This window comes from Burkholderia sp. LMU1-1-1.1 (assembly GCF_040675865.1).
Classification (GTDB): Bacteria; Pseudomonadota; Gammaproteobacteria; order Burkholderiales; family Burkholderiaceae_D; genus Rugamonas.
On record NZ_JBEGHG010000067.1, the window covers coordinates 401,386 to 446,349 of the forward strand.

The 44,964-nt window shown below is 63.4% G+C and carries 43 protein-coding genes (1 of these 43 only partly in view); 28 read left to right on the forward strand and 15 right to left on the reverse strand.

What is annotated here, in order from left to right; translation table 11 throughout:
• Together pepA and MRBLMU1_RS29345 are read left to right on the forward strand one after the other, a co-directional pair.
• A protein-coding gene (gene pepA / locus MRBLMU1_RS29340) for a flocculation-associated PEP-CTERM protein PepA (protein WP_363509526.1) crosses the window boundary here: on the forward strand, positions 1 to 792 show its 3' portion. 36 nt of this gene lie to the left of the window's left edge; the window shows 792 of its 828 coding nt (coding positions 37-828); its start codon lies off the left edge, out of view; it ends in the stop codon at positions 790 to 792.
• Positions 793 to 943: 151 nt separating this feature from the next.
• Positions 944 to 1,999, forward strand: a complete 1,056-nt coding sequence (locus MRBLMU1_RS29345; RefSeq protein WP_363509528.1) for a molybdopterin biosynthesis protein MoeY — start codon at positions 944 to 946, stop codon at positions 1,997 to 1,999.
• Between the two features lie 39 nt (positions 2,000 to 2,038).
• Here the strand turns inward: MRBLMU1_RS29345 and MRBLMU1_RS29350 are convergent, their stop codons facing one another.
• The 5 genes from MRBLMU1_RS29350 to MRBLMU1_RS29370 all read right to left on the reverse strand — a co-directional run bounded on the left by MRBLMU1_RS29350 (position 2,039) and on the right by MRBLMU1_RS29370 (position 7,493).
• A complete protein-coding gene (locus tag MRBLMU1_RS29350) occupies positions 2,039 to 2,860 on the reverse strand; it encodes an N-acyl amino acid synthase FeeM domain-containing protein (RefSeq protein ID WP_363509529.1) in 822 nt (273 codons plus the stop codon).
• 506 nt (positions 2,861 to 3,366) lie between these two features.
• On the reverse strand, positions 3,367 to 4,323 hold the full coding sequence (locus MRBLMU1_RS29355; protein ID WP_363509531.1) for a glycosyltransferase family 2 protein: 957 nt from the start codon (positions 4,321 to 4,323) through the stop codon (positions 3,367 to 3,369).
• 7 nt (positions 4,324 to 4,330) lie between these two features.
• Entirely contained in the window at positions 4,331 to 5,086 is a 756-nt protein-coding gene (locus MRBLMU1_RS29360; protein WP_363509533.1) for a class I SAM-dependent methyltransferase, read from the reverse strand.
• Positions 5,083 to 6,042 carry a glycosyltransferase family A protein gene (locus MRBLMU1_RS29365; protein ID WP_363509535.1) on the reverse strand — a complete coding sequence of 320 codons (960 nt, stop codon included), beginning with the start codon at positions 6,040 to 6,042 and terminating at the stop codon, positions 5,083 to 5,085. The genes MRBLMU1_RS29360 and MRBLMU1_RS29365 overlap by 4 nt, the downstream gene beginning before the upstream one ends.
• Positions 6,039 to 7,493 carry a lipopolysaccharide biosynthesis protein gene (locus MRBLMU1_RS29370; RefSeq protein ID WP_363509537.1) on the reverse strand — a complete coding sequence of 485 codons (1,455 nt, stop codon included), beginning with the start codon at positions 7,491 to 7,493 and terminating at the stop codon, positions 6,039 to 6,041. Before MRBLMU1_RS29370 ends, MRBLMU1_RS29365 begins: the two co-directional genes overlap by 4 nt.
• A 167-nt stretch (positions 7,494 to 7,660) precedes the next feature.
• Here MRBLMU1_RS29370 and MRBLMU1_RS29375 point away from each other — a divergent pair, with 167 nt between their 5' ends.
• The 8 genes from MRBLMU1_RS29375 to MRBLMU1_RS29410 all read left to right on the forward strand — a co-directional run bounded on the left by MRBLMU1_RS29375 (position 7,661) and on the right by MRBLMU1_RS29410 (position 18,374).
• On the forward strand, positions 7,661 to 8,605 hold the full coding sequence (locus MRBLMU1_RS29375; RefSeq protein WP_363509539.1) for a glycosyltransferase family 2 protein: 945 nt from the start codon (positions 7,661 to 7,663) through the stop codon (positions 8,603 to 8,605).
• Between the two features lie 347 nt (positions 8,606 to 8,952).
• On the forward strand, positions 8,953 to 10,242 hold the full coding sequence (locus tag MRBLMU1_RS29380; RefSeq protein ID WP_363509541.1) for a nucleotide sugar dehydrogenase: 1,290 nt from the start codon (positions 8,953 to 8,955) through the stop codon (positions 10,240 to 10,242).
• 2 nt (positions 10,243 to 10,244) lie between these two features.
• A complete protein-coding gene (locus MRBLMU1_RS29385; protein WP_363509542.1) occupies positions 10,245 to 11,303 on the forward strand; it encodes an NAD-dependent epimerase/dehydratase family protein in 1,059 nt (352 codons plus the stop codon).
• Between the two features lie 93 nt (positions 11,304 to 11,396).
• The gene (locus MRBLMU1_RS29390) at positions 11,397 to 12,797 is read left to right on the forward strand and encodes a TIGR03013 family XrtA/PEP-CTERM system glycosyltransferase (RefSeq protein WP_363509544.1); all 1,401 of its coding nucleotides are present in this window, start codon (positions 11,397 to 11,399) and stop codon (positions 12,795 to 12,797) included.
• Between the two features lie 18 nt (positions 12,798 to 12,815).
• Complete coding sequence (gene prsK, locus MRBLMU1_RS29395) at positions 12,816 to 14,912, forward strand: XrtA/PEP-CTERM system histidine kinase PrsK (RefSeq protein WP_363509546.1); 2,097 nt, start codon at positions 12,816 to 12,818, stop codon at positions 14,910 to 14,912.
• A 48-nt stretch (positions 14,913 to 14,960) separates the two neighbouring features.
• Entirely contained in the window at positions 14,961 to 16,313 is a 1,353-nt protein-coding gene (gene prsR, locus MRBLMU1_RS29400; RefSeq protein WP_363509548.1) for a PEP-CTERM-box response regulator transcription factor, read from the forward strand.
• Between the two features lie 54 nt (positions 16,314 to 16,367).
• A complete protein-coding gene (locus tag MRBLMU1_RS29405) occupies positions 16,368 to 18,107 on the forward strand; it encodes a S8 family serine peptidase (protein WP_363509550.1) in 1,740 nt (579 codons plus the stop codon).
• Between the two features lie 3 nt (positions 18,108 to 18,110).
• A complete protein-coding gene (locus tag MRBLMU1_RS29410) occupies positions 18,111 to 18,374 on the forward strand; it encodes a hypothetical protein (protein ID WP_363509552.1) in 264 nt (87 codons plus the stop codon).
• A 5-nt stretch (positions 18,375 to 18,379) separates the two neighbouring features.
• Here the strand turns inward: MRBLMU1_RS29410 and MRBLMU1_RS29415 are convergent, their stop codons facing one another.
• The gene (locus MRBLMU1_RS29415) at positions 18,380 to 18,766 is read right to left on the reverse strand and encodes a VOC family protein (RefSeq protein ID WP_363509554.1); all 387 of its coding nucleotides are present in this window, start codon (positions 18,764 to 18,766) and stop codon (positions 18,380 to 18,382) included.
• Between the two features lie 172 nt (positions 18,767 to 18,938).
• On the opposite strand from MRBLMU1_RS29415, the gene MRBLMU1_RS29420 reads away from it, so the two are divergent.
• Positions 18,939 to 19,202 carry an RNA-binding protein gene (locus MRBLMU1_RS29420; RefSeq protein ID WP_363509556.1) on the forward strand — a complete coding sequence of 88 codons (264 nt, stop codon included), beginning with the start codon at positions 18,939 to 18,941 and terminating at the stop codon, positions 19,200 to 19,202.
• An 8-nt stretch (positions 19,203 to 19,210) separates the two neighbouring features.
• Positions 19,211 to 20,716, forward strand: a complete 1,506-nt coding sequence (locus MRBLMU1_RS29425) for a DASS family sodium-coupled anion symporter (protein ID WP_363509558.1) — start codon at positions 19,211 to 19,213, stop codon at positions 20,714 to 20,716.
• Between the two features lie 3 nt (positions 20,717 to 20,719).
• Here the strand turns inward: MRBLMU1_RS29425 and MRBLMU1_RS29430 are convergent, their stop codons facing one another.
• From MRBLMU1_RS29430 to MRBLMU1_RS29440, 3 genes are read right to left on the reverse strand one after another with little or no spacing between them, the layout of a single operon-like run.
• A complete protein-coding gene (locus MRBLMU1_RS29430; RefSeq protein ID WP_363509559.1) occupies positions 20,720 to 21,463 on the reverse strand; it encodes an NRDE family protein in 744 nt (247 codons plus the stop codon).
• Entirely contained in the window at positions 21,454 to 21,741 is a 288-nt protein-coding gene (locus MRBLMU1_RS29435; protein WP_363509561.1) for a DUF4936 family protein, read from the reverse strand. The genes MRBLMU1_RS29430 and MRBLMU1_RS29435 overlap by 10 nt, the downstream gene beginning before the upstream one ends.
• A 1-nt stretch (position 21,742) precedes the next feature.
• A complete protein-coding gene (locus MRBLMU1_RS29440; protein WP_363509563.1) occupies positions 21,743 to 22,759 on the reverse strand; it encodes a YgfZ/GcvT domain-containing protein in 1,017 nt (338 codons plus the stop codon).
• Between the two features lie 163 nt (positions 22,760 to 22,922).
• Between MRBLMU1_RS29440 and mltG the strand changes: the two genes are divergently transcribed.
• The 9 genes from mltG to MRBLMU1_RS29485 all read left to right on the forward strand — a co-directional run bounded on the left by mltG (position 22,923) and on the right by MRBLMU1_RS29485 (position 29,378).
• Positions 22,923 to 23,912 (forward strand): endolytic transglycosylase MltG, encoded by a 990-nt coding sequence (mltG, locus tag MRBLMU1_RS29445; protein ID WP_363509564.1) that lies wholly within the window; start codon positions 22,923 to 22,925, stop codon positions 23,910 to 23,912.
• Between the two features lie 6 nt (positions 23,913 to 23,918).
• Positions 23,919 to 24,551, forward strand: coding sequence for a dTMP kinase (gene tmk, locus MRBLMU1_RS29450; RefSeq protein ID WP_363509566.1), 633 nt, complete (start codon positions 23,919 to 23,921; stop codon positions 24,549 to 24,551).
• 33 nt (positions 24,552 to 24,584) lie between these two features.
• Positions 24,585 to 25,622, forward strand: coding sequence for a DNA polymerase III subunit delta' (locus tag MRBLMU1_RS29455; protein WP_363509568.1), 1,038 nt, complete (start codon positions 24,585 to 24,587; stop codon positions 25,620 to 25,622).
• 10 nt (positions 25,623 to 25,632) lie between these two features.
• Positions 25,633 to 26,013 carry a PilZ domain-containing protein gene (locus MRBLMU1_RS29460; protein WP_363509570.1) on the forward strand — a complete coding sequence of 127 codons (381 nt, stop codon included), beginning with the start codon at positions 25,633 to 25,635 and terminating at the stop codon, positions 26,011 to 26,013.
• A 57-nt stretch (positions 26,014 to 26,070) separates the two neighbouring features.
• Positions 26,071 to 26,850 carry a TatD family hydrolase gene (locus MRBLMU1_RS29465; protein ID WP_363509572.1) on the forward strand — a complete coding sequence of 260 codons (780 nt, stop codon included), beginning with the start codon at positions 26,071 to 26,073 and terminating at the stop codon, positions 26,848 to 26,850.
• 7 nt (positions 26,851 to 26,857) lie between these two features.
• On the forward strand, positions 26,858 to 27,535 hold the full coding sequence (locus MRBLMU1_RS29470; RefSeq protein ID WP_363509574.1) for an ankyrin repeat domain-containing protein: 678 nt from the start codon (positions 26,858 to 26,860) through the stop codon (positions 27,533 to 27,535).
• A gap of 255 nt (positions 27,536 to 27,790) precedes the next feature.
• Positions 27,791 to 28,714 (forward strand): methyltransferase domain-containing protein, encoded by a 924-nt coding sequence (locus MRBLMU1_RS29475; RefSeq protein WP_363509576.1) that lies wholly within the window; start codon positions 27,791 to 27,793, stop codon positions 28,712 to 28,714.
• A gap of 58 nt (positions 28,715 to 28,772) precedes the next feature.
• Positions 28,773 to 29,021: a hypothetical protein gene (locus MRBLMU1_RS29480; RefSeq protein ID WP_090318763.1), complete on the forward strand. Its 249-nt coding sequence runs from the start codon at positions 28,773 to 28,775 to the stop codon at positions 29,019 to 29,021.
• Positions 29,022 to 29,177: 156 nt separating this feature from the next.
• Positions 29,178 to 29,378, forward strand: a complete 201-nt coding sequence (locus MRBLMU1_RS29485) for a hypothetical protein (RefSeq protein WP_090318760.1) — start codon at positions 29,178 to 29,180, stop codon at positions 29,376 to 29,378.
• 6 nt (positions 29,379 to 29,384) lie between these two features.
• Here the strand turns inward: MRBLMU1_RS29485 and MRBLMU1_RS29490 are convergent, their stop codons facing one another.
• Positions 29,385 to 30,986 carry a methyl-accepting chemotaxis protein gene (locus tag MRBLMU1_RS29490; RefSeq protein ID WP_363509578.1) on the reverse strand — a complete coding sequence of 534 codons (1,602 nt, stop codon included), beginning with the start codon at positions 30,984 to 30,986 and terminating at the stop codon, positions 29,385 to 29,387.
• A gap of 244 nt (positions 30,987 to 31,230) precedes the next feature.
• On the reverse strand, positions 31,231 to 32,334 hold the full coding sequence (locus MRBLMU1_RS29495) for a phospholipase A (protein WP_414646128.1): 1,104 nt from the start codon (positions 32,332 to 32,334) through the stop codon (positions 31,231 to 31,233).
• Between the two features lie 213 nt (positions 32,335 to 32,547).
• On the opposite strand from MRBLMU1_RS29495, the gene fusA reads away from it, so the two are divergent.
• Positions 32,548 to 34,659, forward strand: a complete 2,112-nt coding sequence (gene fusA / locus MRBLMU1_RS29500; protein ID WP_363509582.1) for an elongation factor G — start codon at positions 32,548 to 32,550, stop codon at positions 34,657 to 34,659.
• Positions 34,660 to 34,710: 51 nt separating this feature from the next.
• On the opposite strand, the gene MRBLMU1_RS29505 is transcribed toward fusA, so the two are convergent.
• Positions 34,711 to 35,217, reverse strand: coding sequence for a hypothetical protein (locus tag MRBLMU1_RS29505; protein WP_363509583.1), 507 nt, complete (start codon positions 35,215 to 35,217; stop codon positions 34,711 to 34,713).
• A 130-nt stretch (positions 35,218 to 35,347) separates the two neighbouring features.
• On the opposite strand from MRBLMU1_RS29505, the gene MRBLMU1_RS29510 reads away from it, so the two are divergent.
• A complete protein-coding gene (locus MRBLMU1_RS29510; RefSeq protein ID WP_363509585.1) occupies positions 35,348 to 35,500 on the forward strand; it encodes a hypothetical protein in 153 nt (50 codons plus the stop codon).
• Here the strand turns inward: MRBLMU1_RS29510 and MRBLMU1_RS29515 are convergent.
• Both MRBLMU1_RS29515 and MRBLMU1_RS29520 read right to left on the reverse strand, forming a co-directional pair.
• Entirely contained in the window at positions 35,490 to 36,560 is a 1,071-nt protein-coding gene (locus MRBLMU1_RS29515) for an acyltransferase family protein (RefSeq protein WP_363509587.1), read from the reverse strand. The two genes, MRBLMU1_RS29510 and MRBLMU1_RS29515, sit on opposite strands and share 11 nt — an antisense overlap.
• A gap of 9 nt (positions 36,561 to 36,569) precedes the next feature.
• Positions 36,570 to 37,736 (reverse strand): DUF5009 domain-containing protein, encoded by a 1,167-nt coding sequence (locus MRBLMU1_RS29520; RefSeq protein WP_363509589.1) that lies wholly within the window; start codon positions 37,734 to 37,736, stop codon positions 36,570 to 36,572.
• A gap of 93 nt (positions 37,737 to 37,829) precedes the next feature.
• Here MRBLMU1_RS29520 and MRBLMU1_RS29525 point away from each other — a divergent pair, with 93 nt between their 5' ends.
• Together MRBLMU1_RS29525 and MRBLMU1_RS29530 are read left to right on the forward strand one after the other, a co-directional pair.
• On the forward strand, positions 37,830 to 39,227 hold the full coding sequence (locus MRBLMU1_RS29525; protein ID WP_363509591.1) for a DUF2799 domain-containing protein: 1,398 nt from the start codon (positions 37,830 to 37,832) through the stop codon (positions 39,225 to 39,227).
• A gap of 418 nt (positions 39,228 to 39,645) precedes the next feature.
• Positions 39,646 to 40,725: a GGDEF domain-containing protein gene (locus MRBLMU1_RS29530; protein WP_363509593.1), complete on the forward strand. Its 1,080-nt coding sequence runs from the start codon at positions 39,646 to 39,648 to the stop codon at positions 40,723 to 40,725.
• 270 nt (positions 40,726 to 40,995) lie between these two features.
• Here the strand turns inward: MRBLMU1_RS29530 and MRBLMU1_RS29535 are convergent, their stop codons facing one another.
• Positions 40,996 to 41,496, reverse strand: a complete 501-nt coding sequence (locus tag MRBLMU1_RS29535) for a hypothetical protein (RefSeq protein WP_363509595.1) — start codon at positions 41,494 to 41,496, stop codon at positions 40,996 to 40,998.
• Between the two features lie 235 nt (positions 41,497 to 41,731).
• Between MRBLMU1_RS29535 and MRBLMU1_RS29540 the strand changes: the two genes are divergently transcribed.
• The 3 genes from MRBLMU1_RS29540 to tnpA all read left to right on the forward strand — a co-directional run bounded on the left by MRBLMU1_RS29540 (position 41,732) and on the right by tnpA (position 44,858).
• A complete protein-coding gene (locus tag MRBLMU1_RS29540; protein WP_363509597.1) occupies positions 41,732 to 42,148 on the forward strand; it encodes a hypothetical protein in 417 nt (138 codons plus the stop codon).
• A gap of 825 nt (positions 42,149 to 42,973) precedes the next feature.
• Entirely contained in the window at positions 42,974 to 44,005 is a 1,032-nt protein-coding gene (locus MRBLMU1_RS29545; protein ID WP_363509598.1) for an IS110 family transposase, read from the forward strand.
• A gap of 487 nt (positions 44,006 to 44,492) precedes the next feature.
• On the forward strand, positions 44,493 to 44,858 hold the full coding sequence (gene tnpA, locus MRBLMU1_RS29550) for an IS66-like element accessory protein TnpA (RefSeq protein WP_363509600.1): 366 nt from the start codon (positions 44,493 to 44,495) through the stop codon (positions 44,856 to 44,858).
• Positions 44,859 to 44,964: the final 106 nt, after the last annotated feature.

The window sequence follows — 44,964 nt, forward strand, 5'->3', positions numbered from 1 at the left end:
CTCGGCGGCGCCGTGCTCGCCGCGGCGATGGCCGCGCCAAACGCGTCCGCGCTGGCGCAATTCACCGTGAATCCCAACTCCAACGGACTCTCGTCCAGCGGCACGATCTTCACGGCCGATACGCTGAGCGGCACCTCGTCGGCGCGGATCAGCAAAACCGCCGGTCCCGGCAACAATTACATCGGCGTCGGCTACATCGTCTTCACCGCGTTCAATTTGAACAGCAACCCGATCGACGGCGGCGACAGCCAGATCAATCTGAAGAACTCCGGCTACGGCCTGTTCGCGCGCTTCACGCAAACCTTCGTCTGCTCGAGCCCGCTGGGCGTCGGGGTGTCGTGCGGCGTGCAATCGATCACCCTCGAGCTGGTGGGCGACCCCGGCAATCTGAACGGCAAGAGCCTGGCGACCTTGGGCGCGGACCCGACCGTCACCGATCTGGGCACGCCCGACGTGGTGCTGGCCAAGGTGACGCAAGTGATCCAGGGCGTGGCCGGACTGGACGCGCTGGGCGGCGCTTTCCAGAACATCAACTCCAATTTCGAGTTGACCCCGGAAGGCAAGGACTTCTTCATTTCGCCGGTGCCGTTCTACCAGTTGGCCTTCAGCGCGTTCAACAACACCTCGCAGGGCCTGGCGTGCGATACCGTCAACTGCGTCGATCCTAACTTCGTGTCGATCAACTCCGAAGCCGGCGTGACCGACTTCCTGGCCGTGCCCGAACCCGGTTCGTTGGTGCTGATGGGCGTCGCCATGCTCGGCCTGGTCGCCGTGAACCGCAAGCGCGCCTGACGCGCGGCGCGGCGGTCCGCGCGCCATTAGAAAGACCGCCGACGGCGGTCTTTTTTTTAGGCCGGGCAAACATATTCTGGTATTCTCATAGCCGTTGCCGGCCAGCCCGGCCGCACGCCGGCATAGATGATTTCGAAAGGGCCCCCAGGCGATGACGTCACGTTCCACCATGATGGAGATTCTCGAGCTGGCGCGCTGGGCCCCCAGTGGCGACAATGTGCAGAGCTGGCAATTCGAAGTGCTCGGACCGCTTCACGTCGCGCTGCATTGCCGCGACACCCGGCGCGACGTCGTCTACGACCTGCACGGCCATCCCAGCCAGATCGCGTTCGGCGCGCTGATCGAGACCATCGCCATCGCCGCCAGTGTCCACGGACTGCGCATCGAGGTCGCGCGCGAGGGGAGCGAGGAGGCGCCGGTGTTCCAGGTGCGCTTCATCCCCGACGCGGACGTCGCCGCCAGCCCGTTGATCGCCGCCATCACGCAACGCTCGGTGCAGCGCAGGCCGCTGAGCAGGCGCGCGCTCGACCCGCTGCACAAGCGCGACATCGAGCGGTCCGTCGGTCCCGGGTACACGGTGCAATGGCTCGAAGGTCCGCTGCGGTGGCAAGCGGCGGTGCTGATGTACCGCAACGCCCGGCTGCGGCTGACGATGCCGGAGGCGTTCGAGGTCCACCGCGGCATCATCGATTGGGACCGGACCCATAGCCCGGACAAGGTGCCGGCGCAAGCCCTCGGCGTGGACGCGATGACGATCAAGGCGATGCGCTGGGCCATGCACAGCTGGGGCCGGATGCGCAAAATGAATATGCTGACCGGTACCTGGGGGCCGCGCCTGCAAATGGATCTGCTGCCGGGCATCGGGTGCGCGGCACATTACGTGATCAAGGCGGAGCGGGCGCCGCGCGGGATCGACGATTACGTCGAGGCCGGTCGCGCGGTGCAGCGTTTCTGGCTGACCTTGACCGGCCAGGGCTTGCTGATGCAGCCCGAAATGACGCCGTTGATTTTCACCTCGTATCTGCGCGAGGGCATCGCGTTCACCAGCGTTCCCGCGATTGTCGACGGGGCCCGCGCGTTGGAGCGGTCGTTGACGGACCTGATCGGGAGCGATCACGAGCGCGCGGTCTACATGGGCCGCCTCGGCTACGGCGCCGCGCCGGCGGCGCGTTCGGTGCGCAAGGAGCTTGTCGACTTGCTGCGCTGAGTTTGACGCGCGGCGCGCCGCCGGGCGCGCCGCGCCTGCTCAAGCCGCTTTGAGCATGGGCCAACGCAAGCCGTAAGGTCCGACCGGCGGGATATCGGCCAGCGAGCCCAGGCTGGCCAGCTTCGACATGATGCCCGGCTCGGCGCTGCTGCAGAAAAAGTAGGGATACAGCGAACGCCGCGCCTCCTGGCCGGTGGCGGCGCCGGTGCCGCCCATCTTGCGGATCTGCGCGCCCATGTATTCCAGGCTGATGCGCAGCAGGTGCGCCGGCGCGTTGACGCGCGCGTTGTTCCTGACGCCGGCGGCGGCCTCGAACCCCAGCATCTGTTCGTAAAAACGCTTGTGGCGCGGATTGACCTCGATGAACACGTCGGTGCACTCGTGGACCTTGCGCGCGTACAGGTAGACGATGTGGAACAGCGACGCCAGCGCCAGCTTCGGATGGGCCAGCGGGTCGATCGCCAGCTTGGTCACCTCGCACACCCTGGCGCCGGCCTGGCGGTAGGTGTCGATCACTTCCTTGAACGTGGCGTCGGCCAGCATGCCGTCGGCCGAGTCGGTGCGCAGCGTCACCGTGCCGAGCATTTGCTCGGGTTCGGCCGCGGCCAAGGTCACGTGGTGCGGGTGCGCCTCCAGCGCATGGTGGTCGCCATAGCCGCGCCAGCTATACATCTTGTTGACGAGCATCTCGGCGGACTGGCGTCCCGCCTCGGTGTTGGCAAGATGGATGCCGAACGAGGTCAGCGGTCCGGAGGTTGTCCAGTTGGGGGGGAGTTTGGCCAGTACGTCGGGCACGATGGCGGGGCCATAGTACTCGGGGCTGGCACAAGGTGGTCGGATTGCTACCGCGGTCTTGTTCATCGATACTTCCCATATTCCGCGCCGAACGTGAAATCGCTGTCCGGCTGATTTAACATATTGCAACGCGCAACATAATAGCCGTGTTCGGTTCAATCAGCTTTCAAGCTGATAGCTATCGTGCGTGCAATTTCCATTGGGAATTTTTAACGCATCGCCCGCAAAAGCGGCGGACGACGTGCCTGAGATTGATCCCGCACAGCTAACAGGCTGCTGTGCGGTGCGCTGACCAGGCGCCAACCAGCGGCGTAGGCGGGGAACCCGTCCAGCACGCAGGTATGTAGATATTGACGAACCGCTTCTGCGGTTTCGGTGTGCAAAAATTTGTTGCTGGTTGACTATAGCCGAATTTCGTTATCGCGCATGCTGCAGTGCGGCGCATATTCCATGTCGCGCGCGCCCTGATGCTGTCGAAAGCGTTGTCCGGATTCCAGCGGTATTGCGTAATTGCATTTCGAAGTATATACGAAATCGCTTTCACGGAACAAGCGGAGGAGAAATCGGCGGACTTAAGCCGCTCGCCACAGACAGCGAGCCAAGTGTTTTGGGTTGAAACCGCTTAACATGCGCGGCGCGCCGTAGAGCGTGCCGACCAGGCGTAGCCCGTCTGCGTAGGGGCGCCAGCCGTCGCGCGCGCAGGTGTAGAGGTAGTCGCGGATGGCGATGCTGGTTTCGTGGCGGAAGGCGTCGCGCTGTGGTGGATCGAAGGCGGCGCTGTTGTGGCCGATGCGGTGCAGCGCGCGCAGCGCGTATTCCATGTTGCGGCGGCTATTCTTGTGGCTGGAGGCGTTGTCGTCGTGCCAGCGGTAGCGCGTGATCGGCGTGGGCGCGTAGACGAAGTCTCCGCTGAGCAGCAATCGGATCAGGAATTCGCGGTCTTCGCTGACCCGCAACCCCTCGTCGAACAGGCCCACGGCCAGTGCCGCCGCGCGCGAGAAGCACAGGCTCGACGGTTTGATGAAGTTGCCGTGGATCAGGCGGGATAGCGCGGCGCCGTCGATCCGCAGGCAGTCCGAGCCGTCGATCGGGCGGCCGTGGCGGCGCGAGGGGTTGTCCCAGAAATCGTCGTACAGGCGCGGCTGCACGACGCCGTCGACCAGCAGCCGCCCGGCGCCGTAGGCGGCCACCGCGTCGGGCGCCGCCGCCAGCGCCGCGCGCAAGGCGCCCAAGTGGTCCGGCTCCCAGACGTCGTCGGCGTCGAGCAGCGCGATCCAGTCGCCGTCGCCGGCGCGGATGCCGGCGTTGCGGGCCACCGGAATGCCGCCGTTGGCTTGCTCGACCAGCCGCGCGTCGCAGGCCGGGTGGGCGGCGATCCAGTCGCGCACCACGCGCGCGGTGTCGTCGCGCGAGCCGTCGTCGACCACCACCACCTGGTCCGGCGGCGCGCTCTGGCCGGCCACGCTGTCGAGCGCCTCGAGCACATAGCCGGCGGCGTTGTACGCGGGGATGACCACGCACACTTTCATCACGGCCTCAGGCGGCGGGCTTGCGCAGCAGGGCGACGTAGATCTGGTTGCGCAGCGGCGCCGGCCGCCGCATCAGCAGGGCGATCGCCTTCGACAGGTACAGCAGGCGCGGCGAACCGCGCACGCGGCCCCACGGGTCGCCGACCGAGCCTTCCCAGACGCGCGTGAAGCCGGCCTCGGTGAAGCATTTGTGCAACTGCCACTGGCTCAGCGGCGTGATGTGGCCGTCGCGCGCGTAGTCGTCCTCGGCGAACCACTGGAACGACAGGTCGCGCATGAACATGGCGATCGAGGCGGCGGTGTCGAGGTTGGGCGTGGACAGCAACAGCGTGCCGCCCGGTTTGAGCAGCTGGAAGCACTGGCGCGCGAAGTGGCGCGGGTTCTCCAGGTGCTCGATGATCTCCAGCGCGCAGATGTGGTCCTCGCTGGCGGCGCGGCCGTCGGAGAAATTCTGGTTCAGGTCGCAGGTGTAGAAGGGAATCGCGCCGTGCAGGCGGAAGTTTTCGCGCACGTAGTCGGTGGCGGTGACCTTGTAGCCGGCGTCGGCCAGGCGCCGGCTCATGGCGCCGCTGCCGGCGGCCAGCTCCAGCACGCCGGCGCCGGGCGGGTTGTGGCGGCTGAACTGTTCGAACGCGTATTCGTGCAGGCCGGGCAGCGCGTGGATCGGTAAGCCCTGATAGGCCACGTGGCTCTTTTCGCTGGCGGCGGTGGCGCGGTAATGATCGACCAGCACGGTCGCCTTCAGTTCGGTGTCGGCATTCATGGCGTCCTCGGTGTGCGCGGCGGCGGGCGCAGGAAATGGAGCAGGAAATGGCGGGTGTAGCTCAGGTATTGCAGGCCGCCTGGCTGGCGCAGGCTGCGCCAGTGCCAGTCCAGCGCCTCGCGCCAGCGCCCGCGCCCGAGCGCGCGCACCGAGTGGTCGTGCTGGGCGCCCGACAGGTGGCGCCGGATGCGCCGCTCGATCGCCGGCGGCGGCCCGGCCGCCAGCATCTGCTGGTACAGCGACAGGTAGAACTCGAAATAGGCGTCCGATTGCGACAGCGAACCGCCGGTGACATGCACGCGGAAGGTCGGCTGTTCGATGGTGGCGACCTTCTTGCCGTCCAGGCTGAGTTTGAACGCCAGCCAGGTCCACTCGGCGTACGGCTGGTAGTCGGCGAAATAGGCGGGGCCGACGCTATCGGTGCGGTACAGGGCGTTGCCGTTGGTGAGCCAGTTGGCCTCGAACAGCATCGCCAGCGGCTCGCGCTGGACCTGGGCCAAGTGGTGGTACAGCAGCGCGTCGACGCCCTCGAAGCGGCGGTAGGCGTTGGTCACCACCAGATCCGCCTCCGGTTGCGCGCGCAGCGCGGCCAGCTTAAGGTCGGTGGCGCCGGGCAGGTACTCGTCGTCGTCGTCGACCATCGAGAAGTAGGGCGTATCGACCATGCGCCGGCCCTCCCAGACGGCGTTGGGCGCCGACGGCAGCTCGACGTAGGCGTAGCGCACGTCGGCCTGGGCGCGCAGCCAGTCGCACACGCCCTCGTCGTAGCGCTGACCGTTGACCACGACGATGATTTGCACCGGCTGCGCCGACGAGGCGCGGATCGACGCCAGGCAGCGCCCGATCTCCATGCGGCGCGACAGCTGGGCCGTGGTCGGAACGATCACCGTCACCTGCGGCTCCGCCCGCGCAACCGCCGGGGGGCGCATCGCGTCGAGGAGGGCGTCGGTCTTCATGCCGGCAGCACTTTCAGGCGGCGCAGGCAGAAGCGCTCGGCGCCTTGCGGACGGGCGCTGACGAACCACAGCGCGAACACGGTGGCCACGTAGACCAGCGCGCCGGCGCCCGAATCCGTCAGCAGCCGCAGCCACGGATTGAGGCCGGCCAGCCGGGCGTCGAGCTGCGCCACCGCCATCGCCATGACCGTCACCCCGGCCACCGGGCGCCAGACGGTGCGCAGCACCTCGCCCCAGCCGAACTTGAGCAGCCGTTTGGTCGCGCTCATCTCCAGCGCCACGTCCACCAGCTGCGCGGTGAGATAGGCGTAGCCGGCGCCGACGATGCCGTAGCGCCGCATGAAGAAGAACAGCGCCGGGAACAGGATCAGCAGGTAGCAGGTCTGCACGATGGCGACCTCGTGCGGGCGTCCCAGCGCCAGCCACACCGAGGCGTTGTTGGTCTGGGTGGCGGTGATGGCGCCGCTGACGGCGAGGATGGCGATCAGCGGCACGGCCTGGTGCCATTTGTCGCCCAGCATGGCCTGCACCAGCGGCTCGGCCACGCAGGCGATGCCGATGCCGACCGGCAAGATCAGCAAGGTGATCATGCCCAGCAGGCGGAAATAGGAGGCCGAGATCTGCGCCGTGTCGGCCATCTTGGAAAAGCCGGGAAAGGTGACGCGGTTGATCGGCGCCACCAGCTCGGTCGACGGCAGGTTGGAGATCTCGTACGAGACCGTGTACACGCCCAGCCCGGCGGCGCCGAAGTAGCGGCCGATGATGAAGGTGCAGCCGTCGTGGCGCAGGAAGCCGAGCGCGTTGTTGAGCAGCATCCATTTGGAGAAGTGGAACAGTTCGCGCATGGCGCCCAGGCCGAAGCGCGGGCGGTAGTCGTTCATCGCGTAGCTCATCGCCACGGTGATGGCGCGCCCCAGGCACATGCCCAGCAGCAGCGCCCAGTACGAGTGCAGGATCAGCGCGGCGCCGATGGTGACGACGAAGGTGCCGACCCGGCGCACCATGATGAAGTTGAACTCCTGGCGGAAGTCGAGCTCCTTGCGGAAGTTGACCACGCCGACGTTGCCGAAGGCGTTGATCAGGTACATCAGCGACAGCACCCACATGACGCCGACCAGGCGCGGCTCGTCGTAGAACAGGGCGGCGGGGTGCGCCAGCGCCAGCAGCGCGGCGGCGCAGAACAGGCCGAAGATCACGTTCAGCGTCCAGACGGTGTCGTAGTGGCGGCGTTCGGCGTTCTTTTTCTGGATCAGCGCGAGGTCGAAGCTGAACGCGCCGAGCACGTCGAGCAGGCCGCCGATGGCGGTGGCCATCGCCACCAGGCCGAAGTCGTCCGGCGCCAGCAGGCGCGCCAGCAGCAGCGTGCTGACCATGCCGATGCCGCGATCGACCAGGCGCGCGGTGATCATCCAGACGATGCCGGTGGCCATGCGTTCGTTAATGTGCGTCATGCGGCGCGGAACCCCGGTTGGAAATGGCTGCGGCAACGTGTTCGTTTTCACAAACCGTTGTCATTTTTGCTTATTAATAAGCTATTATCATGATTCTCTCGTAAGCATTTGAGGGAGTCAAGCTTGATGTTGATTTGATTACATTCATCGATCACCCAGGAGCAGCGATGTCGCAACCCGCCGTATCGGTCGTTATCCCGGTGTTCAACGCCGGCGTCTTTCTGCGCGAAGCGGTGCTGTCCGTGCTGGGGCAGCGGCCCCTGGAGGGGCACTCGCTGCCGGTGTTCGAAGTGGTGGTGGTGGACGACCGCAGCACCGATGCGGCCACCCGCGCCGTGCTCGACGAGGTGGGCGCCTGGCCCATGGTTTCCGTGTTGCGTAATCACCACTCGAAGGGCGCGGCCGGCGCGCGCAACACCGGCATCGAGGCCGCGCGCGGCGAATGGATCGCCTTCCTCGACGCCGACGACGTCTGGTTTCCCCATGCGCTGGCGCAGCGCTGGCAGGTGCAGCGCCAGCACCCCGAGGCGCACTGGATCGCCGGCAAGATCAGTCTGCTGCGCCCGGGCGCGGACGGCTTCGCGCCGCTGGCCGAATTGACCGCCGCCTGCCCGCGGTCGCCGCCGCCGGCGGCCGTGCAACGGCTGCGGCGGCCGGTCGCCGAGCTGGCGCGCGATTGCATCGTGATCCCGACCACCACGCTGATACGTCAGCGCCTGCTGGTGGCCAAGGGCTTGTTCGACGAGCGCCTGCGGCGCGCCGAGGACTACCACCTGTGGTTCCGCTGCGCGCTCGACAACGACCTGTGGATGGTGACGGAGGAGGTGGCCTACTACCGCATCCATCCGGCCAGCCTGACGCATGGCGACGCGCCGCGCTTCCTGCTGGAGGACAATATGCTGCTGATGCTGATGGACACGCCGGCCTGGCGCTCCTACCGCAGGCTGCTGGTCGGCCGCCTCGACATGGTGATGCAGGACCATTGCTACTTCTATCGCGGCCGCCGGCGTTACAGCGCCGCGTTGCGTTGCGCGGCCCGCTGGATACGGCTGCGCCCGTTCCATCCGGCCGCGTGGAAGGAGCTGCTGGCGAGCGGTTTGCGCGCCGGTTGATGGCGGCGGCAAGCGACCGACCGCTTGCCGCCGCCAGTCGATTCCTAGCCGCAATCTTTGCTGCGGAGTGTGTCGCAAACCCGCCACGGCGCCGTTGTATTCGCACAATGTGGCCGAAATGGTACGGTCGAGTCCGTCATAGTAAGCGGGCTCATGTAACTGAAAATAATTGTGAAAAAGCTTTTTTTATCGCTTGCATTTTTTTGTCGGTTCGATAACTATTGGCCCTATCAAGCCGCAATGTAAAAAATATATCTTTCCTGACGTTTTAATAATTATTTGGCAAAGCGATTCGTCAAGCCGTCCGGGAAGCAAAACAGGTAGTGCGTCACTTCTGGGGTTCTGCGATGGAAAACACGAATGTGGTAGCCGTGATCGGGCTGGGCTATGTCGGCCTGCCATTGGCGGTGGAATTTGGCAAGCGTCGCAACACGGTCGGTTTCGACCTGTCGGCGAAGAAGATCCAGCATTACCGAGACGGCGTCGACCCGACCGGCGAAGTGAGCGAAGCGCAATTGCGCGCGGCCGAAGGCCTGCGCTTCACCGACGATCCGGCCGAGCTGGCCGAGGCCGATTACTTCGTGGTGGCGGTGCCGACCCCGGTCGACAACGCCCATAACCCGGACTTCACGGCGCTGGCCGGCGCCAGCGAAACGGTGGGCCGCCACATGAAGAAGGGCGCCATCGTGGTGTTCGAATCGACCGTCTATCCGGGCGCCACCGAGGAGGTCTGCATCCCGCTGCTGGAGAAGCATTCGGGCCTGACATGGCGCGAGGATTTCCACGTCGGCTTTTCGCCCGAGCGCATCAACCCGGGCGACAAGGAACACACGCTGACCACCATCCTCAAGGTCGTCTCCGGCGACGACGCCGACACCCTCGAACGCGTCGCGGCGTTGTATGAATCGATCGTCACGGCCGGCGTCTACCGCGCCTCCAGCATCAAGGTCGCCGAGGCGGCCAAGGTCATCGAAAACACCCAGCGCGACCTCAACATCGCGCTGATGAACGAGCTGGCCATCCTGTTCGACCGCATCGGCATCGACACGCTCGAAGTGCTGCAGGCGGCCGGCACCAAATGGAACTTCCTGCCGTTCCGTCCCGGCCTGGTCGGCGGCCACTGCATCGGCGTCGATCCCTACTACCTGACCCACAAGGCCGCCACCCTGGGCTACCATCCCGAGGTGATCCTGGCCGGGCGCCGCATCAACGACGGCATGGCCAAGTTCGTGGCCGAGAAAACCGTCAAGAGCATGATCGCGGCCGGCTGCTACGTCAAGGGCGCGCGCGTCAACGTGCTGGGCCTGACGTTCAAGGAGAACTGTCCGGACCTGCGCAACTCCAAGGTGGCCGACATCGTCGCCGAACTCAAATCCTACGGCGTCGAGGTGCACGTGCACGACCCGGTGGCCGCCAGCGACGAGGCCTATCACGAATACGGCATCGAGCTCGAAGGCTGGGACCACCTGCCGCGCGCCGACGCCATCGTCGCCGCCGTGCCGCACCGCGAACTGCTGGCCGTGCCGATCGGCGAGCTGCAGGCGAAACTGACCCCGCGCGGCTGCTTCATCGACATCAAGTCGGCGTTCGACACCGGCAAACTGGCCCAAGCGGGACACTGCGTCTGGCGGCTTTGATCATGGACGACCATACCCGAGGCGCGACGGCGTACGCCGCGCTGCTGCATGAGTTGCGGGCCAAGCCTAAGCGCTGGCTGGTGACCGGGGCCGCCGGTTTCATCGGCTCCAACCTGGTCGAGGCGCTGCTGCGGCTGGGCCAGCGCGTCACCGGCATGGACAACTTCGCCACCGGCCACCAGCACAACCTGGACCAGGTGCGTGCGCTGGTCGGCGAGGCGTCGTGGGCCAGCTTCGATTTCTCGCTTGGCGACATCCGCGTGCCCGGCGATTGCGCCCGCGCCTGCGAAGGCGGCGTCGATTTTGTGTTGCACCAGGCGGCGCTCGGTTCGGTGGCGCGCTCCATCGAAGACCCGGCCGCCACCAACGCCACCAACGTCGGCGGCTTCCTGAACATGCTCACCGCCGCGCGCGACGCCAAGGTCCGGCGTTTCGTCTACGCCGCCTCCAGCTCCACCTACGGCGACCATCCGGCCCTGCCCAAGATCGAGGAGCAGATCGGCCGGCCGTTGTCGCCGTACGCCGTCACCAAATACGTCAACGAGTTATACGCGGAAGTGTTCGCCCGCTGCTACGGCATGGATTCGATCGGCTTGCGCTACTTCAACGTGTTCGGCCCGCGCCAGGACCCGAACGGCGCCTACGCCGCCGTGATCCCGCAGTGGGTGGCCGCGCTGATCGCCGACGCCCCGGTGCGCATCAACGGCGACGGCGAGACCAGCCGCGACTTCTGCTACATCGACAACGTGATCCAGGCCAACCTGCTGGCGGCGTGCAGCACCGACCCGCAGGCGGCCAACCAGGTCTACAACGTCGCGCTCAACGAACGCACCTCGCTCAAGCAGCTGCACGCGATGATGTGCGCGCTGCTGGAGCCGCGCTTTCCGCGGCTGGCCGGGCACACGCCGCAGTACACCGACTTCCGGCCGGGCGACGTGCGCCACTCGCAGGCCGACATCGACAAGGCGCGCAAGCGATTGGGGTACGAACCCACCCACCGCATCCATGACGGCCTGGCGGTGGCGATGGATTGGTATGTCGACCGCCTGGGTACACAGTAGGCACGCAGTAGGGGAGACCAGAAGGGCGGCGGCGCCGGTGGCAACGGCGCTGACAGCTCTCATCGTTGCAGTCCATGTTGGTGGGGATACGGTATGCTGAAAATTTCAAATCATTACGTGTCGAAGGTGGCGGCCAGTCTGCTGTTGATCGAGATCATGATGTTAATGGCGGCCTTCCACGCGGGCGCCGCCATCCTGCTGCTGCCGGCCGGCGCCGGCGCGCCGCCGTTGCATAATTTGATGGCCTCGTCGCTGACGTTCGCGCTGGCGATCGTGTTCAGCATGAGCACCTTCGGCCTGTATCACCAGGACCTGGAGCAGGGCTTCCGCCCGCGCCTGTTCCTGCAGCTGTTGCCGGCGTTCGCGATGGCCGTCGGCATCCTCGCGGTGGTGTTCTACCTGGCCCCCAGCCTGTACGTCGGGCGCGGGGTGCTGCTGCTGGTGCTGGGCATCGCGCTGGGCGGCGTGGTGCTGGTGCGGGCCATGTTCGTCAGCGGGTCGCAGTCCAAGATGCTGACCTCGCGCCTGATCTTCCTCGGCCACGGCGCCGTCGCCCAGGAGTGCGGCGAACTGGCCGCCAACACCGGCAGCTACCAGAAATACCAGGTGGCCGGCTACGTCGCCACGCCGAACGAGACCTGCTGCGTCAACACCGGCGCCCTGCTCGACATGGAGCTGGGCGACTCGCTGGTCGACCTCGCGCGGCGCTACAAGGCGCGCGAGATCGTCGTCACGGTGCAGGAGCGGCGCGGCGGCGCCTTGCCGATCAAGGACCTGCTCGAGTGCAAGCTGCACGGCATCGAGGTGATCGACGCCACCACCTTCTTCGAGCGCGAGAGCGGCCAGATCCGGGTCGACTCGCTGCAACCGAGCTGGCTGGTGTTCGGCGGCGGCTTCGACCAGAGCCCGGTGCGCATCGTCATGAAGCGCGTGTTCGACCTGGTGGTCAGCGCCGTCATCCTGGCGCTGGCGCTGCCGGTGATGCTGCTGACGGCGGCCGCCATCCGTCTCGAGGACGGCGGCCCGGTGTTCTACCAGCAGGAACGGGTGGGCAAGGACGGGCGCCGCTTCTTCATCCTCAAGTTCCGCAGCATGGGCATCGACGCCGAGCAGGCCGGCGCGCCGCAGTGGGCGATGGTGCGCGATCCGCGCGTGACGCGCATCGGCAACATCATCCGCAAGTGCCGCATCGACGAGCTGCCACAGCTGCTCAACGTGTTCAAGGGCGAGATGAGCTTTGTCGGGCCGCGTCCCGAGCGGCCGTATTTCGTCGACCAGCTCAATGCCCAACTGCGCTTCTACCAGCTGCGCCACAGCATCAAGCCCGGCATCACCGGCTGGGCCCAGGTGCGCTACGGCTATGGCGCCTCGGTGTCGGACGCCATCCAGAAGCTGCAGTACGACCTGTACTACGTGAAGAACAACAGCCTGTTCCTGGACGTGCTGGTGCTGATCGACACCCTCAAAGTGGTGCTGTTCGGCGGCGGCCGCTAGGTGCCTGACGGGGGCGCGATGCACGGCCGCATAGACAGCCTCAGTTATGGATTGGCCGCGCTCGCGTTCCTGGCGCTGGCGGCGTTGCTGCTGGGCGGCTGGAGCCGGCGCCGCCATGCCGGCGCGCTGCTGCTGGCCTGCCTGTGCTGCGCCGCCTGGGCCGCGCTGATCGCCGCCGACGCCGCCGGCCTGGCCGGCGCCGGGCGTTGGATCGACTTGCTGGAAGTGGCCCGCAACGCCGCCTGCGCCTTCTTCATTTTGCGCCTGCTCGGTTATCCGCGCGCCGACGCCCGCCGGCGCTGGTACGGCTATTGCGCCGGCTACGGCGCCGCGCTGCTGCTGGCGCTGCTGCCGGGCTGGCGGCTGGCGGAGGCCGAACGGCTGGCCGAGGTGGATGGGCTGGCGCTGGCGGTCCTGCTGGCCACGCGCACCGTCATGGCGGTGGCCGGCATGGTGCTGGTCGAACAGCTGTACCGCCAGAAGGACGCGCAGAGCCAGTGGGCCGTCAAGTACGCGTGCCTCGGCATCGGCGGCATCTTCGCCTATGATTTTTACCTGTACTGCGACGCCATGCTGGTGCGCCGCGTCAGCGCCGACATCTGGGCCGCTCGCGGCGTGGTCAACGCGCTGACGGTGCCGCTGATCGCGGTGGCGGTGGCCCGCAGCGCCGCCTGGCCGAGCGGCATGCTGCTGTCGCGCCAGGCCATGTTCCATTCGGCCGCGCTGCTGGGATCTGCCGCCTACCTGCTGGCGATGGGCAGCGTCGGCTACTACCTGCGCTATGTCGGCGGAACCTGGGGCGGCCTGATACAGGTCGGTTTCCTGTTCGGCGCCATGCTGCTGCTGGCCGGCGTGCTGTTTTCCGGCACCTTCCGCTCGCGCCTCAAGGTTTTCATCAGCAAGCATTTCTACCGCTACGACTACGACTACCGCGAGGAATGGCTGGGCTTCACGCGCAAGCTGTCGCAACAGACGCCGGGACCGGCCGAACGCGCCATCGAGGCGGTGGCGCAACTGGTGGAGAGCCCCGGTGGCGCGCTGTGGATCTGGCGCGACGGCGAGCGGTTCACCCTGGCCGCGCAATGCCGGATGACGGTGCCGCCCGCGGCCGCCGGCGGCGGGGCGCGGAAGGGGGAGCAGAAGGGGGAGCAAGACGGGGACGCCGCCTTCTGCCAGTCGGTCGAGCGCAACCAGTGGGTGATCGACCTCGGCGAACCGGAGCAGCGCGCGCCGGTGCCGGCCTGGCTGGCGGGGCTGCCGCGCGCGCGGCTGGTGGTGCCGTTGCTGTTGCAGGACCGCCTGTTCGGCGTGCTGTTGCTGCAGGAGCCGCGCAGCGCGTTGCGGCTGAACTGGGAGGTGATCGATTTGCTGAAGGTGGCCGCCAGCCAGGTCGCCAGCTATCTGGCGCTGCAGGAAACCACCACCGCCTTGATGACGGCGCGCCAGTTCGAATCGTTCCACCGCATGTCGACCTTCATCGTCCACGACCTGAAGAACCTGGTCGCGCAACTGTCGCTGATGATACCGAACGCCAAACTGCATCTGGACAACCCGGAATTTCAGCAGGACATGCTCGACACCGTCGAACACGGCGTACAGAAAATGAAGCTGATGCTGCAAAAGCTGCAACGCAGCGACGCGCCCGAAGCGGCCGGGCCGATCGAGCTGGCGCCGATGCTGGCGCAAATGGTGGCGTTGCGCGGCAGCGCCTTGCCCAGGCCGGTACTGCGCTGCGACGAGCCCGACCTGTGCGTGATGGCGGCGCGCGGCCGCCTGGAGCGGGTGCTGGGCCATCTGCTGCAGAACGCCATCGAGGCCACGCCGCGCGACGGCGAGGTGGCGCTCCATTTGCGCCGCGACGGCGGGGAGGTGCTGGTCGAGATCAGCGACACCGGGCAGGGCATGACGCCGGAGTTCATCCGCGAACGCCTGTTCAAGCCGTTCGAATCGACCAAGGCGGCCGGCATGGGCATCGGCGCCTTCGAAAGCCGCGAATACGTCGCCGAGCTGGGCGGGCGGCTGGAGGTGCACAGCGTGCCCCGGCGCGGCACCAGCTTCCGCGTGGTGTTGCCCGGCTGGCGCGCGGCCGACATTCCTGTGGGTCAAGCCGCCTGACTGCACGCAGCCTAAATACAAGCGGCCTGAAAGCCAGAAAGGTAGTATATGGCGAACAAAGCCAAGTTATTGATTATCGAGGACGATCCGGGGCTGCAAAAGCAGCTGCGCTGGAGCCTCGACCACTACGACATCGCGCTGGCGGACAACCGCTCCAGCGCGCTGGCGCAGCTGCGCCGCCACGAGCCGGCCGTGGTGACGATGGACCTGGGACTGCCGCCGGACCCGGACGGCGCCACCGAGGGGCTGGCCACGTTGCGCGAAATCCTGGCGCTGGCGCCGGACACCAAGGTCATCGTCCTGACCGGCAACCAGGACCACGCGCACGCGCTCAGCGCGATCGCCGCCGGCGCCTACGATTTCCACCAGAAACCGGTCGATCCCGGTGTGCTCGGCCTGGTGCTGCAGCGCGCCTTCTACCTGCACGGCTTGCAGCAGGAAAACATGCGCATGCGCGAGGTGCAGACCACTTCCGCCCTGAGGACCGTCATCAGCCGGGCGCCGGCGATGCAAAAGGTCTGCCGCAACATCGAGAAGGTGGCGCCGACCTCGGCCACCGTGATGTTGCTGGGCGAGAGCGGCACCGGCAAGGAGGTGCTGGCGCGCGGCCTGCATCAGCTCAGTCCGCGCGCCAACCAGCGCTTCATGGCCATCAACTGCGCGGCGATACCGGAGCACCTGCTCGAGAGCGAGTTGTTCGGCTACGAGAAGGGCGCGTTCACCGGCGCCGCCAAGCAGACCAAGGGCAAGGTCGAAATGGCGCAGGGCGGCACCTTCTTCCTCGACGAGATCGGCGACCTGCCGATGGCCTTGCAGGCCAAGCTGCTGCGCTTCCTGCAACAGCGGGTCATCGAGCGGGTCGGCGGGCACGAGGAAATCGCGGTCGACGTGCGGGTGGTGTGCGCCACCCACCAGGACTTGAAACAGCTGATCGCCCAGGGGCGCTTCCGCGAGGATTTGTATTACCGCCTGTCCGAGATCGTGATCCCGATCCCGCCGCTGCGCGACCGCAGCGGCGACGCCACCTTGCTGGCCTACCATTTCCGCAATCTGTTCTGCGCGCAGGAGGGGCGCAGCCGTATCGAATTCAGCCAGCAGGCGCTGGCGGCGGTCGAGGCCTGGCAATGGCCTGGCAATGTGCGCGAGATGGAGAACTGCATCAAGCGCGCCATCATCATGGCCGACGGCCCGCAGATCGTCGCCGAGGATCTGGGCCTGGAGGCGCCCGAGCAGGCCGCCGAGGACTTCAACCTGCGCCAGGTGCGCGACCGCGCCGAGCGCGAGGCCATCGTGCGCGCCCTGGTGCGTTGCGAGAACAACATCCTGCGCGCCGCCGAACTGCTGGGTGTCAGCCGGCCCACACTGTACGATCTGATGCACCGGCACGCGATCGATGCCTGATCCGACAATGTTGTACAGTACGCTTTATCTTTAACACTTCAAGACAGGGCGAATATGGCGAGCAAATCCAAGGCCGCGGTCGGCGGCAAAAACAAGATGTCGGCCAGCCTGGCCGTTTTGTTGGCATCCAGCGAATCCGCACAGGTGGTGGGCGCGAAGGACTTGCTGTCGGTCAGGAAACGGGTGCCGAACCTGACGCCGACCTACCACGTCCTGGTCCGCTGCAGCGATCCGCAAACCAAGTCGATCGCCGGTATCAAGCTCGCCAAAGGCGCCGGCGACGTGATGACGGCGCTGGTGCCGGCGTCCATGTTGATGGAGTTCGCGCTGAATGAGAAGGTGGAGCGCGTGTCGGCGCCACGACGCCTGCGCCCGCTGATGGATATCGCCGGGCCGCTGGTCGGCGCGCCCGAATATATCGCGCGGAACAATGTCTCCGGCGAGGGCGTGATTGTCGGCGTCGTCGATACCGGTATCGATGTCAACCATCCCGCGTTCGCCGGCCGCATCCTGAAAATTTGGGACCAGGAGATCGCGGGCGAAGGGCCCGGGACCGGCTATAGCAAGCTTGGCCGAGTGCTGACCGGCGCCGCGATGGACGCCAGCGCGGATATGCACGGCCACGGCACCCACGTGGCGGGCATCGCCAGCGGCGCGGTGGCGCCGTTCAGCGGCATCGCCGGCGGCGCCGAGCTGATCATCGTCAAGACCAATTTCCAGAACAGCGCGATCGTCGAGGGCGTGCGCTGGATCTTCGACGAGGCCAGGAAGCTGGGGCGCCCGTGCGTCGTCAACCTCAGTTTGGGCGGCCACTTCGACGGCCACGACGGCGAGGACGACACCAGCGTTGCGATCAGCGATGAATGCGGCCCCGGCCGGCTGGTGGTGGCGGCGGCCGGCAACGAGGGCGGCGATCCGATCCACGCGCGCCAGGTGGTCAATTCCGCCCAGGCCGTGCGTTTCGAGATCAAGGTGCAGCCGAAGCGGTCCAACCTGTCGGCGCCGTGGTTCCTGATCAACGGCTGGTACTCGGGGAAGACCAAATGCGAGGTCAGGGTCATCAGCTCGACCGGCGCGGCCACGCCGTGGCAAGGCTTGCTCGGTACCGATCCGGCCGCGAAGACGACCATGCTGGGCAGCGACCAGGTGGTGGTCTCGACGCCCGATTCCGTGGCGCCTGGCGGCGACCGGCAGTTCCTGGTCGAGGTCTCCGGCCAGGGCGCGGTGCAGGGCGGCCTGTGGAAAGTGGAGGTGCGGCGCAAGTCGGGCGCCGCATCCGACGTCGATGTCTGGTTGCTGAGCGACCAGGAGCGTTACGGCTCGGCGGAGCTGGTGTCGCCGGTGTTCGATACCTTGATCGGCTCGCCCGGTTCCGGCCAGAAAGTCGTCACGGTCGCCTCGTACACCTCGCGCAACCAGTGGACCGACATCTCGGGCGCGCCGCAATCGGTGGGCCTGGCGCCGGACACGGTCTCCGAATTCAGCAGCCCCGGACCGCTGCGCGGCGGCGCCTTGAAGCCCGACGTCACCGCGCCCGGCGCGATGATCGCGTCCTGCCTGTCGTCGGCCTCCAGCGTCGACAAGAGCGATGTGATCGCCCAGGGCTATCGGGTGATGGCGGGGACCAGCATGGCCTCGCCCGTCGTCACCGGCCTGCTGGCGCTGTTCCTGGAAACCAACCCGAAGGCGACACCGGCGCAAGCCAAGGCATGGCTGAAGAAAAATTCGGCCGTGCCCGATTCGGCGCCCGGCGCACATGATATAAAGTGGGGATATGGCTTGATCAAGGTATAGATCATGAGTGGTGCTAAGTTTGACGCCGCCCTCAGCCTGGCGCTGGTTCGTCCGCACGAGGGCAATGTCGATGTCTCGGTGCGGCTGCGCTCGCCGCTGACGCCGGACGAGGTGGGCGCGTTTCAACAGATGGGTATCGCGGATGCGGATACCCGGCGCAGGGTGCTGTTCGCTTGCCTGCCGTCGGACGCTTTAAAGGCGCTCGCGCAGCATGACAAGGTTGCCCAACTGTCTTTGGTGCAGAAGATGACGCCGAAGATAAAGTGAACGGGCTATTGTCCGGCGGGAGGCTGCCAGAGCTCGACCTTGTTTCCCTCCGGATCGACGACCCAGCCGAACTTGCCGTATTCCGAGTCGTCGGTGTTCTCCAGCACGTGACAGCCCTCGTCGCGTAAGGCCTGGAGCAGCACGGTCAGATCGTCGACCCTGTAGTTCACCATGAACGATGAAGCGCTGGGAGCGAAATGGTTGTTGTCGGCCGCGCCGATGGACCAGATGGTCGTACCCTTGGTCGGATTGCCGGCCTGATCGGCCCAAGTGAACGCCGCGCCGCCCCAATCCTGCACATCGATGCCCAAGTGCCGCTTGTACCAGTCGCGCAGCGCGACCGGGTCCTTCGCGTGGAAGAAGATGCCGCCGATGCCAGTCACACGTCTCATAGCCCCTCCAATTCCTCGGTATGTTCCACAGAACTCTAGCATACATAGATTTCGATGGGACTATTACGCAATTCTTTGATCTAGATCTATATCGCCGATATGTTTCATCCCTGTATTATTGAATTGTTGCAACGCAGCGTAGTGCTGCGGAGCGGCGATCAATGGAGGCACGATGCAGGTAATTTTGAGGGGGCTGACCGAGGATGCATGCGAGTCGACCCTCACCGACTGGCTATCCCGGTTTTTTAATGTGCAGCGGATCAAGATGATACGCGACGGCGAGCGCGACAGCCCGTGGGCGTTGATCGAGGTGGCCGATACGCACGAGCGCGTGTGGAGCGCTTGCCAGCGACTGCGCGGCGTTTTTCGCCAGGGGAAGCTGCTTCATTTCTATATTCCCTTGCACCAGGCCGCCCGCTATTTCTTCCTACCTTGAGAGTAACCATGTATTCAAGAATCATGGCCATGTTGCGCTACTTTAGTGGCGCGGTGCCATTCCGGGTGGTGCCCGCGATCGTCACCACCGCTGTCCTGCTGCTGCTTTTGTTGTCGCCTTGTCCCACGGGGCTGGACCCCAAGGCCTGGACGCTGGTGGCTATTTTCCTCACCACCATCGTCGCCATCATCCTCAAAGTGATGCCGATCGGCGTGATGGCGATGATGGCGATCGTTATCGTCGCGCTGTCGCAGGTGACGTCGCGCACTTCCAAGGGGGCGATGGCGGACGCGCTCAGCAGTTTTTCGAGCCCGCTGATCTGGCTGATCGTGGTGGCCATCCTGATTTCGCGCGGGTTGAAGAAGACCGGCCTGGGCAGCCGCATCGGCCTGGTGTTTATCGCCATGTTGGGCAAGCGGACGATCGGCATCGGCTACGGTCTGACGGTGTGCGAGCTGGTGCTGGCCCCGTTCACTCCAAGTAACACCGCGCGCGGAGGAGGCATCGTCCACCCGATCATGAAATCGATCGCCAATTCCTTCGATTCGGACCCGGCGCACGGCACCGAAGGGAAGGTCGGGACGTATCTGGCGCTGGTCAACTACCACGCCAACCCGATCACCTCGGCCATGTTCCTGACGGCGACCGCGCCCAACCCGCTGGTGGTGGACTTCGTCGCCAAGGCCAGCAACCAGAGCTTTCACCTGAGCTGGACCACCTGGGCGCTGTGCATGCTGCTACCGGGCCTGGTGTGCCTGCTGGCGATGCCGCTGGTGATCTACCTGTTGTCGCCGCCGCAACTGAAGGCGACGCCGGACGCGGTCCATTACGCGCGCGGCGAACTCGAACGGATGGGGCCGCTTTCGCCGAAGGAAAAGGTCATGCTAGGCACGTTCGGCCTGCTGCTGGTGCTGTGGGCCAATGTGCCGGCCATGCTGTTCGGCGCGGCATGGACGCTCGATCCCACCGTGGTGGCCTTCCTCGGCCTGTTCGTGCTGATTATCACCGGCACGCTGGACTGGGACGACGTGCTGTCGGAAAAAAGCGCGTGGGACACGCTGATCTGGTTCGGCGCGCTGGTCATGCTGGCCGAGCAATTGAACAAGCTCGGCGTCATCGGCTGGGCGGCGTTGTCGATGAAGGATGCGATCGTCGCCAGCGGCATGGGCTGGTTCCCCACCGCCGGCGTCCTGCTGCTGGCGTTCGTGTTTTCGCACTACCTGTTCGCCAGCACCACGGCGCATATCAGCGCCATGCTGTTCGCGTTCATGTCGGTCGGGGCGCAGTTGCTGCCGGCCGGCTACCTGGTGCCGTTCCTGCTGATGATGACCGCCGGCTCGGCCATCATGATGACCCTGACCCATTACGCCACAGGCACCTCGCCGATCATCTTCGGCAGCGGCTATGTCACGATGGGCAACTGGTGGCGGGTCGGCTTCGTCATGTGCGTGCTCGAGCTGGCCATCTTCGCGGTGATCGGCGGCGCATGGTGGAAAGTGCTGGGTTTCTGGTGACAGTTATTGAATCAACATCTCGTGCAAGGTGGCGTGCGCGTCGGCGTACAGCTTGACCACGGTAGAGGTGCGGGTGCCGTAGCTCGGGCTTTCGATGCGCACCGCCGACAGCATGCGCTCCAGGTCCAGCGGCACGCCCGTTTCCGGCAGGCGCTGGTCCGGCGCCGGCGCGGTGTCGGCCAGCATTTCGAAGAACGCTTCGTCCGGTGCGCCCAGGCACAGCAAACTGGCGAACTGCGCCTTGGTCTTGACCACCTTCGGCCACGGCGCGTCGAGCAGCGCGTTCGACAGCCCGTAGACGCCCGGTTCGAGCGGCTTGCCGTTGCGCGGATCGTCGTCGCCCCGGTTGGAGAACCAGATCAGGGTGTCGCGGTCGCCCAGCACCAGGTTGAAGCCGTTGTAGGCGCCGGCGCCTTCGCGGATCGCGTCGACATATTCCTGCGGCGTCATGCAGCCCGCCAGGAAGTCGGCCACCAAATGTCCGCGCGAGGGCGCGTCGTCGCGGTGTTCGGAGGGCGCGCGGATGTTGGTGATGGCCGCGAAGCGCGCGGCGCCGCCGCATTCGGAGGGCTGCGTGATGCCCATCCAGCTGCCGCCGGCCTGCAGGTCGCGGCCGGCGAAAATTTGCGGGTGTTCAGGCCACGGCGCCGCCGGCGCGGTGGCGCGCTGATAAAACTCGTCGCGGTTGGCCGCGGCCACCAGCGGTATCGCAGGGATGACCCGCCAGGCAAAAACAATCAGACACATGGCACTAAATCCGTGAAAACTTCGGTGTGGCGCGCGCCGCTGGTCCATGCCGACAGGCCGGCCCGTTCGACGGCGCCGCTCAAGATCGCCGCGAAACCGGCGGGCGTGGCGGTGTAGACTTCCATCCACGTTTGCAAGCCGTCCCTGGCTTCGGGACGGCGCTTGAGCTGGCAGGCGACGCCGTGCAAGCGCGACAGTTCTGCCTGCATCAGGACGACCGCAGCCTGCAAGGAGGCCGTGTCGGCTTCCTTGACCTGGTAATAAATATAGAGGTCCATGCTAGAGGTCGAGCGGGTCCAGCACGTACGGCATGTCGAGGAAGGCCAGGGCCGGGCCCTGCGCCGAGCCGAGGCGGACCGACGCCGCTTCGATCGCGGCCAGCTTCATTTCGACCAGCGCGTCGACGCCGCCGTTGCCGTTGGCCGCGGCGTTGACGATCATGCCGCATGGCTGCTCGGGGTCGGCCGTGGCGAACACTTCCGCGCCGGCGGCGGCCGCCGGGTCGGGGATGCTGACCAGCGTCGTGCGGCGCTTCAGCTTGCCGAGGTACTGGCTGCGGGCGACGATTTCCTGGCCCGGATAGCAGCCCTTTTTAAAGTTGACGCCGCCCAGCAGCTCCAGATTGACCATCTGCGGGACGAACTGCTCCTGCGTGGCCTTGGCGATCTGCGGGATGCCGGCGTGGATTTCCGACAGGTGCCAGGCCTGGTTGCCGCCGACGGTGAGCCGGTCGGCCAGTTCCGCCGCCACCGTCTGCGCGACCTCGGCCGACAGCAGCCACTGGTAGCGCGCGGCGCCGAAGGCGTCCGCCACGCGGAGCAGGGTGCCCAGCGGATGATCGATCTTGGTGAACGGTTTGGCGGGCAGGGTGTCGAACCACGTTTGCAGCACGGCTTCCGCCAAGCCGCCGCCCAGGCCGAGCACGACCTGGTTGGCGGGCGCCTCGGTGGCGTCGCTGAGTTTGGCTTTGGCGCGCAGCACGAACATCGACAGCCGCTTTTGGACGGCGACCTGGATGTCGCGCGATAATTGCAGGAAGATAGTCGTCTCGTTGCGCCACATCAGGAAGGAGGCCAGCAGGCGGCCCTTGGGCGAGCAGTAGCCGGCCAGGCGAACGTCGCCCGGGCCGAGGTGCTCGACGTCGTTGGTGAGCTGGTTGTGCAGGAAACTGGCCGCTTCCTCGCCGTCCAGCGCGATCAAGCCCTGGTCGGTGATGAGGGCCACAAACCCGACCGCCAGCGTGGTGGGCGTCAGCGGGGCGGCCGGCTGTGCTAAAAGTTCATTCCAAGAAGACATAATTTCCAATAGTTTGACGATTAAAGCATTATCATTACGGGCTCATTATAGTGATGTCCCGAAGATCGCGTCGGACACCGCGCAAAACGCGGTGCTGGCGGTCCGGTCCGAGAAGTGGCAAGCTGTACCCGATTTCAGTTGATCCTACAATCCGGCTCGAACAATGGCATTTATCAAAAAAATAATTACACTCTGCGTTCTCCTGGCAATCGCCGGCGGCGGTTACTTCATGTACTGGTCGCAGGCCCCGATTATCGTCGGCGACGTCGAACCGATACCCTTCACCATCATTCCGGGCAGCGGCGCCCACGCGGCCGGCGAGCAGATCTCCGACGCAGGCATTCCGATGGGGCCCTTGCTGTTCAACCTGCTGGCCCGCGTGACCAATAAAAGTGGCCGCCTGAAGGCGGGTTCCTACGAGCTCAAGCCGGGCACCACGCCGCTCAAGCTGATCGACCAGCTGGTGCGCGGCGAATTCGCGCAAGAACAGTTGACCATCATCGAAGGCTGGACCTTCCGCCAGATGCGCGCGGCGATCGCCGCCCATCGCGGCCTCAAGCACGACACCGTCTCGCTGAGCGACCAGGAGGTGATGAACGCCATCGCCTCCGAATACAAGCAGCCCGAGGGCTTGTTCTTCCCCGATACCTATCTGTTCGCCAAGGGCGCCAGCGACCTGCAGATCTACCGCCAGGCCCACACGATGATGCTCAACCGCCTGGCCTCGGCCTGGGAAAAGCGCGATCCGGCGCTGCCCTACAAGAACCCGTACGAGGCGCTGACGATGGCGTCCATCGTCGAGAAGGAGACCGGGCAAAAGTCCGAGCGCAACATGATCGCCGCCGTGTTCGTCAACCGGCTGCGGATCGGCATGATGCTGCAGACCGATCCGACCGTCATCTATGGCATGGGGACCAAATACGAGGGCAACATCCGTAAAAAGGACCTGGAGACCGACACCCCGTACAATACCTATACGCGCGCCGGCCTGCCGCCGACGCCGATCGCCTTGCCGGGCGTGCAGTCGCTGGCCGCCGCGCTGGCGCCGGCCAAGACGCAAGCGCTCTATTTCGTCGCGCGCGGCAACGGCACCAGCAAATTTTCCGATAATCTGACCGACCACAACCGGGCAGTGAATCAGTACCAACGATAAAACTACATGACTCAACACAGCGCCACGCAACACAGCGGCAAATTCATCACCTTCGAGGGCATAGACGGGGCCGGCAAATCGACCCATATCGCGTTCGTCAGCGAATACATCAAGTCGCGCGGCATCGCGCTGGTCAGCTCGCGCGAGCCGGGCGGCACGCCGCTGGGCGAAAAGCTGCGCGAACTGGTGCTGCATGAAAAAATGCACCTGGAAACCGAGGCGCTGCTGATGTTCGCCAGCCGCCGCGAGCATATCGCCCAGGTGATCGCGCCCGCGCTGGCCGACGGCGCCTGGGTGATCTCCGACCGTTTCACCGACGCCAGCTTCGCCTACCAGGGCGGCGGGCGCGGCATGGACCTGGCCAAGCTGGAGGCGCTGGAACAGTGGGTGCATCCGCACTTGCAGCCGGACCTGACCCTGCTGTTCGACGTGCCGCTGGAAGTGGCGCGCGCGCGGCTCGACGCCACCCGTTCGCTCGACAAGTTCGAGCAGGAGAAGGCCGATTTCTTCGCCTCCACCCGCAACGAGTACCTGCGCCGCGCGACCCAGTTCCCCGAGCGTTTCCGCGTGATCGATTCGACGCAATCGATCGCGGATATCCAGTTGCAGATCGGCGCAATACTTGACGATCTACTTTAAATGTAACATCTAAGTATCTGTATCTAAAGACTAATGAGCAATACCATCTACCCGTGGCAAGAATCGTCGTGGACCCAGCTGCAACAGCTGCGGCAGCGCATGCCGCACGCCATCCTGTTCCATGGTGCCGCCGGCATCGGCAAGTCCGACTTTATCGAAAGCTTCGCCCAGGGCCTGCTGTGCGAGGCGGTGCTGCCCGACGGCCACGCCTGCGGCCAGTGCGCGTCGTGCGGCTGGTTCGCGCAGCAAAACCATCCCGACTACCGCCGCGTGCGGCCGGAGGCGCTGGAGGATGAACCCGCCGCCGAAGGTGGCGAGGAAGGCGATGCCGAGACCAAGAAGTCGGCCAAGTCGACCAAGGCGCCGTCCAAGGAAATCAAGATCGAGCAGATCCGCAATCTGGCCGATTTCATGAACATCTCGACCCACCGCCAGGGGCTGCGGGTGGTGGTGCTGTACCCGGCCGAGGCGTTGAACATGCCGGCCTCGAACGCCTTGCTGAAAACCCTGGAGGAGCCGCCTCCAGGCACGGTGTTCCTGCTGGCCTCCAACAGTCTCGACCGCCTGTTGCCGACGATCCTGTCGCGCTGCCGCAAGTTCGCGCTGCCGATGCCGAGCCACGGCGAGGCGCTGGCCTGGCTCAAGGCGCAGGGCGTGGCCGACGCCGACAGCTGGTTGCGCGAGCAGGGCGGCGCGCCGCTGGCGGCGATGGCGCAGGCCGAGACCGGCAATCGCGACGATCTGGAAGTGCTGCTGCAACTGCTGGCGCGTCCAAGCGTCGAGGGCGCGTTGAAAGTTGCTGACAAACTTCAAAAAGTGCCACTGAGCGCGCAGGTATCTTGGCTGCAACGCTGGCTTTATGATTTGTTTTCCTACAAACTGGCAGGTAACATCCGTTACTATCCGCGCTACCAGAAAGAGCTGGCCGGGCTGGCGGACAAGATCCACGTCAGCAAGCTGTTGGCGGCGATCAAGGGCGCCAACGAACGCCGCGCGACCTCCGACCATCCGCTGTCGCCCAAGCTGTTCTTGGAGGATATGTTGCTTGACTATACCGCTTGCTGTGCCTGAAAGGTAATCAATGTCCGCTGCCAGTCCCGTCGATCCGAACACCGTGCCCATCGCGCGGCCGACGGTATTGTCGCTGGCAATCAAGGAAAAGGCGGCGCTGTATGCCGCCTACATGCCCTTCCTCAAGAACGGCGGCATGTTCGTGCCGACGCAAAAACCGTACAAGCTGGGCGACGAGATTTATCTGATCCTGGCGCTGATGGACGACCCCAACAAATATCCGATCGCCGGCAAGGTGGCCTGGATCACGCCGCCTGGGGCGCACAACAACAAGGCGCAGGGCATCGGCGTGCATTTTCCCGACGACGAGAGCGGCCAGCGTGCGCGGCTGCGGATCGAGGAGATCCTCGGCGCCGCACTGAGGTCGTCGCGCGCCACGCATACCTTGTGAGCGACGTTGTCACTAGCCGCGCCGGTCGGCTAGCCCGGTCCGGGGTACAATATCGCCATGTTTATCGACTCCCATTGCCATATTAATTTCCCCGAGCTGGCCGCTCGCATGCCCGAAATCCTGGCCAAGATGGCCGACAACAAGGTGACCCACGCGCTGTGCGTGTCGGTCGACTTGCCGGATTTCCCCCAGGTGCTGGCCCTCGCCAAGGAATATCCGCACATCTACGCCTCGGTCGGCGTCCATCCCGACTACGAGGACACGCCCGAACCGAGCGTCGAACAGCTGGTCGAACTGTCCAACCACCCGAAAATCATCGCCATCGGCGAGACCGGGCTGGATTATTTCCGCCTGCAGGGCGGCCTGGAGTGGCAGCGCGAGCGTTTTCGCACTCACATCAAAGCTTCAAGAATCACGCGTAAGCCATTGATTATTCACACCCGCGCGGCCAGCGAGGACACCATCCGCATCATGCGCGAAGAGGGCGCAGGCACCGAGGCTGGCGGCGTCGCCGGCGTCATGCACTGCTTTACGGAATCGCTGGAAGTGGCGCGCGCGGCCATCGACATGGGCTTTTACATCTCGTTCTCGGGCATCGTGACCTTCAAAAGCGCCAAGGACTTGCAGGCGGTGGCGCTGGAAGTGCCGCTGGAGCGCATCCTGATCGAAACCGATTCGCCGTATCTGGCGCCGATGCCGCATCGGGGCAAGATGAACGAACCGGGCTTTGTCGCCCATGTCGGCGAATATATCGCCAAGCTCAAAGGCATCCCGGTGGAGCAGGTGGCGGAGCAGACTTCCGCCAATTTCTTCAAATTATTCAACGTTGTGGCGTAAGAAGCTCATGTTGATTCTACAGACCGTTCGCCGCCGTTTCCTGCTGGGCATGGTCGCCTTCGCGGCGACCCTGCCGGCATTCGCCGCCGACCAGACCGACGATGAAGTGGACTTTTTCCGCGCCGTCCAGGTCGACTATGTCGCAGGCGTCAAGAAAGTGCTGGCGCGCGGCCTCAATCCCAATGTGCGCGATCCCAGCGGTGAGACGGGCCTGATCCTGGCAATGCGCCACGAAGCGGTCAACGTCGCCACCTTGCTGATGGATCAACCCGGCATCGACCTGGAGGCCAAGGCGCCCAACGGCAACACCGCGCTGATGATGGCGGCGTTCCGCCAGAACAAGCCGGTGGTGCTGGATATGATCAAGCGCGGCGCGCACGTCAATCAAAAGGGCTGGACAGCGCTGCATTACGCGGCGGCGGCCGGCAGTGTCGAGATCACCAACATCCTGTTGGAGCAGCATGCTTACATCGATGCCGAATCGCCGTCCGGCATGACGCCCTTGATGATGGCGGCGCGTGAAGGCAAGGAAGAGGTCGTGGAGTTGCTGTTGAAGCAAGGCGCAGATGCCACGCTGAAGGATGGCGGGTTCAAGCTTACTGCGGCCGAGTTCGCAACGAAGGCGGACAAGCCGTGGATTGCCAAGACCATCAATGCGTTCTTGGCGGCCAAGGGGAAACGCTAAGCCGTGCACCAGCATCATGGTGCAGCGGCCATTGCCGTAGCAACGGACGTTGTTGCGTTCTTGAAGCGACATGGCCAGCTTCGTGCAGCGGATCGTTATAATACAATTGAATACAATTTCTGATAACTTTCTGGCGGAACAGTAGAACTGGCAGGGGTTTCCCACCTAGCTCGCCCCTTTATAGGTGTGCAATCTTAACGATAATAGGTTCACCGTATTGCATCAAAGCACAATGCGCCACAACCAAGGGAAACCATGCTGAACGAACGCGAAATCGAAAGCTGCTATCTGGGGCAATTCATACCAGTCCACTACCATCACAACATGCTGATGGACCAGAACCGTATGCACGGTTTCAAGTCGGCGATCGATTACGCGGTCAAGCCCGGCGCCAAGGTGCTCGAGCTGGGCGGCGGCACCGGCGTGCTGTCCTGGTTCGCGGCGGCCAAGGCGGAGAAGGTGTATTGCGTCGAGTTCAATCCGGACATGGTCAAGGAGGCGCGCAAGATGTTGGCGCTCAATCCCAACGGCGAGAAGGTCGAGGTCGTTCACGCGGACGCTTTCGAGTACCTGCCGCCGGAGCCGGTCGATGTCGTCATCTGCGAGATGATCCATGTGGCGATGCTGCGCGAAAAGCAGGTCGAGGTGATCGAGTCGTTCAAGCGCCGTTATCTGGAGCGTTTCGGCGGCCCGCTGCCGGTATTCCTGCCGGAAGCGGTGATCATGGCGGTGCAGCCGGTTCAGCAGGAGTACGACTTCGAAGGCTTCTATGCACCCATCGTCCAGTTCCAGGAAACCAATGTCGTCTATCCCGGGACGGTGGAGGCCGCGCAGCCGGCCGTCTACAGCATCATCGATTTCAACCAGCCCAACGAGCTGGCTTACGCCTGGCAGGGCAAGTTCGTCATCGAACGCGCCGGCGAGATCAGCGCGATGCGCTTCGTGACCAAGAACGTGTTGGCCGTCGTGGCCGAGCGTTCGACCACCATCGATTGGCTGAACCACTACATGACCTTGCCGCTGGCGACGCCGATCAAGGCCAAGCAGGGCGACGTGCTGCAGGTTAGCTTCCAGTACCGCGCGGGTGGTTCGATCCCGTCGCTGCAGGCCGCGCTGCGCGCCGAGATCCTGCACGATACCGTGACGCAGCCGGCCACGGCCATCGCCGCCTACGCTTAAAAAGTCCCCACGAAGGTCGTTCTGCAGCGTATATTTCGTCTTTTACAGAAAGAGATATATGGAACAGAACGACCAGCGCTACCTCATCCAGCAAAACAAGATCGCCGACGGCGAGACCAAACCTCCGGTGTTCGCCAAAGTCATGCGCAGCAAAGAGGGCGCCTTCGAGGGCGTCTCTTTCATCAAGTCCAAGGAAAAGGCGTCGATCCTGACCATCGAGCAAGCCAACGAGGCGATCGCATGGGCTGGCAAGAAAAAGCCGAACGCCCACGAATACGTGACCAAGATCATCTGCCTGGGCCAGTAATCCGGGCCGGTAAGCCCCGGTTTCTCCTCCGTTTATCCACGAATTCCTGCGATTGATCGCGTTTATACGCAGTTGGTCGCACAGGAATTGTCCGCGTCGCCTTTGCCTTCTACAGTGTCAGCATTGACAATCTCATCACTGGATCGGGGGCTTCTCATGCTGAGTTTTGTGCTGTGGCTGGTTCTGCTGTTTCTGTGCTGGCCGCTGGCCTTGCTGGCGCTGCTGCTGTACCCGGTGTTCTGGCTGCTGACGTTGCCGTTCAGGCTGATCGGGATAGGCGTCGAGGGGGTGTTCGAACTGCTGCGCGCCGTGGTGCTGCTACCGGCGCGCATCCTGCGCGGCTCGCCAGGCCGCTGATATCGGTCAGGCCGGCAACGCCATCCGTGGCCGTTTCTCGGCCAGGCGCGGCGCGCGAGGCGCCTCGTCCAAACGGAACACCCCCACCACCTCGGACAAATGCGACGCCTGCTCGCGCATGCTTTGCGCCGCGGCGGCCGGCTGTTCGACCAGGGCGGCGTTTTGCTGGGTCACATCATCCATCTGAATGATCGCCTCGTTGATCTGCGAAATGCCGGTGGTCTGCTCGGCGCTGGCCAGGCTGATTTCACGCAGGATGCCGGTCACTCGCTGTACGCTGGCCACCACTTCATCCATTGTGCTGCCCGCCTGATTGACCAGCTGGGCGCCGGCGTCGACCTGCTGCACCGAGTTGCCGATCAAGGTCTTGATTTCCTTGGCGGCGGCCGCCGAGCGTTGTGCCAAATTGCGCACCTCGGATGCGACCACCGCGAAGCCGCGTCCTTGCTCGCCGGCGCGGGCCGCCTCGACGGCCGCGTTGAGCGCCAGGATATTGGTCTGGAAAGCGATGCCGTCGATGACGCCGATGATGTCGACGATCTTGCGCGAGGATGCGTTGATCGCGCCCATGGTGTCGACCACCTGCGCCACCACGTTCTTGCCCTTCAGCGCGACCTCGGACGCGGACTCCGCCAGGATGTTGCTCTGCTCGGCGTTCTGCGCGTTCTGCTGGACCGTGCTGGTCAGCTCTTCCATCGACGACGCTGTTTCCTCCAGCGCGCTGGCCTGACGTTCGGTGCGCGCCGACAGGTCCATATTGCCGGTGGCGATCTGGACCGAGGCGGTCACCATCGTGTCGGTGCCGGTGCGGACCTGGCCGACGATGTCCGTCAGGCTCTGGTTCATGTCCTTGAGCGCACTCATCAACTGGCCGGTCTCGTTGGTCGACGTCACTTCGATGCGCGCCGACAGATCGCCGTCGGCGACGCGCCGCGCCATGCCCACCGCGCGGTTCAGCGGCACGGTGATGCTGCGGCTGGCGCTCCACGCGATCAGCAAGGTCAGCACCACGGTGACCACGGCGATGCCGATCATCAGCCGGGCGGCCGAGGCGAAGCCCAGCTTGGTCTGTGCGGCCTCGTCCTTCATGCGCTCGGCTTGCACCATGCTCATTTCGCTGAGCAGGCTGACGTAGTTGCGTTCGTTCTGCGCGATGGTGGTCGTCAGCAGCGTGCGGGCCTCGTCCTGTTTGCCTTGGTTGACCAGCTTGACCAACGACGTCTGCCCTTCAACGTCGACCTTGCGGGCGGCAACGATGCCGGAGAACAGCTCGCGTGCCTTGGGGATGTTGAGGACCTTGTCCATTTTGTCGAGCAGTTCGCGGTTGTTGGCCCGCAGTGTGTTCAACGTGTCGACCTCGCGCTGCACGGCGGCCGCGTCGCCGGCCAGGGTGACGTTACGCATGTGCTTGTGGATGTTGGCGACGTTGTATTTGACGTTGTTGATCAGTTCAATCTTGTAGTAGCGGTCGTCGATGATATTGTGCAGACGCTGTTCGGCCGACGACATGCCCGCCATCGCGATGGCGACGACGATGAGCAGCAAGGCGACGACAAGTCCGAAAGCCAGGCCAAGCCGTGCGCTAATTTTTAAGTTTGCGAATTTCATTATTCCCCCAAGTGCGCTACGTATGGACGCTGCGAATCCGGTTCCGCCAAGTGGTCTAGTGGCCGGTCAGGGGACCGGGCGCGCCAAATGGGCGGGAAACCGAAAGTACCCGCAAGAGCGGATGCCGAGGGAAAATATAAGTCAGTTTCATGCCGCGAGGCAATGAGAATTTTGTGCCAAATTCGACACAGGAAAAATCCGCAAAGCCAGCTACACAGCGGCTTTGCGGCTTGTTTGACAATCTTTAGAAATCGACCTTGAAGCCGCCGCCGATGGATTTTTGCGCGTAGTTATAGTCGATCAAACTTTGGCCGTAACCGCTGAAGACTTGCACATATCCCTTCAGGTTGGCCGATACCGGGAACGCCCAGCCGGCCTGCACGCCGCCATGGTTGGTGTGGAAGTTGCGGCGCGCCGTCACTGACAATTCGTGGCCGTCGAAACGGTAGCTCGCGTTCAGATCGCCATGGCCGAGGTAATCGGTGATGTCGATGTTGTCGTTGTCCGAGCGCGCGTTGTCCAGCCTGCGCCACAGCCGGAAGTTGACGGCGAAGTTGCCCTTCTCGGCGCCCACCTGCGCATAGACGCGGTTCCAGCTGCGCGACAAGGTCGACGTCTGGCCGTTCGACTGGTGCACCAGGCCCAGGGTCAGGAAACGCACGTCGACGCCGCCCAGGTTCAGCGCCAGCGGCGTGGTCAGCATCAGTTCCGGCTGGTAGTTGGTCTCGCGGAACGGGCTCGATTCGGAGCGGTTGTAAGCCTGCCAGAAACTCTCCTGCGTATAGCCGAACCACAGATCGACCGGCCAGCTGAAGGCCTGCTCGATCATCTTCATCTTGAAACTCAACTGGTACATCAACTCCACGTGCTTGGATTTCAGGCCGTCTGGCGAGAATTCCTGAAACGGCGCATCATTGTTGCTGGTGCTGTAGTTCGCCAATAACAGATAGGTGTCGCGGTGCGGACGGAAGTTGAACACGCCGCGCTTGGCCGAGCGGTCCAGCTCCCACCATTGCACCATGCGCGAGACCTTGTCCTGCGGTGGGATGGTGGTCAGCTCGGCGACCTTGGCCGGGATCGCCGCGTCTGCCGGCGCGGCCGGCGGCTCGGCCGGCTGGGTGCTGGCCGGCATGACCAATCCGCCGACCAGTTTGCTGTCGTTGCCGGGGTCGGGCACGCCAACGGCCGCGCCGCCGGCTGCCTGCTTGGTCGGCGTGGTGCGCGCCAGACCGTCGTAGCAGGCGAGGCGTGCGCTGGCGTCGCCCAGTACCGAGCAACGTTCGATGCGTAATTCGAGATCGGCGGCTTGGGGCGGTGCGGCCTGTGCCAAAGCCAGAGCCGGTCCCATGCCTAAGGAGAGGAGAAGGGCGGATTTACGTCGGAGGAGCATGCATTTTTTCCAGGTGAGATGTAAGCTTGCAGTTTATTACACAGACTACATTACTTGCCGTTAGGTATGTCGCACATTAGGAAAGTATTCAGAAAGTAATCAGGGCTTGATTTCGGCAACTATCGCCGCACTTGAGACTACCCAAGCTTAAAGACGTCAAGGAGATTTGTGATGACCCGCAAGACCCCCATCGAGCGTTACCGCAACATTGGCATCAGCGCGCACATCGACGCTGGCAAGACCACGACGACGGAGCGCATCCTGTTTTATACCGGCGTCAATCACAAGATAGGCGAGGTGCACAACGGCGCCGCGACCATGGACTGGATGGAGCAGGAACAGGAACGCGGGATCACCATCACCTCGGCCGCCACCACCGCCTTCTGGAAAGGCATGGCCGGCAATTTCGCCGAGCACCGCATCAACATCATCGACACGCCGGGCCACGTCGACTTCACCATCGAGGTAGAACGCTCGATGCGCGTGCTCGACGGCGCGGTCATGGTGTATGACGCGGTCGGCGGCGTGCAGCCGCAGTCGGAAACCGTCTGGCGCCAGGCCAACAAGTACAAAGTGCCGCGCATCGCCTTCGTCAACAAGATGGACCGCGTCGGCGCGGACTTCTTCCGCGTGCGCGAACAGGTCGCCAACCGCCTCAAGGGCGTGGCCGTGCCGATCCAGATCCCGCTGGGCGCCGAGGACAACTTCCACGGCGTCGTCGATCTGGTGAAGATGCGCGCCATTAACTGGGACGACGAGAGCCTGGGCGTCAAGTTCACCTACGAGGACATTCCCGCCAACTTACAGGCGCTGGCGCAGGAGTGGCACGACAAGATGGTCGAGGCCGCCGCCGAGGGCACGCCCGAGCTGCTGGAAAAGTATCTGGACGGCGGCGTGCTGACCGAGGAAGAGATCAAGACCGGGCTGCGCCTGCGCACCATCCGCAACGAGATCGTACCGATGCTGGCCGGCAGCGCGTTCAAGAATCGCGGCGTGCAGGCGATGCTGGACGCGGTCGTCGAATACCTGCCGTCGCCGCTGGACGTGCCGGCCATCGCCGGTACCGACGAGGACGACAATCCGATCGAGCGGCATCCGAGCGACACGGACCCGTTCTCGGCGCTCGCCTTCAAGATCATGACCGACCCGTTCGTCGGCCAGCTGACGTTCTTCCGCGTGTATTCGGGCGTGGTCAACTCCGGCGACACGGTCTACAACCCGACCAAGAGCCAGAAGGAGCGCCTGGGCCGCATCCTGCAAATGCACGCCAACGAGCGCAAGGAGATCAAGGAGGTGTACGCGGGCGACATCGCCGCCGCCGTCGGCCTGAAAGGCGTGACCACCGGCGACACGCTGAGCTCGCCCGATCATGTCATTGTGCTGGAAAAGATGATCTTCCCGGAACCTGTGATCTCGCAGGCGGTCGAGCCGAAGACCAAGGCCGATCAGGAAAAGATGGGCATCGCGCTCAACCGTCTGGCGCAGGAGGACCCGTCCTTCCGCGTGCACACGGACGAGGAATCGGGCCAGACCATCATGTCCGGCATGGGCGAGTTGCACCTGGAGATCCTGGTGGACCGCATGCGGCGCGAGTTCAGCGTCGAGGCGACGGTCGGCAAGCCGCAGGTCGCCTATCGCGAGACCATCCAGAAGACCGCGAGCGATGTCGAGGGCAAGTTCGTCAAGCAGTCCGGCGGACGCGGACAGTACGGCCACGTGGTGCTGACGCTGGAACCGATGGAGCCGGGCAAGGGCTACGAGTTCGTCGACGCCATCAAGGGCGGCGTGGTGCCGCGCGAGTACATTCCGGCCGTCGACAAGGGCGTGCAGGAAACCTTGCGCAGCGGCGTGCTGGCCGGTTACCCGGTGGTGGACGTCAAGGTGACGTTGACCTTCGGTTCGTACCACGATGTCGACTCGAACGAAAACGCCTTCCGCATGGCGGGCTCGATGGCGTTCAAGGATGGCATGAAGCGGGCGGACCCGGTGCTGCTGGAGCCGATGATGCAGGTCGAGGTGGAAACGCCGGAGGAGTTCATGGGTAACGCCATGGGCGACCTGACGGCGCGGCGTGGCATGGTGCAGGGCATGGACGAGATCCCCGGCGGCGGAGGCAAGATCATCCGCGCGTTGGTGCCGTTGGCGGAAATGTTCGGCTACTCGACGACGCTGCGTTCGCTCACACAGGGGCGCGCCACGTACACGATGGAGTTCAAGCACTACGCGGCGGTGCCCAAGCACATCCTCGACCAGATCGCCGTATCGTCGAAGTCGCGGCATTGATTAGGTAAACGCGCGGTAATCCGTCACGCATGGCGGATTACCGCGTGGTTTCTAATCGAACACTTTCAACTTGAGCTGTATCGACAACGCGCCATACAACCGGTCCTTATACTTCGGCACAAAGGCGACGTTCACCCCCACGCTTTTATATTCAAAACTGGCGGTCGGTATCACCGCTGGGAACCATCCGCCATCGCGCATCTTCGGATAGCCGTTAAACCCGCCCACCACCGCGCCCAGCCGCACCGGTCCGAGCTTGAACGGCTGGTAATACACGCCGATATAGTTCGAATACGCCCGGTCGCTGTTATAAAACCGCCCGGCGGTCGCCGACGCCACCGTCGAAAAACGATACTCCGCCCCCAGGCCAGGATTACTGTCGTTCAAATCCTTGTCGCGGTCGAAGTGATACGAGTAAAACCCGCCATTGAGCCAAACCTCCTTCAGCGGCGCCGATTCGATGGTCTCGAAGGTGTCGGCCGCGGCCGCTCCGGACAGGCAAGCCAGCACTGGCAGCAGCGCGCCGGCCGCGATGGAATTACGCAAACGCTTGATCATCCGAAGCTTTCTTCATTGTTGGTTGAGGACGTTGGATTATAGCGAATGATTGCCTTCCGCTTGATCTGGATTAGAAGTGAAATATTTCACCAAAGCAAAATGATTGTTCCAAACTTAACAGGGGACTGTCATGAACCGTTTCAACCTGCTGACCTACACGGCGGCATTGGCTTTGGCGCTTGGCGCCTGCGTGTCGACCACCAAGCCGGGCGTGGTCGGCGCACAGCGCCAGCAGATGCTGGTGATTTTCGTCGATACCGTCGCTAAGACGGTCAAATCGTGATGCGCCAACCACGCTTTTCCGCATACACCGTCGCCAGCCAAAAAACGGCGGTGAAGCAGGCCGCGAAAGCCAGCGATGCCGCCGCCGGCCCGAGCGACGGCGTGATCGGCGTGGCGAAAACCTGCCGGTACAGCGGCGTCATCACGCCGCTGTAGGCCAGCAGGCAGGTGGCGATCCACGATCCGGCGTAGGCGGCGATGGCGTTGATGCCCATGGCGCGGCCAAGCGGCGGCCAGCCGCGCACGTCGACCAGCTGGTAGGCGAGCGCGATGGCCAGCATGCCGAAGCCGCCGGTCCACAAGACAAACGAAGACGTCCACAGTTGTTTGTTCAGCGGCAGCAGCAGCGACCACATACCGCCCGCAACCAACGCCACAAAGCCGCCGATGGCGAGCTGGCGAATCCGGCCGGCGCGCAGCCAGGCGCCCGCGCGCAAACCCAGGATGAGCGTCGCCAGCGACGGCAGCGTGCTCAATATGCCTTCCGGTTCGTGCGCCAGTCCCGTCGCTGCATCATATTGATAGGACAGTGGCCCGAGCAGCGCGGTGTCGATGCGGTCGGCCAGATTCAGGTTCGGCTCCAGCGAACCGCCGGCGACCAACAGTCCCCAATACCCGAGTAGTATCGCCACCAGGATGGCCCACTGGCCCCGCGCGCCGCGCACATGGATGGCCAGCAGGCCCGCCGCAGCGAAGCAGATGCCGATCCGCTGCAGCACGCCGAGCAGTCGGAACGGCCGTCCATCCATCAGCAGCGTCGAAATGACGTTGAGGGCGAGACCTAGCAGGAAGATGCGCGCGCCGCGCAGCAGCACCGTGCGCGCCAGTGCCCTGCGCGCGAGCGGGCCGGTGTCGCTGTCCAACTGCCGGCCCAGCGCCAGGTGTAGCGACACGCCGACGATCAACAGGAAGGTGGGGAAGATGAAGTCGGCCGGTGTGCAACCGTGCCAGTGTGCGTGCTCCAGCCAGGGGTAAATGTGCGACCAGTCGCCGGCGTTGTTCACCAGGAGCATGGCGGCCACGGTCAGGCCCCGTACGGCGTCGATAGAGTTTATGCGCATAGTTTTTTGTTAGAGCTGCAGCTTGATGTGCATGCGGTTGAGGCCAAAGGCCAGCGCCATGACGATCAGGGCGTACGCCGCCGCCCAGATCAGGCCCGGCAAGCCGGCGCCCAGCACGGAAGGGAAGGCCAGGTTCAGCGTCTCCATCAGCGCGAAAATAATGAAGGGCAGGATGTAGGTGAGCAGGGGATTGGCGGCGGCCGGACGGAAGAACGCCACCCAGCCGCGCCGCTGTTTCAAGTCCACCAGCCAGTACATCGCCGCGAACAGCAGCACGCAGATCGCCGCGCTGTACAGCGCCCAACTCGGGGTGGCGGCGATCTTCGATATCGTGAACCAGGGACGCAGCGCGAACGCCAGCGTCGCCAGCACCGCCGCGAACAGCAGCGCCTTGCCGAAAGGTTCAGCGCGCGGGCGGCCATCCGTGAAGAAGATCAGCGTCGTCAGCACGCCGCACAACGCGATCGCGGTATGGATCGCGTCGCCGGACTGCGCGCCCAATAGCCGCCACAGCGCCGAAGGCTGTGCTGTATTGGCGTTGAAGACGCAGTACCAGGCCACGCAGGCGAGGATCGCCAGCGCGATCGGCAGCGGGCGCGCGCGGGTCAGGCGCCAGGCGATGGTCGCATACAGATACGCCCAGCCGATCAGCCCAAGTATGCCCCACCATTGCGGCGCCAACCTCCCGGTGCCATCCGGTCCACCGCGAAAGACCAGCGCCAGCGCGATTAGTCCAGCCACGCCGGCCAGCCGCAGCGCGAGAGCCAACTGCTTGTTCTCGAAGCGGTAAACAGCCCACACCAATATCGCGCAGGCGTAGAACAGCAGCGACCAAACGTGGATGGTCATGCCCATGGCCGCCTCGTTGTAGCCCGCCTCCGCATTGACCATGAAGACGCCGAACACCAGCAGGCCGGCGGCGCGGGCCAGCACGTGGCGCCACAACTTCCAGCCGCTGTCGCCCGCCGACTGGCGCTGCGCCATCGCGAACGGTATCGACATGCCGACGATGAAAAGGAAGGCGGGGAAGACGACGTCCGGAAAAGTCATGCCGTCGACACCGGCGGCCACGTGCCCCATCCAGGGCGGCATTCCGCTCACGCCCGCCAGCGTGTTCACAAAGATCATGACCAGGATGGTGATGCCACGGAAGGCATCGATAGCAAGTACGCGCAAGAGTCTAATCTTTCTATTTGGATCCTCTAAGATTATCATCTATTTAATCTTTAGATCTATAATCTCGCCGCTAAAAACTCTTTCGTGGACCTCATGATCTCAATCGCCCGCCTGCTGCCGCTGATGCTTGTTTTGCCCCTGGTGCTGGGAGGCTGCGGCGCATCGATGAAACAGCGCATAGAAGCTTGCAAGACGGGAGACTGGAACCAGATCGGCAGGACGGACGGCCTTGACGGCGCTCCGCCGACTTTCGCCGACCGCAAGGACTTCTGCGACGATCACGGCGACGACAAGAAGCCCGCCTCCGCCGATGCCAGCGCGCGCTACACGGCCGGCTGGGAGCAGGGCAACCGGGAGATGTGGTCTGCCGTCGGCGCCATCGATGGCGCCAAGGGTTTGCAGCAATCTCAGTACGCGGTGCGCGCGGCCGGCGAGGAAGTCCGCAAGCGCAAAACGCCCCTGAATCAGGCGGCCTATGACGAAGGCTGGTTGAAGGGGAACTCACAGTATTGGGAAGATATCGGCAAGCGCGAAGGCGCCGAAGGCCTGCCGCTGGCGAAGAAGGAGGACAGCCGCGCGCGTGCCGCGACCGCGCAACTGCGCTTCGACGAAGCGGCTTATACCAACGGCTGGCACGCCGGCAATCGCACCTTCTGGCAGGAAGCCGGTTTCACCGACGCGCGCAACGGCACGCCGGACAGCCGCTTCCGGGATCGCGCGGCGGCCGCGCGCGACGCCGGGGTGCAGATACAGGAGGACGTGTATCGCACGGCCTGGAACGCGGAGATCGTCAACTACTGGCGCAACCTCGGCGCACAGGACGCCGTCAGCGGCAAGGAATTCGGCACACGCGGCAAGGAAGCGCGTCAAAAGGGCTTGAAGGTGTTCGAGTCCGAGTACCGCAAGGCTTGGGAAAAACGCCTGGACGACCACTGGCGCCAGGCGGGCCTCGACGACGGCTACGGAAAACCGTTCATGTTGGAGGAGCGCATCGCCAGCGCCTCGCGCGACGGCGTGTTTGTCATTCCATCGACGCGCGACATGTACACCAAGGCCTGGGAGGAGCAGAACGCCAAATACTGCGTGCCGGAGAACGCCTTCGAACGCGGGCGTACCAACACCGGCATGGCGGTGGAGGTGTGTCGCGGCGAGCTGCGTAACCAGCTAAAGCGTGCCTACGTCAGCGGCCAGGATTTCGAGGTGGCGGCGATGAAGCGCGCGCAGGCACTGAACGACGTCAACGATCTGGAGAGCCGTTTGTATGACGCCAACCGGCGCCTGGGCCGTCTGGAGCGCGACATACGCGGCGCGCAAGACGCGAAAGACCGCCAGGTCAACGAAGAGAGCAAAAAACAAGACCGCCGCCGCGAGCAGGAAAGGCGCGAGCTGATCGACTACATCCGCCGTCTGGAATGGCAGCTGGACGAAGCGCGCCGCTGGGTCGAGCGGCACGACATGCAAATGCAGCGCCTGCGCCGCGAGATATACTAAAAGCCGCCGAAGGGAAAACACTGGCCTCATTTGCGCCGCGACTCCGGCGTTAACCTGACCGCGACTTCGCGTCAATCTGAATCGTGACTTCGGCGTCAATCTAAACCACGTAGGGCTGATTAGCGAAGCGTAATCGGCCAAGCTCCGCCAGCGGCTCACGCCTAAATGACGCCAAGCGCGGGCTGCGCCATCACTACGCCGTTTAACCTGACCTCACAACAGGTGACCCATCTCTCGCGACGGCAGCCCGTAGAGAAACTACCCCTTTCATTTCGGCAACATGGTATTCTTGCCTCGAAGGGCTGAGTGCGACAAAGAGCCGACGTTCGTCCCTGTCCGCGCCCCCGACCGCCTCTCGTTTATAGCTATAAGACGATATGTTTATCGAAGCGGTCAGCTGTCAACTGAGGAATCCAGGATGAAACTCAACCCTGCGGAGGTGCGCGATGCTGGCCTCCTGCTGCAGCGCCAGACCGGACGCACGTTTTGGCATGTGATGTCGATCGGTTGCCAGACCGCGCTCGTGGCGCACTTGCTTTTCGCACTGCTCTTCTATGCGATCGACGTTCCGGTGATGGTCTGGGTCAACGGCGCCAGCATGTTGATCTATGTCGCCGCCCGGCTGGCGCTGAAGCACCGCCGCAACAGCGTGGCAATGGGGCTGATCTGGATCGAAATCATCCTGCACGCCGCGTTGGCCGTGACACTGATCGGTTGGGACAGCGGCTTCCACTATTACCTGATGGTGATGCTGCCCATGATCTTTGTCAGCCCCGGCGCAAAGCTGCGACGCAAGCTGCTGCATGGCGTTGTGCTGCTCGCCATCTACTTGGCGCTCGACGCCTACGCACACGCAAACGCGCCCCCGGTAACGGTGTCGCATGATGTGCTGACGCTGTTGCGCTGGTTTAACGTCAGCGCCGGCTTCCTGATGCTGGGTTTGCTCGCGAATGTTTATTACAAGGCGGTATTGGCGTCGGAACAGCGGTTGCGCGCGATCGCATCGACCGACCCGCTGACCGGCGCGCTGAACCGCCGCGCAATGGTTTATGAGGTAGATGCCGCCGTAGTCGCCGGCGGCGCGTCAACGCTGTTACTGGCCGACATAGACCTCTTCAAGCGCATCAACGACGCCTTCGGCCACGAGGCCGGCGACGGCGTACTGGTGCAGGTGGTGCAGGCGATCGAGGCCAGTGTGCGACCGGACGAACGGGTGGCGCGCTGGGGCGGCGAGGAGTTTCTAATCTGCGTCGCCGGGGGCGCCCAACAGGCTGCCAACATCGCCGAGCGCATCCGCGCCTCGGTTGAAGCGTTGCGGATCGCCGATCATGACCAGCCGCTCTCGGTCAGTGTGACGATCGGCTGCGCTACCCGCCAGCCGGGCGAAACGTTCGAGCACTGCGTGGCGCGTGCCGACGCCGCGCTCTACCGAGGCAAGCAGGCCGGCCGCAACCGCGTGGTGGTTGCTGACCCTTCGCAACCGTTGGCGAAGAGCTGAAGTCGTTTAAGGTACACGCGTCTGAAGAGTAGCGAACAGGTCGGGTTGGTGGAGCATTTTGAACTGGACGACGCTCTCACTTAGTGACATGCCGAATGTGAGGGGACTTGTCGCGCGGCCATCTCTGCCCGGCCAAACGAGATGCCAAACACTAGTTTTATGGCGTCGGGAACGTCCAGCGTGCGCCTTGGTTGTGCTAAGGCTGGCAGGGATGGTATTTCCAAGTTCAGTCCGCTGTCCGCTGTGCACGAGCCAGACATGCATATTGGATCAGTTCTTGTTTTTATAGGTGATGCGACCGCTCAGTTTGATCGTGCCTTGGCCCGTGCTGATGTCTTCAGCGCCGGTCATGTTACCGCCGCCGCTGGCCTTGTTGAATTTCCCCGTGCCGCCTGTCACTTGGAACGTGGCGCCAGTGAATACGAAATTCGACCCTACGCCCGTTGGAACAAACTGACCGCTATAGTCGGCGAAGATCTGGTCGCCGGCTACAGTGAGGACAATCAACTTGCCGGCGCTGAACGTAAACAATGTGCCGCTTTGGGTGATGCAATCATTGGCGATGAATGCCACCGGGCCGGTAAGGGCGCCTTCGCCACGCCCGATGATCACGCCGCCGAACCTGGACGGACAGCGCAGCGACGGGCCAGGAATTTCCGTCAGTGTGCCTTTGATTTCAATTGGCATAGTAACGGAAGAATCAGCCATCGACGCGCTGGAAACAGCGAGCCAAAGGGCGCCGGCAGCGACGCGCAGGGGCAATTTATTCATCGAGCATCTTTCGGGGAGGGGCGAATTTCCAATCATAGAACTTCATTGTGAAAATGACAATCAGACATTGTTTTTTTGTTGTTATTCCGCTCATCTGACCATTATAGTAACGGCGGCTTCGGGAGACTTTTGCCCGGCAGTGACAAAGCGTGAACCTTTTGCATTAGCAAGTTGCTATCCTGATAGTTACCGGCTGGGTCCGACCTTCGCCAATTCACAAGAGTGGAAGTTTTTTATGTTTGAACATCTCCGTAAATGTGTACTTGCACTAGGCTGCGCGGCATTGCCAGCTTTCGCGTGTACGCCGTCCTCTGATTACGAGCCACCTTCAGTTGCGCAGATTTTCGCCACTGCAACATATGTGGTCTATGCGAAGGCAACAGCTTATGAAGAGTCTGCGGATGGCCCCAGGGCCAAAGTGAGCGTAATCGAACAGTTCAAAGGACCTCCTGTAAAAAGCATTGGTGTCCCCGGTCACGGATGTGGTTTGAGTATCTCCATTGGAGAGACAAGGATATTCTTCCTCAACTCATCAGCAAATGGACACGTGATGGCCTATCCGATTGGCAAAAGCGATGCGGAAGTCTTGCACGAGTTACGCGCTCTAGTGCCAGCTGATAAGGCGGATCCTGCTGCACCCAAATCGATGTGATAAATTGGCCGATACTAGACCCGAATGGTTGGCTCCAACCGGCCACTACCGGACGTTCGGAACACACAACAAGTAAGCTTAGGCTATATGCACATTCGACCGTTCCCTTGGAAATCGCTTTTCTTGGCTCCTTTCGCTAGCGTTCCTGCCTTGACGCTTACTGGCTTGGGAAGTTCTGACGCGGGCGCAGTATCCGACTTTGGATGGGGAATTTTCTTTGGGCTCCTACTGGCGGTTCCCGCTTCCTTTGTAGGTATGCTACTTATCGGCATCCCGATTTTCTTGATTTTGCGGCCTCACAAGTACGCGCTGATGCTGGCCACTTGCGCAGCTGGCGTTGCTATACCGTTTCTCATGTTTTTCGGAAATGCTCCTTCAAGAACAACTTTGGGAGCCGTCGCTTCAGGTGTCGCAGTGGCTGCAGCAGCATATTTTTTACGGCCACGTAATGCCTAACCAATTGAACAACCCGACGGCGTACGCGCTGCGCGCTTCAGACGCCGGTTATCGGGAATGTTCAAATGTTGGCAGAACCCGGCCACAAGCGGATAGAATTGGGAAGCCAAGTATGAAACGTAGTCGTTATTTTCTTTTGGTTGGAGCGTTGTTGGGTATTGCTGCTGTCTCGGTATGGGTTTGGCGTGAGATTGCAATTGACCGATGCCTGGATAATGGTGGCCGCTGGGACTATCAGGACTCAACATGTGAAAGTCAGCGATAGTCTGATTCCGGCCAGGAGCAATGGGATGGACTCCTCCTCACCTATCGGCGTCGATGCGCCTAAACTGGAGTTTCGACACAACCAGTTGAGAGAAGGAGTCCACCATGAAGATTATCCGCGTCGGCGTCGATCTCGCCAAGAGCGTCTTTCAAGTGCACGGGGTTGATCGTTGCGAAAAGGTTGTATGGCGCAAAAAGCTGGACCGTGCAGAATGGCTCGGGGCGTTGCTGGAGAAAATTGAGCCGGGCTGCGAAATTGGCATGGAAGCCTGTGGTGGCGCATATCACTGGGCCCGGCAATTGCAGAAGCGAGGCTTCACGGTGAAGCTGATCGTACCGCAATTCGTCAAGCCGTACGTGAAGAGCAACAAGAACGACGCGAACGATGCGGAGGCAATTTGCGAAGCGATGAGTCGTCCGAACATGCGCTTCGTTGCGATCAAATCTGTCGAGCAGCAAGATTTGCAGGCGATACATCGGATTAGGGCTGAGTTATGTAGTCAGCGCAGGGCCAAGGGCAACCAGATTCGCGGCCTATGTTCCGAGTATGGCTTGGTAGCGCCAAGGGAAATGATCCAGCTGCGAGCAGCCGTGCCTTGCTGGCTGGAGGATATGGAGAATGGTTTGATGCTACGGTTCCGTCGAATGCTGCGCGGCTTGTGGCTTGATCTCATGAACCTGGAACTCAGAGTTAAAGAATTGGATCAGGAAATTGAAATTGCGGCGGCTACCGATCCGGTCGCCACCAGGTTGCAGCAGCTGCGGGGCGTCGGCCCGATCATCGCTACAGCGTTTGTGGCCAACGTCGGCGATGCAAATCAGTTCAGCAGCGGCAGACAGATGGCCGCATCGCTGGGGCTAACGCCACGGCAGAACAGCTCCGGCGGCAAGGAACGATTGCTAGGCATTACGAAGCGCGGCGACGCGCAGTTGCGAACGCTGTTGATTCACGGGGCCCGTTCAGTTTTACGAACGGCCGCCAGCAAGAATGATCGGATGAGTCGCTGGGTAACACACATCGCTCAGACGAGGCACCACAACATCGCGGCGGTCGCGCTGGCCAACAAGACGGCGCGTATCGCCTGGGCGATGATGACCAAGGGCACGGACTACCAGCCTGGTCCGGTGGCAGTTTAAGCAGAGAGCAGTTAGTACGTAAAAAGGAGTATCCAACCACGATTGCGAAACAAGCCGTTGATGGCCGACAGGTCGAACCGGCGCCCGCAGAACCCGAGAATGTCTGTGGCCTTCGAGCCCGAAGTAGCGATAGGGAGCCGGCGCGCGAATAGCCCATTATGGGTCCTTGCCCGACGACGGGCAAAGCAGTTAGAGACCGAATATACGTGAGCAGTCGTACCTACAAAGTCAAAGACGGAATGTTTGCAAACGAGGAGGAGTCCATATACGGACTATCAATTGTGAGATTCAACTATACCTACCGCTTGAATATGCCAAATGACGCATGATGAAACGTGATTTCACCGCTCTTGACTCGGCAATCGTTGAAACGCTCACGAACCGTTCGTTCCGGCGTGATGAACGTAAGCGTCGCCCCTGCACCGTCTGTTCATAGCGAGTAGCATCTGCCAAAGTAGTTCCCGTTACTTTTTTAGCGGGAACTACTTTGGACACTGAAGTGGAGTCGGGCAATCGTAGAGGACGGCCAAACTATTCGCCCGAGTTTAAACATCGACTCGCTGTGGCGGCATGCGAGCCCGGTGTTTCGGTATCGAAACTGGCCCAGGATCATGGCATCAACACCAACATGCTGTTCAAATGGCGGCGCGACCTGCGCGCCGGCCTGCTGATTGGACCGGCTACGAGTGAGACCATGCTGCTGCCGGTAGTGCTGAAGCCGTCCTCACCTGCAGCAAAGCCGGCCAGCGGCGCAGCTCGCGGGGGTGCTATCGAGATCACCATTGCCGATGCCACTGTGCGCGTCTGCGCCGGCGCGGACGCGGCGTTGCTGGGTAATCCCCCCTGCAAATGATCGCCATCAGAAGTAGAATTTTCTCAATTAGCTTTTTGAAAGTTCTGCAATGAAGACTTCCCGATTCACCGACAGCCAAATCATCGCCATCCTGAAGCAGGCAGAA

Excerpts from the sequence above, each read along its gene's own strand:
- MRBLMU1_RS29345 (WP_363509528.1), top strand. The coding sequence starts at position 944 with ATGACGTCACGTTCCACCATGATGGAGATTCTCGAGCTGGCGCGCTGG.
- MRBLMU1_RS29350 (WP_363509529.1), bottom strand. The coding sequence starts at position 2,860 with ATGAACAAGACCGCGGTAGCAATCCGACCACCTTGTGCCAGCCCCGAG.
- MRBLMU1_RS29355 (WP_363509531.1), bottom strand. The coding sequence starts at position 4,323 with ATGAAAGTGTGCGTGGTCATCCCCGCGTACAACGCCGCCGGCTATGTG.
- MRBLMU1_RS29360 (WP_363509533.1), bottom strand. The coding sequence starts at position 5,086 with ATGAATGCCGACACCGAACTGAAGGCGACCGTGCTGGTCGATCATTAC.
- MRBLMU1_RS29365 (WP_363509535.1), bottom strand. The coding sequence starts at position 6,042 with ATGAAGACCGACGCCCTCCTCGACGCGATGCGCCCCCCGGCGGTTGCG.
- MRBLMU1_RS29370 (WP_363509537.1), bottom strand. The coding sequence starts at position 7,493 with ATGACGCACATTAACGAACGCATGGCCACCGGCATCGTCTGGATGATC.
- MRBLMU1_RS29375 (WP_363509539.1), top strand. The coding sequence starts at position 7,661 with ATGTCGCAACCCGCCGTATCGGTCGTTATCCCGGTGTTCAACGCCGGC.
- MRBLMU1_RS29380 (WP_363509541.1), top strand. The coding sequence starts at position 8,953 with ATGGAAAACACGAATGTGGTAGCCGTGATCGGGCTGGGCTATGTCGGC.
- MRBLMU1_RS29385 (WP_363509542.1), top strand. The coding sequence starts at position 10,245 with ATGGACGACCATACCCGAGGCGCGACGGCGTACGCCGCGCTGCTGCAT.
- MRBLMU1_RS29390 (WP_363509544.1), top strand. The coding sequence starts at position 11,397 with ATGCTGAAAATTTCAAATCATTACGTGTCGAAGGTGGCGGCCAGTCTG.
- prsK (WP_363509546.1), top strand. The coding sequence starts at position 12,816 with ATGCACGGCCGCATAGACAGCCTCAGTTATGGATTGGCCGCGCTCGCG.
- prsR (WP_363509548.1), top strand. The coding sequence starts at position 14,961 with ATGGCGAACAAAGCCAAGTTATTGATTATCGAGGACGATCCGGGGCTG.
- MRBLMU1_RS29405 (WP_363509550.1), top strand. The coding sequence starts at position 16,368 with ATGGCGAGCAAATCCAAGGCCGCGGTCGGCGGCAAAAACAAGATGTCG.
- MRBLMU1_RS29410 (WP_363509552.1), top strand. The coding sequence starts at position 18,111 with ATGAGTGGTGCTAAGTTTGACGCCGCCCTCAGCCTGGCGCTGGTTCGT.
- MRBLMU1_RS29415 (WP_363509554.1), bottom strand. The coding sequence starts at position 18,766 with ATGAGACGTGTGACTGGCATCGGCGGCATCTTCTTCCACGCGAAGGAC.
- MRBLMU1_RS29420 (WP_363509556.1), top strand. The coding sequence starts at position 18,939 with ATGCAGGTAATTTTGAGGGGGCTGACCGAGGATGCATGCGAGTCGACC.
- MRBLMU1_RS29425 (WP_363509558.1), top strand. The coding sequence starts at position 19,211 with ATGTATTCAAGAATCATGGCCATGTTGCGCTACTTTAGTGGCGCGGTG.
- MRBLMU1_RS29430 (WP_363509559.1), bottom strand. The coding sequence starts at position 21,463 with ATGTGTCTGATTGTTTTTGCCTGGCGGGTCATCCCTGCGATACCGCTG.
- MRBLMU1_RS29435 (WP_363509561.1), bottom strand. The coding sequence starts at position 21,741 with ATGGACCTCTATATTTATTACCAGGTCAAGGAAGCCGACACGGCCTCC.
- MRBLMU1_RS29440 (WP_363509563.1), bottom strand. The coding sequence starts at position 22,759 with ATGTCTTCTTGGAATGAACTTTTAGCACAGCCGGCCGCCCCGCTGACG.
- mltG (WP_363509564.1), top strand. The coding sequence starts at position 22,923 with ATGGCATTTATCAAAAAAATAATTACACTCTGCGTTCTCCTGGCAATC.
- tmk (WP_363509566.1), top strand. The coding sequence starts at position 23,919 with ATGACTCAACACAGCGCCACGCAACACAGCGGCAAATTCATCACCTTC.
- MRBLMU1_RS29455 (WP_363509568.1), top strand. The coding sequence starts at position 24,585 with ATGAGCAATACCATCTACCCGTGGCAAGAATCGTCGTGGACCCAGCTG.
- MRBLMU1_RS29460 (WP_363509570.1), top strand. The coding sequence starts at position 25,633 with ATGTCCGCTGCCAGTCCCGTCGATCCGAACACCGTGCCCATCGCGCGG.
- MRBLMU1_RS29465 (WP_363509572.1), top strand. The coding sequence starts at position 26,071 with ATGTTTATCGACTCCCATTGCCATATTAATTTCCCCGAGCTGGCCGCT.
- MRBLMU1_RS29470 (WP_363509574.1), top strand. The coding sequence starts at position 26,858 with ATGTTGATTCTACAGACCGTTCGCCGCCGTTTCCTGCTGGGCATGGTC.
- MRBLMU1_RS29475 (WP_363509576.1), top strand. The coding sequence starts at position 27,791 with ATGCTGAACGAACGCGAAATCGAAAGCTGCTATCTGGGGCAATTCATA.
- MRBLMU1_RS29480 (WP_090318763.1), top strand. The coding sequence starts at position 28,773 with ATGGAACAGAACGACCAGCGCTACCTCATCCAGCAAAACAAGATCGCC.
- MRBLMU1_RS29485 (WP_090318760.1), top strand. The coding sequence starts at position 29,178 with ATGCTGAGTTTTGTGCTGTGGCTGGTTCTGCTGTTTCTGTGCTGGCCG.
- MRBLMU1_RS29490 (WP_363509578.1), bottom strand. The coding sequence starts at position 30,986 with ATGAAATTCGCAAACTTAAAAATTAGCGCACGGCTTGGCCTGGCTTTC.
- MRBLMU1_RS29495 (WP_414646128.1), bottom strand. The coding sequence starts at position 32,334 with ATGGGACCGGCTCTGGCTTTGGCACAGGCCGCACCGCCCCAAGCCGCC.
- fusA (WP_363509582.1), top strand. The coding sequence starts at position 32,548 with ATGACCCGCAAGACCCCCATCGAGCGTTACCGCAACATTGGCATCAGC.
- MRBLMU1_RS29505 (WP_363509583.1), bottom strand. The coding sequence starts at position 35,217 with ATGATCAAGCGTTTGCGTAATTCCATCGCGGCCGGCGCGCTGCTGCCA.
- MRBLMU1_RS29510 (WP_363509585.1), top strand. The coding sequence starts at position 35,348 with ATGAACCGTTTCAACCTGCTGACCTACACGGCGGCATTGGCTTTGGCG.
- MRBLMU1_RS29515 (WP_363509587.1), bottom strand. The coding sequence starts at position 36,560 with ATGCGCATAAACTCTATCGACGCCGTACGGGGCCTGACCGTGGCCGCC.
- MRBLMU1_RS29525 (WP_363509591.1), top strand. The coding sequence starts at position 37,830 with ATGATCTCAATCGCCCGCCTGCTGCCGCTGATGCTTGTTTTGCCCCTG.
- MRBLMU1_RS29530 (WP_363509593.1), top strand. The coding sequence starts at position 39,646 with ATGAAACTCAACCCTGCGGAGGTGCGCGATGCTGGCCTCCTGCTGCAG.
- MRBLMU1_RS29535 (WP_363509595.1), bottom strand. The coding sequence starts at position 41,496 with ATGAATAAATTGCCCCTGCGCGTCGCTGCCGGCGCCCTTTGGCTCGCT.
- MRBLMU1_RS29540 (WP_363509597.1), top strand. The coding sequence starts at position 41,732 with ATGTTTGAACATCTCCGTAAATGTGTACTTGCACTAGGCTGCGCGGCA.
- MRBLMU1_RS29545 (WP_363509598.1), top strand. The coding sequence starts at position 42,974 with ATGAAGATTATCCGCGTCGGCGTCGATCTCGCCAAGAGCGTCTTTCAA.